At 47.3% G+C, this 57,671-nt stretch carries 49 protein-coding genes, 1 tRNA gene, 1 rRNA gene and 1 pseudogene (1 of these 52 running past the window's edge); 32 read left to right on the top strand and 20 right to left on the bottom strand.

Features of this window, described 5'->3' with window-relative positions; translation table 11 throughout:
- The 4 genes from ACF8OV_RS11075 to epmA form a co-directional block, all read right to left on the bottom strand.
- Positions 1-747 carry the 5' portion of a hypothetical protein gene (locus tag ACF8OV_RS11075; RefSeq protein WP_025537098.1) on the bottom strand. The gene continues 210 nt to the left of window position 1, outside the view, so the window shows 747 of its 957 coding nt (coding positions 1-747); it begins with the start codon at positions 745-747; its stop codon lies off the left edge, out of view.
- A gap of 147 nt (positions 748-894) precedes the next feature.
- Positions 895-1,530 (bottom strand): TetR/AcrR family transcriptional regulator, encoded by a 636-nt coding sequence (locus tag ACF8OV_RS11070; RefSeq protein ID WP_005456944.1) that lies wholly within the window; start codon positions 1,528-1,530, stop codon positions 895-897.
- Positions 1,531-1,551: 21 nt separating this feature from the next.
- Positions 1,552-1,926: a VanZ family protein gene (locus ACF8OV_RS11065; RefSeq protein ID WP_005456934.1), complete on the bottom strand. Its 375-nt coding sequence runs from the start codon at positions 1,924-1,926 to the stop codon at positions 1,552-1,554.
- A gap of 9 nt (positions 1,927-1,935) precedes the next feature.
- A complete protein-coding gene (gene epmA, locus ACF8OV_RS11060) occupies positions 1,936-2,907 on the bottom strand; it encodes an elongation factor P--(R)-beta-lysine ligase (RefSeq protein ID WP_203505007.1) in 972 nt (323 codons plus the stop codon).
- Between the two features lie 438 nt (positions 2,908-3,345).
- Between epmA and frdA the strand changes: the two genes are divergently transcribed.
- From frdA to frdD, 4 genes are read left to right on the top strand one after another with little or no spacing between them, the layout of a single operon-like run.
- Positions 3,346-5,145, top strand: coding sequence for a fumarate reductase (quinol) flavoprotein subunit (frdA, locus tag ACF8OV_RS11055; protein ID WP_005496469.1), 1,800 nt, complete (start codon positions 3,346-3,348; stop codon positions 5,143-5,145).
- Complete coding sequence (locus tag ACF8OV_RS11050) at positions 5,145-5,885, top strand: succinate dehydrogenase/fumarate reductase iron-sulfur subunit (RefSeq protein WP_005456956.1); 741 nt, start codon at positions 5,145-5,147, stop codon at positions 5,883-5,885. The genes frdA and ACF8OV_RS11050 overlap by 1 nt, the downstream gene beginning before the upstream one ends.
- 2 nt (positions 5,886-5,887) lie before the next feature.
- Positions 5,888-6,271: a fumarate reductase subunit FrdC gene (gene frdC / locus ACF8OV_RS11045; protein WP_005381491.1), complete on the top strand. Its 384-nt coding sequence runs from the start codon at positions 5,888-5,890 to the stop codon at positions 6,269-6,271.
- Between the two features lie 11 nt (positions 6,272-6,282).
- Positions 6,283-6,660, top strand: coding sequence for a fumarate reductase subunit FrdD (gene frdD, locus ACF8OV_RS11040; RefSeq protein ID WP_005456924.1), 378 nt, complete (start codon positions 6,283-6,285; stop codon positions 6,658-6,660).
- 98 nt (positions 6,661-6,758) lie between these two features.
- Here frdD and ACF8OV_RS11035 read toward each other — a convergent pair whose 3' ends face one another.
- Entirely contained in the window at positions 6,759-8,162 is a 1,404-nt protein-coding gene (locus ACF8OV_RS11035) for an SPFH domain-containing protein (protein WP_005456928.1), read from the bottom strand.
- Positions 8,163-8,430: 268 nt separating this feature from the next.
- Positions 8,431-8,997, bottom strand: coding sequence for an elongation factor P (gene efp / locus ACF8OV_RS11030; RefSeq protein ID WP_005456976.1), 567 nt, complete (start codon positions 8,995-8,997; stop codon positions 8,431-8,433).
- A 33-nt stretch (positions 8,998-9,030) separates the two neighbouring features.
- On the opposite strand from efp, the gene epmB reads away from it, so the two are divergent.
- From epmB to ACF8OV_RS11015, 3 genes are all read left to right on the top strand, one after another.
- The gene (epmB, locus tag ACF8OV_RS11025; RefSeq protein WP_317676112.1) at positions 9,031-10,053 is read left to right on the top strand and encodes an EF-P beta-lysylation protein EpmB; all 1,023 of its coding nucleotides are present in this window, start codon (positions 9,031-9,033) and stop codon (positions 10,051-10,053) included.
- Positions 10,054-10,760: 707 nt separating this feature from the next.
- Positions 10,761-11,975 (top strand): alanine racemase, encoded by a 1,215-nt coding sequence (gene alr, locus ACF8OV_RS11020; protein ID WP_005496464.1) that lies wholly within the window; start codon positions 10,761-10,763, stop codon positions 11,973-11,975.
- Between the two features lie 250 nt (positions 11,976-12,225).
- The gene (locus ACF8OV_RS11015; protein WP_005482203.1) at positions 12,226-12,723 is read left to right on the top strand and encodes an MgtC/SapB family protein; all 498 of its coding nucleotides are present in this window, start codon (positions 12,226-12,228) and stop codon (positions 12,721-12,723) included.
- 82 nt (positions 12,724-12,805) lie between these two features.
- On the opposite strand, the gene ACF8OV_RS11010 is transcribed toward ACF8OV_RS11015, so the two are convergent.
- The 3 genes from ACF8OV_RS11010 to ACF8OV_RS11000 form a co-directional block, all read right to left on the bottom strand.
- Positions 12,806-13,369, bottom strand: coding sequence for a VC2662 family protein (locus tag ACF8OV_RS11010; protein ID WP_005457036.1), 564 nt, complete (start codon positions 13,367-13,369; stop codon positions 12,806-12,808).
- Between the two features lie 299 nt (positions 13,370-13,668).
- Complete coding sequence (groL, locus tag ACF8OV_RS11005; RefSeq protein WP_005482180.1) at positions 13,669-15,312, bottom strand: chaperonin GroEL; 1,644 nt, start codon at positions 15,310-15,312, stop codon at positions 13,669-13,671.
- Between the two features lie 77 nt (positions 15,313-15,389).
- Positions 15,390-15,680, bottom strand: coding sequence for a co-chaperone GroES (locus ACF8OV_RS11000; RefSeq protein ID WP_005381516.1), 291 nt, complete (start codon positions 15,678-15,680; stop codon positions 15,390-15,392).
- 229 nt (positions 15,681-15,909) lie between these two features.
- Here ACF8OV_RS11000 and ACF8OV_RS10995 point away from each other — a divergent pair, with 229 nt between their 5' ends.
- Positions 15,910-17,292 carry an MATE family efflux transporter gene (locus ACF8OV_RS10995; protein WP_023583864.1) on the top strand — a complete coding sequence of 461 codons (1,383 nt, stop codon included), beginning with the start codon at positions 15,910-15,912 and terminating at the stop codon, positions 17,290-17,292.
- Positions 17,293-17,386: 94 nt separating this feature from the next.
- On the opposite strand, the gene pfkA is transcribed toward ACF8OV_RS10995, so the two are convergent.
- From pfkA to ACF8OV_RS10980, 3 genes are all read right to left on the bottom strand, one after another.
- Positions 17,387-18,349: a 6-phosphofructokinase gene (pfkA, locus tag ACF8OV_RS10990; protein ID WP_005460467.1), complete on the bottom strand. Its 963-nt coding sequence runs from the start codon at positions 18,347-18,349 to the stop codon at positions 17,387-17,389.
- A gap of 284 nt (positions 18,350-18,633) precedes the next feature.
- Positions 18,634-19,542 (bottom strand): CDF family cation-efflux transporter FieF, encoded by a 909-nt coding sequence (fieF, locus tag ACF8OV_RS10985; RefSeq protein ID WP_203505005.1) that lies wholly within the window; start codon positions 19,540-19,542, stop codon positions 18,634-18,636.
- A 115-nt stretch (positions 19,543-19,657) separates the two neighbouring features.
- A complete protein-coding gene (locus ACF8OV_RS10980; protein ID WP_005487153.1) occupies positions 19,658-20,170 on the bottom strand; it encodes a CpxP family protein in 513 nt (170 codons plus the stop codon).
- 190 nt (positions 20,171-20,360) lie between these two features.
- On the opposite strand from ACF8OV_RS10980, the gene ACF8OV_RS10975 reads away from it, so the two are divergent.
- The 4 genes from ACF8OV_RS10975 (at position 20,361) to trmL (ending at position 23,725) form a co-directional block, all read left to right on the top strand.
- On the top strand, positions 20,361-21,050 hold the full coding sequence (locus ACF8OV_RS10975; RefSeq protein WP_005478591.1) for a response regulator: 690 nt from the start codon (positions 20,361-20,363) through the stop codon (positions 21,048-21,050).
- Entirely contained in the window at positions 21,050-22,453 is a 1,404-nt protein-coding gene (gene cpxA / locus ACF8OV_RS10970) for an envelope stress sensor histidine kinase CpxA (protein ID WP_025535081.1), read from the top strand. Before ACF8OV_RS10975 ends, cpxA begins: the two co-directional genes overlap by 1 nt.
- A 72-nt stretch (positions 22,454-22,525) precedes the next feature.
- A complete protein-coding gene (locus tag ACF8OV_RS10965) occupies positions 22,526-23,134 on the top strand; it encodes a superoxide dismutase (protein WP_140142429.1) in 609 nt (202 codons plus the stop codon).
- 111 nt (positions 23,135-23,245) lie between these two features.
- Positions 23,246-23,725, top strand: coding sequence for a tRNA (uridine(34)/cytosine(34)/5-carboxymethylaminomethyluridine(34)-2'-O)-methyltransferase TrmL (trmL, locus tag ACF8OV_RS10960; RefSeq protein WP_005460447.1), 480 nt, complete (start codon positions 23,246-23,248; stop codon positions 23,723-23,725).
- Between the two features lie 70 nt (positions 23,726-23,795).
- Here the strand turns inward: trmL and ACF8OV_RS10955 are convergent, their stop codons facing one another.
- Positions 23,796-24,314 carry an FxsA family protein gene (locus ACF8OV_RS10955; protein ID WP_025501248.1) on the bottom strand — a complete coding sequence of 173 codons (519 nt, stop codon included), beginning with the start codon at positions 24,312-24,314 and terminating at the stop codon, positions 23,796-23,798.
- A 459-nt stretch (positions 24,315-24,773) separates the two neighbouring features.
- On the opposite strand from ACF8OV_RS10955, the gene aspA reads away from it, so the two are divergent.
- The 4 genes from aspA to ACF8OV_RS10935 all read left to right on the top strand — a co-directional run bounded on the left by aspA (position 24,774) and on the right by ACF8OV_RS10935 (position 30,535).
- A complete protein-coding gene (gene aspA, locus ACF8OV_RS10950) occupies positions 24,774-26,225 on the top strand; it encodes an aspartate ammonia-lyase (RefSeq protein WP_005460458.1) in 1,452 nt (483 codons plus the stop codon).
- Between the two features lie 175 nt (positions 26,226-26,400).
- Positions 26,401-27,708: an anaerobic C4-dicarboxylate transporter gene (locus ACF8OV_RS10945; RefSeq protein ID WP_005457503.1), complete on the top strand. Its 1,308-nt coding sequence runs from the start codon at positions 26,401-26,403 to the stop codon at positions 27,706-27,708.
- A 160-nt stretch (positions 27,709-27,868) separates the two neighbouring features.
- The gene (locus tag ACF8OV_RS10940) at positions 27,869-29,710 is read left to right on the top strand and encodes a protein-disulfide reductase DsbD (protein ID WP_317676111.1); all 1,842 of its coding nucleotides are present in this window, start codon (positions 27,869-27,871) and stop codon (positions 29,708-29,710) included.
- Between the two features lie 195 nt (positions 29,711-29,905).
- Positions 29,906-30,535 (top strand): response regulator transcription factor, encoded by a 630-nt coding sequence (locus ACF8OV_RS10935; RefSeq protein WP_005465748.1) that lies wholly within the window; start codon positions 29,906-29,908, stop codon positions 30,533-30,535.
- Positions 30,536-30,538: 3 nt separating this feature from the next.
- Here ACF8OV_RS10935 and ACF8OV_RS10930 read toward each other — a convergent pair whose 3' ends face one another.
- Entirely contained in the window at positions 30,539-32,284 is a 1,746-nt protein-coding gene (locus ACF8OV_RS10930) for a potassium/proton antiporter (RefSeq protein WP_015297432.1), read from the bottom strand.
- Between the two features lie 446 nt (positions 32,285-32,730).
- On the opposite strand from ACF8OV_RS10930, the gene ACF8OV_RS10925 reads away from it, so the two are divergent.
- From ACF8OV_RS10925 to ACF8OV_RS10905, 5 genes are all read left to right on the top strand, one after another.
- The gene (locus ACF8OV_RS10925) at positions 32,731-32,994 is read left to right on the top strand and encodes a DUF4212 domain-containing protein (RefSeq protein WP_005458022.1); all 264 of its coding nucleotides are present in this window, start codon (positions 32,731-32,733) and stop codon (positions 32,992-32,994) included.
- Between the two features lie 12 nt (positions 32,995-33,006).
- The gene (locus tag ACF8OV_RS10920) at positions 33,007-34,734 is read left to right on the top strand and encodes a sodium:solute symporter family protein (RefSeq protein ID WP_029830536.1); all 1,728 of its coding nucleotides are present in this window, start codon (positions 33,007-33,009) and stop codon (positions 34,732-34,734) included.
- 108 nt (positions 34,735-34,842) lie between these two features.
- A complete protein-coding gene (locus ACF8OV_RS10915) occupies positions 34,843-35,325 on the top strand; it encodes a hypothetical protein (protein WP_005458018.1) in 483 nt (160 codons plus the stop codon).
- 177 nt (positions 35,326-35,502) lie between these two features.
- Positions 35,503-35,880, top strand: coding sequence for a hypothetical protein (locus ACF8OV_RS10910; RefSeq protein ID WP_005458016.1), 378 nt, complete (start codon positions 35,503-35,505; stop codon positions 35,878-35,880).
- A 17-nt stretch (positions 35,881-35,897) separates the two neighbouring features.
- Positions 35,898-37,283, top strand: coding sequence for a lyase family protein (locus ACF8OV_RS10905; RefSeq protein ID WP_140352177.1), 1,386 nt, complete (start codon positions 35,898-35,900; stop codon positions 37,281-37,283).
- Between the two features lie 87 nt (positions 37,284-37,370).
- On the opposite strand, the gene ACF8OV_RS10900 is transcribed toward ACF8OV_RS10905, so the two are convergent.
- Together ACF8OV_RS10900 and ACF8OV_RS10895 are read right to left on the bottom strand one after the other, a co-directional pair.
- A complete protein-coding gene (locus tag ACF8OV_RS10900) occupies positions 37,371-40,802 on the bottom strand; it encodes a PAS domain-containing hybrid sensor histidine kinase/response regulator (protein ID WP_031816499.1) in 3,432 nt (1,143 codons plus the stop codon).
- A gap of 121 nt (positions 40,803-40,923) precedes the next feature.
- On the bottom strand, positions 40,924-42,114 hold the full coding sequence (locus ACF8OV_RS10895) for a 3-phenylpropionate MFS transporter (RefSeq protein ID WP_005458010.1): 1,191 nt from the start codon (positions 42,112-42,114) through the stop codon (positions 40,924-40,926).
- Positions 42,115-42,343: 229 nt separating this feature from the next.
- Between ACF8OV_RS10895 and ACF8OV_RS10890 the strand changes: the two genes are divergently transcribed.
- The 9 genes from ACF8OV_RS10890 (at position 42,344) to fis (ending at position 52,103) form a co-directional block, all read left to right on the top strand.
- Positions 42,344-44,170 carry a DUF294 nucleotidyltransferase-like domain-containing protein gene (locus tag ACF8OV_RS10890; RefSeq protein WP_203505001.1) on the top strand — a complete coding sequence of 609 codons (1,827 nt, stop codon included), beginning with the start codon at positions 42,344-42,346 and terminating at the stop codon, positions 44,168-44,170.
- A 32-nt stretch (positions 44,171-44,202) separates the two neighbouring features.
- On the top strand, positions 44,203-44,832 hold the full coding sequence (locus tag ACF8OV_RS10885) for a 3'-5' exonuclease (protein ID WP_005478580.1): 630 nt from the start codon (positions 44,203-44,205) through the stop codon (positions 44,830-44,832).
- Positions 44,833-45,069: 237 nt separating this feature from the next.
- Positions 45,070-47,022, top strand: a complete 1,953-nt coding sequence (gene acs / locus ACF8OV_RS10880) for an acetate--CoA ligase (RefSeq protein ID WP_005458005.1) — start codon at positions 45,070-45,072, stop codon at positions 47,020-47,022.
- A gap of 304 nt (positions 47,023-47,326) precedes the next feature.
- Positions 47,327-47,776 (top strand): type II 3-dehydroquinate dehydratase, encoded by a 450-nt coding sequence (aroQ, locus tag ACF8OV_RS10875; RefSeq protein WP_005478606.1) that lies wholly within the window; start codon positions 47,327-47,329, stop codon positions 47,774-47,776.
- Between the two features lie 61 nt (positions 47,777-47,837).
- Positions 47,838-48,299, top strand: a complete 462-nt coding sequence (gene accB, locus ACF8OV_RS10870; RefSeq protein ID WP_025593988.1) for an acetyl-CoA carboxylase biotin carboxyl carrier protein — start codon at positions 47,838-47,840, stop codon at positions 48,297-48,299.
- Between the two features lie 14 nt (positions 48,300-48,313).
- Positions 48,314-49,657: an acetyl-CoA carboxylase biotin carboxylase subunit gene (accC, locus tag ACF8OV_RS10865; protein ID WP_005496442.1), complete on the top strand. Its 1,344-nt coding sequence runs from the start codon at positions 48,314-48,316 to the stop codon at positions 49,655-49,657.
- A gap of 130 nt (positions 49,658-49,787) precedes the next feature.
- Positions 49,788-50,675: a 50S ribosomal protein L11 methyltransferase gene (prmA, locus tag ACF8OV_RS10860; RefSeq protein ID WP_203504999.1), complete on the top strand. Its 888-nt coding sequence runs from the start codon at positions 49,788-49,790 to the stop codon at positions 50,673-50,675.
- A 139-nt stretch (positions 50,676-50,814) separates the two neighbouring features.
- Complete coding sequence (gene dusB / locus ACF8OV_RS10855) at positions 50,815-51,783, top strand: tRNA dihydrouridine synthase DusB (protein WP_031809783.1); 969 nt, start codon at positions 50,815-50,817, stop codon at positions 51,781-51,783.
- A 23-nt stretch (positions 51,784-51,806) separates the two neighbouring features.
- The gene (gene fis / locus ACF8OV_RS10850; protein WP_000462885.1) at positions 51,807-52,103 is read left to right on the top strand and encodes a DNA-binding transcriptional regulator Fis; all 297 of its coding nucleotides are present in this window, start codon (positions 51,807-51,809) and stop codon (positions 52,101-52,103) included.
- 127 nt (positions 52,104-52,230) lie between these two features.
- On the opposite strand, the gene ACF8OV_RS10845 is transcribed toward fis, so the two are convergent.
- Both ACF8OV_RS10845 and ACF8OV_RS10840 read right to left on the bottom strand, forming a co-directional pair.
- Positions 52,231-53,388 (bottom strand): MFS transporter, encoded by a 1,158-nt coding sequence (locus tag ACF8OV_RS10845; RefSeq protein ID WP_203504997.1) that lies wholly within the window; start codon positions 53,386-53,388, stop codon positions 52,231-52,233.
- Positions 53,385-54,950 (bottom strand): ABC-F family ATP-binding cassette domain-containing protein, encoded by a 1,566-nt coding sequence (locus ACF8OV_RS10840; protein WP_203504995.1) that lies wholly within the window; start codon positions 54,948-54,950, stop codon positions 53,385-53,387. The genes ACF8OV_RS10845 and ACF8OV_RS10840 overlap by 4 nt, the downstream gene beginning before the upstream one ends.
- 489 nt (positions 54,951-55,439) lie before the next feature.
- Here ACF8OV_RS10840 and ACF8OV_RS10835 point away from each other — a divergent pair, with 489 nt between their 5' ends.
- Together ACF8OV_RS10835 and ACF8OV_RS10830 are read left to right on the top strand one after the other, a co-directional pair.
- A complete protein-coding gene (locus ACF8OV_RS10835) occupies positions 55,440-56,429 on the top strand; it encodes a sensor domain-containing diguanylate cyclase (protein ID WP_203504993.1) in 990 nt (329 codons plus the stop codon).
- A 135-nt stretch (positions 56,430-56,564) separates the two neighbouring features.
- Positions 56,565-57,379, top strand: a pseudogene (locus tag ACF8OV_RS10830) (IS630 family transposase).
- 93 nt (positions 57,380-57,472) lie between these two features.
- Here the strand turns inward: ACF8OV_RS10830 and ACF8OV_RS10825 are convergent.
- Both ACF8OV_RS10825 and rrf read right to left on the bottom strand, forming a co-directional pair.
- Positions 57,473-57,549: transfer RNA gene (locus ACF8OV_RS10825), tRNA-Asp, on the bottom strand.
- Between the two features lie 30 nt (positions 57,550-57,579).
- Positions 57,580-57,671, bottom strand: a 5S ribosomal RNA gene (gene rrf, locus ACF8OV_RS10820); the annotation flags it as partial.

The raw sequence follows: 57,671 nt of genomic DNA, 5'->3' as shown, positions 1-57,671 counted from the left end.
ATTTTGGTTTGCCAGCCAGTTGCCATACACACCGCTGATTCGACGTGATGCGGCCGTGTTTGGTAGCTCAAACAACTTCAATGTGTCGCTTTCATGTGTGGCTGGTACCGCTTGCGCGGCATCCATGTCTTGTTGGTAAGCTGATTGCAATTGATAGTAAGGCGAGGCTTTATCTTCAATGACTTCGAATGGCGAAATATATTGAACCAACGCTCGGTATAAATCCGCAGGATGGAAATGAAGATCGTCGACTTTCGAGCCATAACCGTTGTAGTTGATTAATGTACCGAGCTCTTTTAACTGCGCTTTTTGCTCGTTATTAAGTCCGGCTTGATCCGCCAGCGCATCCGCTTTAGCAATCAAGTTATCACCGTAAGCAGCGGTGATCGCCCAAGTATGAAAGCGTCCTTCCAGCAACTTATCGACAATCAAAGCGGTACACATATTAGCGTCAAGATCGATATGGGCGTCCAAATTACCGTGTTGAGGAATGTCACCAGCTTTGTGGTGATCGGCGTAAAACACGTGCGCGCCTTGAGCCAATGCTTGCTCTAAACCAGCCATGTTCTTTTCCATCGAAATGTCTAACACAGTCAGCTCATCACCCGCTTGCACGTCCACTTTTTCCACCAGCTTAATATCGCGCTTTACACCAGTAATTAATTGGGAATCGATAGGGTCAGCCAAACGCAGTTGTAGAAGTGCGATGATGCCGTCTGCATCACCATTGAAGATGTCGTAATTCATTGAGCGATAGTTCCTTTATCGAGAGTCAATCCCTTGAACTAATCGAGGGAGATAGTCGTCTTATTGTGCGTAGCAAGTATGACAAGTCAACTCAAGGCGCGACTCGAAAATGAGAGTGACTCTCGAAATATTGAAGCAAGTGACCGATCAGCCCTGCAGTGTGCTGACCGCTTCTTCCAATAGCTGTAGTTGCTCCAAACCTTGTTCAGTCGCGACAGGTTTCACAACATTCAGCATCTGCAGCATCCCCTGCTTCACCATTTGCTCGGTAATGCTGGTTTTCGATGCCATTGCAGATTGGTAAGCTAACCAACTACAAGCGATCAAATGCAGCGTGCACACCAGTGATTTCAACTGCTGTTCATTCACATCCAGCAACTTCAAAGAAACAAACTCCTGCATAATCGCAATGAGGTTGGCTTGCAGCTTCTCTTGCACATCGATGTACTGCTCGTGCAGCTGTTCATCTCGTGACAAGATTTCTGGTAGGTTTGCGTAGAAAAAGCGGTATTTCCACATCAAGGTAAAAATAGAGTCTAGGTAGCTCTTCAGCATAGTCAGACTCTCTTGTGAGCCTTGAATAGGGGTAAATCTTTCTAAAAGTTCAGCTGAATAAAGCGCAAAGATCTCACGAACGATTTCTTGCTTATTGCGGAAGTGGTAATACAGATTACCAGGGCTAATTTCGATGTGATCGGCAATGTGATTGGTGGTGATGTTGCGCTCACCATGTTGGTTGAACAACTCCAGTGCCGCGTAGACGATTTTGTCGCGCGTTTTCATTGTTATCGTATTCCCTCTTCATTAACGAATCGAGTATAGCGACTTCACCAACCTAGGTCGATAGAGGCTCCAAATACGGTAACATAACAGACCAGTTAAGATGCCTGTCGAGTTGGCGACAAGGTCTAACCAAGAGGTTTGTCTGCCGACATAGCCTTGTAGCCACTCAATGACGGCGCTAAATAGCAAAATACCCATCGCCACCGCCCAACGTTGACGCCAACGCCACACGCAAAAACAACCTAAAAACGCAAAGCCGCTGTACGCCATGGCGTGCTGCATTTTGTCGAGGTACGCGATATTGCCCCAGTCTTGTAGTTCACCTGAACTCAGAGATAAAAAAGCGATCAATATGGCGTAGCTCAAGATGACGAAACGTGCAGCCGTCAAGTTCATTGGATATCCTTATGCGATTGGAAATGGAAAGGCCGTGACTTGATCAATGTGGTCACAGCCTAGCGCCAGCATGATCAAACGATCGATACCCAGCGCGACCCCTGCACAGTCTGGCAACCCTGCTTCCAGTGCAGAAATCAGATGATAATCGATCGGCTGCGGTTTTAAACCCATTTCGATACGCTTTGCGTTATCTTGTTCAAAGCGCGCTAATTGCTCTTTCGGGTTGTCCAGTTCATGGAATCCGTTCGCCAGCTCTATCCCCTTAAAGTACACTTCAAAACGATCCGCGACGCGATGATCTTGAGGATTGATTTTTGCGAGCGCCGCCTGTGACGCAGGGAAGTCGTACACAAAAGCCGGCACATCCTGACCAATTTTGTTTTCTACTCCCACGCTAAATAACAGTTGCAGCAACGTATCGCGATCTTCTTCTGGCTCAGCAATGTCACTCAAACCCAGCTTGCTTGCCGCCGCTTTCAGCTTAGTCATCGAGCCTTCCAGTGGACACACACCCAACACATCAATGAAGGCTTGCTGATACGTCATGCGCTGCGCTGCGCCACACTTCAATACCAGCTGCAACAGGTCATCCATTTCATCCATCAATTTATGATGATCAAAGCCAACGCGATACCACTCCAACATCGTAAACTCGGGGTTGTGGTATCGACCATTTTCTTCGTTACGAAACGCTTTATTGATTTGATAAATACAACCACTGCCCGCTGCCAAAAGGCGCTTCATATGGAATTCTGGACTGGTCATAAAGAACAGCTTACTGCCATCAGCGTAACCAGGGCCAACAAACTCGGTTTGGAAAGTATGCAAATGAATGTCAGTCACGGTCGCGTGGCTCATCGCTGGCGTGTCCACTTCCATCACCTGTCGCTCGGCAAAGAATTGACGAATGGCGGCGATTAACGTCGCACGTTGACGAAGTTGCTCAATGGAAGCGGTAGGTTGCCAGTTGGTTTGCATAATAAGTCTCTCAAAACTCTAATTTAGCGCGTAAAAACCCCATTCTACATGCTTTTCACGGTTCGACGAGAGGGGAATTTCCCTTCTCTATTTTCCCGCCACATTGTTTAAATTTGAAGCAAGCATTACTCGTGCTGCAGTACAAAAAACATTCGAAATAAAACCTGTTATCAATGACAGCAATGTCGGGCAACACTCATTTAACATTCATGGATATGACGTTTGAGTTTCAAATGTTTCGTGCCGTGATAGCAGTCACATAACCTATAAATTCTATGCCCTTAAGTGCATTACCGAAGCAAAAACCCAATTACATCAATTTTTCTGCCATGTGGCTCATCTACACTAACCCTACTACTTTTGGGGAGTTCTTTTAAAAGAGCGCCTCGCAATCACAATAACAAGCGGATTTCCGCAATCACACACTGGAGGATAACTGTGCAAATTATCACCACAGATATCGCAGTCATCGGCGCAGGCGGCGCTGGTCTTCGTACTGCTATTGCAGCGGCTGAAGCAAACCCTGACTTAGAAGTCGCTCTGATTTCTAAAGTTTATCCAATGCGCTCCCACACGGTCGCTGCAGAGGGTGGCTCAGCAGCAGTTATCAAGGATGAAGATAGCTTAGACAACCACTTCAACGATACTGTTGGCGGTGGTGACTGGCTATGTGAACAGGATGTTGTTGAATACTTTGTAGAGAACGCGACTCGCGAAATGATCCAAATGGAGCAATGGGGTTGCCCATGGAGTCGTAAAGAGAACGGTGAAGTCAACGTACGCCGCTTTGGTGGTATGAAGGTTGAACGTACTTGGTTCGCTGCAGACAAAACTGGCTTCCACATGCTTCATACGCTATTCCAGACATCAATGAAGTACAGCAACATCAAACGTTTTGATGAGTACTTTGTGTTGGATCTGCTTGTTGATGAAGGCGAAGTTCAAGGTCTGATTGCTATTCACATGTCTGAAGGCGAGCTTGTTACTATCAAAGCAAAATCTGTTGTTTTAGCAACAGGTGGCGCGGGTCGTGTTTACCACTGTAACACCAATGGCGGTATCGTAACGGGCGATGGTATGGCAATGGCTTACCGTCACGGCGTTCCTCTACGTGATATGGAATTCGTTCAATACCACCCAACAGGTCTTCCTGGCACAGGTATCCTGATGACGGAAGGTTGTCGTGGTGAAGGCGGTATCATCGTTAACAAGAACGGCTACCGTTACCTACAAGATTACGGCATGGGCCCTGAAACTCCAGTTGGCCAACCGAAGAACAAATACATGGAACTGGGTCCTCGTGACAAAGTTTCTCAAGCTTTCTGGCACGAACAACAGAAAGGCAACACCATCAAACACCCGCTGGGTGACGTGGTGCACCTAGACCTTCGCCACCTTGGTGAAGAGTACCTACAAGAGCGTCTACCGTTCATCTGTGAGCTAGCAAAAGCTTACGTAAACGTAGACCCTGCAAAAGAGCCAATTCCAATTCGTCCAACCGTTCACTACACCATGGGTGGTATTGAAACGGACGGCGGCTGTGAAACTCGCATTAAAGGCCTATTCGCGGTTGGTGAATGTGCGTCTGTTGGTCTTCACGGTGCAAACCGTCTAGGTTCTAACTCACTGGCTGAATTCGTGGTATTTGGCCGCGTAGCTGGTGAAAACGCAGTGAAACGTGCGGCAGAATTCAAAGGCTGGAACGACGCGGCAATTGACGCGCAAGTAAAAGCCGTTGAAGAACGCATCGCGAAACTGATGAACCAAGAAGGCGACGAAAACTGGGCAGAGATCCGCACAGAAATGGGTCACACCATGGAAGCGGGCTGTGGTATCTACCGCCAAGAAGATTTGATGCAAGCGACTATCGACAAAATCACTGAGTTGAAAGAACGCTACAAACGCATCAGCATCAAAGACAAAGGTAAAGTGTTCAACACAGACCTTCTATATGCAATCGAAGTGGGTTACGGCCTAGAAGTCGCAGAAGCGATGGTTCACTCTGCGATTCTACGTAAAGAATCTCGCGGCGCGCACCAACGTCTAGACGATGGTTGTACAGAGCGTGATGACGTGAACTTCCTAAAACACTCACTTGCTTTCTACAAACCAGATTCAGCACCAAGTATCGATTACAGCAATGTGACCATCACTAAGTCACAACCAAAAGCTCGTCTATACGGTGAAGCAGCAGAAAAAGCAGCGGCTGAAGAGAAGAACGCAGAGGAGCAAGCATAATGTCAGCAAATCGCATTCAAAAAGTAGACATCCTGCGTTACGACCCAGAAAAAGATGCAGAACCATACAAGCAAACATTCGAAGTACCATTCGATGAAACCATGTCTGTGCTTGACGCACTTGGCTACATCAAAGATCACCTAGACAAAGATCTGTCTTACCGTTGGTCTTGCCGTATGGCGATCTGTGGTTCTTGCGGCATCATGGTGAACAACGTACCGAAACTTGCTTGTAAGAGCTTCCTACGTGACTACCCAGACGGCGTGACTATCGAGCCTCTAGCAAACTTCCCAATCGAGAAAGACTTGATTGTTGATATGACACCGTTTATCGAACGTCTTGAAGCAATCAAACCATACATCATTGGTAACGACCGTAAACCAGAAGACGGTACGAACTTGCAAACGCCAGAACAGATGGCGAAATACAAGCAGTTCGCTGGCTGTATCAACTGTGGTCTTTGCTACGCAGCATGTCCTCAGTTTGGTCTAAACCCAGAGTTCATCGGTCCTGCGGCACTAACGCTAGCGCACCGCTACAACCTAGACAGCCGTGACAACGGTAAAGATGAGCGCATGAAGCTTATCAACGGTGAAAACGGCGCTTGGGGTTGTACGTTTGTTGGTTACTGTTCTGAAGTTTGTCCAAAGAACGTTGACCCAGCAGCGGCAGTAAACCAAGGCAAAGTGGAGTCTTCTATGGACTTCGTGATTGCTATGTTGAAACCTCAGGAGGCATAAGGATGAGCAACCGTAAACCTTACGTTCGTGAAGTAAAACGCACTTGGTGGAAGAACCATCCTTTCTACCGCTTCTACATGCTACGTGAAGCGACTGTGCTTCCTTTGATCCTATTCACTCTGTTCCTAACTTTCGGTTTAGGTTGCTTGGTGAAAGGTCCTGAAGCTTGGCAAGGTTGGTTAGCGTTCATGGCGAACCCAATCGTAGTCGCAATCAACATCGTTGCACTGCTAGGTAGCCTATTTCACGCTCAAACTTTCTTCAGCATGATGCCACAAGTAATGCCAATTCGTTTGAAAGGCAAACCAGTGGACAAGAAAATCATCGTATTGACTCAGTGGGCCGCTGTTGCGTTCATCTCACTGATCGTTCTCATCGTGGTGTAAGGAGCTGAGCAATGAAACCGAATTATAGTGTAAACACATCACCAAAACGTTCTGATGAGCCAATCTGGTGGGGCCTGTTTGGTGCGGGCGGTACTTGGTTCGCGATGCTGACGCCAATCACTGTTCTTGTGCTAGGTATCTTGGTACCACTAGGCGTGATTGACGCAGAAGCGATGAGCTACGAGCGTGTCTCTGCATTTGCAACCAGCATCATCGGTGCGCTATTCATCATTGGCACACTAGCATTGCCAATGTGGCATGCAATGCACCGTGTACACCACGGCATGCACGACCTTAAATTCCACACTGGTGTGATTGGTAAAGTAGCATGTTACGCATTTGCAGGCTTAATCACTGCACTAGCAGTTATCTTTATCTTCATGATTTAAGATACTGAACTAAAAAAAGCTGGCTCAATGCCAGCTTTTTTATTGCTTTGGGTTACCGATGTTCTTTTTGCTTTTTAAGCTTTTGACCACCCATGATCTTATTGCTGTGTGACCTTCTTTGTTTGGTCCATAAGACCCAGAGCACCAAAGCCAGTAATCACATCTAAGTTCGTTTTCAAGCCCGTTTCGTCACTTCCACCGATGTAGTTTTGTGGCATCTGAACTTGGAAGTTTTGCAAGTTGTTGTACAACGAGTTCGCTACGTCTCGATTCAATTCCGCCAAGTAAACTTCACGGTTTGCTCCTAACGCCGCATACTTACCTTTTAGAACTTCAGATTCTGCGCGACCTTTCGCTAATATCGCTTTCGCTTCAAACTCTGCGGAAAGTGCGTTTGCTTTTTGAATCGCTAAGTTAGCCTCGGCAATTGCCAACTCTTTCTCTTTCTCAACTTCTGCAAGTCGTTTGGTTTTTTCCACTTCGACGATTTCACGTTCCGCGATTTGGCGCGCAACCTCGACCTCTTTTTGCTGTGAAATAATCGCCAACTCTTTCTGACGCTGTGCATCTTGCACTTCACGAGTACGTTGAATTTCTTTCCGTAGCTGCTCCGTTTCTGCCTGTGCTTTCGACGTTTCTTGTTCCTGAATCGCACGAATGCGATCCGCCACTAAACGCTTTTTATCCGCCAGCAATTGGTCGAGCTGTTTCTCTGGTTGTGGATCACCAATGGTCACCTGCGTTACCTGAATACCGTATTGTTGCAACGGGTTATCTTGACGAATCGGTTGCCCGGTTTTGTCTACGACTGGCACGGTTTTCCAAACCAGCTGATTGGTACGTTGCAATTGGTTCGCGTTAGCCTGATTCGCCCCAACAGGCGCAAGGTCCAGTTCTTCCACTTCAACCTGACGTCGCTCTGTAAGATAAATACCCTCTCGCAACTGATCGCCAAGTTTCGATTTGAACTGGTTCAAACCACCTTGGAAAAACTCCTCTCCGGTGTATTGCGTGGCGGTAATCACTGTCACGTTACGCGCATTTTTCACAAGCAGCGCGTCGATCAAGTTGTTGTTATTGCGAAACTCACGATGCATCTTTTTTAGAGCTTCTGGATCGTTACTCAATTTAAAGCGGAACGTCACTGGTATTTGGCCAATATAGGTATCAGCGAAACGAACTTGAACCGAATCAAGACGTTGGTAAAAGTCTTCACCCTTGCTGTTACCAAAAGACACAGTGATCACTTGATCGTACTTAGTGATTTTGGATAGAAACGGCATCCGGAAATGAATACCAGGTTCAGTAAACACATCCAACTCACCAGTGATGTTGTTTTGATGCACATAACTATAGCCCGCATCTGTCATCAAAACCGAACTGTTGATCGTTAAGCCTACAGCCAATAAAGGCACACCAATCAATGCCGCTTTTATCCCGCGGTGAAGCAACTGACGTCGTTCTTCTACTTTTAAGCCTTGTCCTAAGCTTCTGCTTTCCATGTTTTTCTCCTTATTATTTCGGTTGTCATTGAGTTAAATCGATGAAAATCAAGCTGCTATGCAACTCGCTGACAACAGGTGTTAATGTATCAAATTGTTACATTAAGAAATAATCGAAAGATTCATGAAATTAATGCGATTTTTACGAATAATACAAAATCGATAAGAATATGCGGTGAGCTTCGTATTTCGCTGAAAAGCAGTAGAAAAGGGAAATTGCGGGCAATAAAAAAGGCCGCCGAAGCGACCTTTCTCAGAGAAGTATTAATTACTTCACACGACCTACGTATTCACCAGTACGAGTGTCAACTTTGATCACTTCGCCAATTGCGATGAATAGTGGAACACGAACAACAGCGCCAGTTGCTAGTGTAGCTGGTTTACCACCAGTACCTTGAGTATCACCTTTCAGACCTGGATCAGTATCTGTAACTTCTAGCTCAACGAAGTTTGGTGGAGTAACGGTAATTGGGTTACCGTTCCAAAGAGTGATCATACAAGTGTTGTTTTCTACCAACCACTTAGCGTTTTCACCTACCGCTTTCGCGTCAGCTGCGATCTGTTCGAACGTTTCATTGTTCATAAAGTGGTAGAATTCGCCGTCTGAATATAGATAATCTAGGTCGATATCCATTACGTCTGCCACTTCACAAGTGTCACCAGACTTGAATGTTTTCTCTAGCACTTTACCAGAAAGAAGTTTACGAATTTTCACGCGGTTGAACGCTTGGCCTTTACCTGGTTTAACGTATTCGTTTTCCAGAATTACACAAGGCTCATTATCAAGCATTAACTTAAGACCGCCTTTAAATTCATTGGTGCTAACTGTAGCCATTTTTTCCTCTTACATTCTTAGAGCTAAATTCCAATGCCGCACATAATAACCCGAAAAGTCGATTCTGTTGAGCAAAACTGGCTCAAACAGTTGGCGAATGGGATCTCTGATCCTGCAAAATTGCTCGAAATACTGGAAATAGATCCCTCACCGTGGCAAGACGGGTTTGCCGCACGCAAGCTGTTTGCACAGCGTGTACCGCAAAGTTTTGTCGATAGGATGGAAAAAGGCAATCCTAAAGACCCTCTTTTGCGTCAGGTTTTACCCTTGAGTGACGAGTTTGAAGTGCATGCAGGCTATTCCAATGATCCTCTTGACGAACAAGACAATGCTATCCCGGGATTGCTGCATAAATACAAAAACCGAGTGCTGATGATCGTCAAAGGCGGCTGTGCGGTGAATTGCCGTTATTGCTTCCGTCGTCACTTCCCATATCAAGAGAACAAGAGCGGCAAACAAGCTTGGAGCCAGTGCATCGAATACATGGCGGAAAAACCAGAGCTCAATGAGGTGATTTTCTCTGGCGGTGATCCACTAATGGCAAAAGACGATGAGATTCATTGGCTGCTGGGACACATAGCTCAGATTCCGCACATCAAACGTCTGCGCATTCACAGCCGTTTGCCTGTAGTGATCCCAGCTCGAATCACAGATGAGCTGTGTCAGTTGCTAAAAGCGTCACGCTTGCAAATTATCCTTGTTACGCACATCAACCATGCTAATGAGATTAACGATGAACTGCGCCAGGCAATGAAAAAACTAAAAGAAGCCAATGTCACCCTGCTAAATCAGGGAGTTTTACTAAGAGGCGTTAATGATTCCGTTGATGCCCTGAGCCAGCTCAGCGAGGCCCTGTTCGATGCTGGGATCCTGCCGTATTACTTGCACGTGCTAGACAAAGTCCAGGGAGCGGCCCACTTTATGGTCGATGACGAACGAGCCCGACAACTAATGGCAGGCTTATTAGAAAACGTCTCTGGCTACCTGATCCCGACCCTCACCCGTGAAATCGGCGGCCGAAAAAGCAAAACGCCGCTCGACCTACACCTCGCATAACCATCTATAACCCCTACAAATCATGAGATTTTGTGTCGGTCGAGACGCAAAATCTTACGATTTCTCTCTGATTTTTGTTTATTTTCAGAAAACTCAATAAAAAAGACACCAAACCGTTCTAAAACATTTAAGTCTCATGTAGTCTCTGCCGCCTAGATTATTTGTGACACAAAATATGGAATGAAAATCACACTATTGTGATGAAAAATGGTCGAGTTTACGACATCCATATTCAACCAAACTGAAGATGAAAGACGTAAAGAACGGTAGCCAGTAAACGTGAAGTCTACGCAATGGTAAATGCCTTCATCGCCTTTAAGGCAGCCCTGCGGAAAGTTAACCAGTCCACCAGAAAGTATTGCAGCAACCATTACCTAGCTGAAACCGATGATTCGGGACGTAACCAAGCATTCTGTCGACCAGGCCAACGCCTCACTTAACGGTTTACGCAGCGAAATCTCAACCGTTACCAAAGCATGGAAGAGAGGACTGAATCGGTCAAAGAGAGACCTTTTCCTGCGAACACTTATCATTCAATCTTGCCGCACTGAGCAACAGTGCCGAAGAAAACCGATTATCTACTAAGGACGCACAACAAGGGGTTGAAGAGCGGAAACGCAAAGCTACTGCGCTACGCGACGTTGTGCATCTATTTACACTTTAACTTCAACCAACAAGAAGAAAAAACTCATAACAGGAGATATCCTTTGAAACTGAAACTTAGCCTAACTGCACTGGCTCTGATGGGCCAAACAGCCGCACATGCCGCTCCTCTGCTAGTTGATTTTGATGACAGCGAGCGCGAAGAGCGCGTTCAGGCGAGCAACGCTTGGCTAGAAATTGATACTCAGGCATTTTCAAATAATATTCAGTTGCTTCAGAAGGATCTAAAGGGCAACACTCAGATCTGTGCCATCATGAAGGCTGACGCGTACGGTAACGGTATCGCAGGCCTGATGCCTAGCATCATCGCGAACAACGTTGCATGTGTAGGTATCACCAGTAATGAAGAAGCTCGCGTAGTGCGTGAGCACGGCTTCGAAGGCAAGATCATGCGTGTCCGTGCGGCTAGCCGCAACGAAATTGAAAACGGCGTACAGTACGAAATCGAAGAGCTGATTGGCACTAAGATGCAGGCAGATCAAATCATCGAGATTGCATACAACTACAATACCGTTATTCCTGTTCACCTTGCTCTGAATACTTCAGGCATGGGTCGTAATGGTCTGGATCTGACAACGTATGAAGGTCAGGTTGAAGGTGTGGAAATCGCAAGCGATCCTAACCTAAAAATCGTAGGTATGATGACCCACTTCCCGAATGAAGGTCTTGATGAAATCCGCCGCAAGGTTGACCGTTTCAAAGTAGAAACAAAGTGGCTAATGGACAGCGCAGGTCTGAAACGTAAAGACATCACACTGCACGTGGCTAACTCTTACATCACGCTAAATCTTCCTGAAGCACATCTGGATATGGTTCGTCCTGGCGGCATGCTGTACGGTGACTACCCTGCAACCCTACCTTACGAGCGCATCGTGTCTTTCAAAACACGCGTAGCATCACTGCACTTCTTCCCTGCAGGCAGCACAATCGGCTACGGCAGCACTAAAGTTTTAGAGCGTGACTCTATCCTGGCTAACCTGCCTATCGGCTACTCAGACGGTTTCGCCCGTTCACTAAGCAACAAAGCTGACGTTCTGATCAACGGTCAGCGTGCTCGCGTAATGGGTAAAGCGTCAATGAACACTACTATGGTTGATGTCACTGACATCATTGGTGTTCAGGCAAACGACGAAGTAGTTGTATTTGGCCGCCAGGGCTTTGAAGAAATCACAGCAGAAGAAACCGAAGAGAAAAGCGGTCGTATTCTGCCTGAGCACTACACTATCTGGGGTGCAACTAACCCTCGCGTTTACCGTTAAACGGCAAGTGCAATAATCACCAAGGCCAGTCTCATACTGGCCTTTTTTATGCCTATTATTTAATAAAGTCATTCCATCAAAACGATAAAATAAGATCATCGCCAATTTGATCGTTTTTGCTCTCCATTTGGCTCATCGTCGCGCTCCAAACCAGAAGCAGATGTTCAATGTAAATTTGTCGACACGAACGATCCTTTTTGTTCGCTTTGCAGGATAAGTCTATGCATACTCCGCTGCTTTGGAGGTCAAGATGCATACAACATTCGAACAAATTTTCGATCTTGGCCCATTCAGTTGGCCTGCCCTATTTTGCTGTGCCATCAATGGGTTAATGATTGGCATAGAACGCCAAACCCGTGGTAAACCAGTAGGTATTCGCACAGCAATTCTCATTATTTCAGGCACCTACCTGTTTATGTCGATGGCAGTGTCGTTATCACCAAACACGCTCGACCAAGCTCGTGTGCTTGGTCAGATAATTACTGGCGTCGGCTTCTTGGGTGCAGGCGTGATGATGACGCTGGATGGCAAAATCCATGGCGTCACTTCGGCAGCCGTCATTTGGGTACTGGCAGGGCTCGGTTTGATGATCGGCCTCGGTTACTTAATGCAATCGGTCGTGATTACCTTGCTTGCATTGAGCGTTCTGCTTGGCGTGGATAAAGCAGAAAACCGTATCAAGGCGTTACGTCGCGGTGTTCATCAAAAAATTCAGCAGCGCAAAACCTCCTCTCGCTTGATCAAATAAGAGAATGGTTGGCCTGTTTCAATTTTCCAATAAAAAAGCCCGCGAACATCGCGGGCTTTTTGGTATCTGGCTTTCGCTAAGATTATTTAGCGAAGTTGATGATAGGGAAACATTTGAAGAAGCCGTTATCCGCACAGTTCAACAGACCAATTTGCACGCCATCGATTTGGTCAGTCATGTTGAAGAAGCCAAGTTGGAAGTTAGACTTTTTAGAAATACTCGCCAGACCAACGTCTGCCATGGTGTAACCTTCTGAGTAGTTCACCGCACTCCAGTTTAGGCCTTTCACGTTGTTCGTGATGTTTACCGCACCAAAGTTCACACCGGTTGTTTGGCCTTGGTTCCAGTTAACCAAACCAAGCGACGCACCTTTCATTTCTTGGTTTACTTTCGCTGCCCCAAAGAACAGACCGAAGTTCACACCCGTAGTACGGTCAGTTTCAGACATACCTAGAACAGAGAAGTCGACGCCTTTTACTTCGTTTACTTGGCCATGCAGTACCGCCAAACGAACACCACCAACAGCAGAGTTTGATGGAGCGTTAGTATGGTCGATCGTTGAAAACATCACAGGGGTGCTGTTCGCAAGAGCAACAGGTGATGCGATAGTGGCTGCAACAGCCAATGACGTCATAAGCTTTTTCATTTTTATCTCCATGATGGTAAGCAGTAATTTACAACATAGTGTAATGTTCAGATTTTGCGCTATTCGGACACAAAAAGTGTTAGCAATAGGTCATATTTAACAATCTGACTATCCTAGAAAAAAATTCATCTCAGTTATTTTTCTGTTTTTCCACTGACGCTGCCGGAACGCATCCCTCACAATTCACATCTTCTTTTACCTGCACTGAAAAATGCAAAGTGGGCAAACGCCAGACGCAAAAAAACCGAGGTTCACACCTCGGCTTTTTGTTCTACTCGGCTTGGAATAGCGCGGGATGATTACATCATGCCCATGCCACCCATACCGCCCATACCACCCATGTCAGGCATGCCTGCGCTTTCTTTTTGTGGTAGGTCAGTTACCATCGCTTCTGTTGTGATCATGAGACCAGCGACAGACGCTGCAAATTGTAGAGCGCTACGAGTTACTTTAGTTGGGTCTAGGATACCCATCTCTAGCATGTCGCCGTATTCACCCGTTGCTGCGTTGTAGCCGTAAGAACCTTCACCCGCTTTCACGTTGTTCGCAACAACAGAGTCTTCGTCACCTGCGTTCTTCGTGATTTGACGGATTGGTGCTTCCATTGCACGTAGAGCAACGCGGATACCAACGTTTTGTTCTTCGTTGTCGCCTTCTAGGTCAACAATCTTAGATGCAGCGCGGATTAGTGCAACACCACCACCAGCAACTACGCCTTCTTCAACCGCTGCGCGAGTCGCGTGTAGCGCGTCTTCTACGCGGTCTTTTTTCTCTTTCATTTCAACTTCAGTCGCTGCACCCACTTTGATTACTGCAACACCGCCAGCCAGTTTAGCAACGCGCTCTTGTAGTTTCTCTTTGTCGTAGTCTGAAGTTGCGTCTTCGATTTGTTGACGAATTTGAGCAACGCGGCCTTGGATCATCGCTTCTTCACCCGCACCATCGATGATGGTTGAGTTTTCTTTCGTGATGCTTACGCGCTTAGCCTGACCTAGATCTTCAAGCGTTACTTTTTCTAGTTCTAGACCGATTTCTTCAGAAATCACAGTACCGCCAGTTAGGATAGCGATGTCTTGTAGCATTGCTTTACGACGGTCACCAAAACCAGGCGCTTTAACCGCAGCAACTTTCACGATGCCACGCATGTTGTTCACAACCAATGTCGCTAGAGCTTCGCCTTCTACGTCTTCTGCGATGATTAGCAGTGGACGAGATGCTTTTGCTACTGCTTCTAGAGTTGGTAGAAGCTCACGGATGTTTGAGATCTTCTTATCAACTAGAAGGATGAATGGGTTTTCTAGCTCAACGCTGCCCGCTTCTTGGTTGTTGATGAAGTAAGGAGATAGGTAACCGCGGTCGAACTGCATACCTTCTACTACGTCTAGTTCGTCTTGTAGAGCCTGACCTTCTTCAACAGTGATAACACCGTCGCGGCCAACGCGTTCCATTGCTTCAGCAATGATGTTACCTACGCTTGCGTCAGAGTTCGCAGAGATAGTACCAACCTGTGCGATTGCTTTGGTGTCGTTACACTCAACAGAAAGCTCTTTTAGTTGCTCTACTGCCGCTGCAACAGCTTTGTCGATACCGCGCTTAAGATCCATTGGGTTCATACCCGCTGCAACTGCTTTTAGACCTTCATTTACGATTGCTTGCGCTAGTACGGTTGCTGTTGTTGTACCGTCACCCGCAGCGTCGTTTGCTTTAGACGCTACTTCTTTAACCATTTGCGCGCCCATGTTCTGGAACTTGTCTTCCAGCTCAATTTCACGCGCTACAGATACACCGTCTTTAGTGATGGTTGGAGCACCGAAAGATTTATCTAGAACTACGTTACGACCTTTAGGACCCAGTGTTACTTTCACTGCGTCAGCCAGAACGTTTACACCCTCTAGCATCTTAACTCGTGCGTCATTACCAAATTTAACGTCTTTAGCAGCCATCTTTGATTTCCTTTCTAAAATTCTTTGTGTTTGATTTTCAATTTGAATCTGAGCAAAAAATTACTCAATGATTGCTATTATTCAACGATCGCCATGATGTCGTTTTCAGACATGACAAGCACTTCTTTACCGTCGATTTTTTCAGTTTTAGTGCCGTAACCTTCAGCGAAGATAACGGTGTCACCAACTTTTACGTCTAGCGGTAGTACTGTGCCGTTTTCTAGGATGCGGCCTTTGCCTACAGCTAGAACAACACCGCGAGTTGATTTTTCCGCAGCAGAACCAGTAAGAACGATGCCACCAGCAGACTTAGATTCAACTTCTTTACGTTCAACGATAACTCGGTCATGTAATGGACGAATGTTCATCGGTCGTCTCTCCTGAAAATTTCCATGTTTATTTGATAATTGCCCGCGTTGGGGCACGTGATCCCTATATAAGGGGTCAAACGAGTAATCCCAAGGGGGAGACGTATTTTTTTTGTGACTTAGTTAAAATAACGAACAGCTAAGCAACGGTTTGCGTGCGAAATGCTCACTCGCCCAGCTTCTCGCTTTCTTGTATCCTTGCAGTTTGCCCACCAGATAGATGTTCAACATGCTGGAAAAGAACAAGCCAGAAAGCCACGCGACAGATAAGCATGGTTTGCTGAGCGCGCCCATTCCCGAAACACTGCGCAAGATGACCGTCCCCATGACCATGGGCATGATCGCAATTTTGATGTTTAACTTGGTGGATACGTTTTTTATCTCGTTGTTGGGGACGCATGCCCTGGCGGCAATCAGCTACACGTTTCCTGTCACCTTTGCGGTTAACTGCATCACGATGGGGATCGGGATGGGGCTATCGACCAACATTGGCCGCTTGCTTGGTCAAGGTCATGCTCCACAAGCGGCGCGATTTACGACTCACGGTTTGCTGTTGGCGGTGTTGCTCGTCGCTATCGCTTCTTCTATTGGCTTTGCTACCATTGCGCCACTGTTTCGTTTTCTTGGCGCGACCGACGATCTGATTCCGCTCATCGAACAATACATGCAGGTGTGGTACCTCACCATTCCGCTGTTGGTGATCCCAATGGCGGGCAACAGTGCGATCCGTGCCACTGGCGACACTAAGACACCCGCTAAGATCATGATGTTGGCCGGTCTGATCAACGGCATGCTCGATCCACTACTGATTTTCGGTTATGGCCCCTTCCCAGAACTTGGCATTCAAGGCGCTGCTATAGCGAGTGCCTTTAGTTGGCTAGGCGCTTTGTGCGGCTCTTTCTATGTGCTGGTTAAACGCGAAAAACTGCTCGCACAACCTCAATGGGCCTCATTGAAACAAGATTGGCAACAGACGTTAAAAATTGGCACCCCTGCAGCGCTATCCAATGCGATGAATCCGTTATCGGGGGCGATTTTGATGATGCTGCTATCTAGCCACGGCACGGCAGCGGTGGCAGCTTATGGCGCTGCGCAGCGTATTGAGTCGATTCTGATCTTAGTGTTGATGTCGCTGACCTCCGCACTCACGCCATTTATGGCGCAGAACTTAGGGGCAAAAAATCCTCAGCGCGCTTTCTCTGGTTTGTTTCTCAGCATGCGTTTTGCAGTGGTGTTCCAAGGGTTTATCTTCTTGATGATGGTGCCATTGAGCATTCCTTTAGCGGCGTTATTTTCACAAGAAGAAACAGTGAAGAATCTACTTTGGCACTATCTACTCGTGGTTCCATTTAGCTATGGTTTCCAAGGTATTGTGATGATGTTGGTGAGTGGGCTGAATGCGATGCACAAGCCGCTACGCGCATTCCAATGGAGCTTCATGCGTCTGTTCGTGTTTACGTTGCCTGCTGCATGGGTTGGCAGCCAAGTGTACAGCATTGAAGGCTTGTTCATCGGTATTGCGCTGGGCAACACACTAGGTGGGCTGCTGGGTTACATGTTCGCGTTGCGCGAACGTAAATTGACGCTGATTGAACAAAACAGCGCTTCGTAAGATTCTACCCGATACATCAGCTTCCTTTCGCTGACACTCAAATACAAAAAAACCGCGGAAAGCCGCGGTTTTTCTTTATCTATTTCAAGCTTGCTTAGAACAGTTCTTCAGCAACTTTGTATAGATCGTTACGCACTGGACGCTTCATGTTTTCGATCGCGTCGATGATGTCGTGGTGAACAAGTTGCTCTTTCACGATACCGACACAACGACCGCCATGACCTTCAAGCAGTAGGTGAACAGCATAGTTACCCATGCGAGATGCTAGAACGCGGTCAAATGCAGTTGGACGACCACCACGTTGGATGTGACCAAGTACTGTTGCACGAGTTTCACGACCTGTAGCCGCTTCAATGTCACGAGCCAGTTCATTTGCATCCATCATTAGCTCAGTAAGCGCGATGATTGCGTGTTTCTTACCTTTTGCGATGCCGTCTTGGATGTTGCTGATCAGCTTGTCTTTATCTAGACCAGTTTCTGGAGTGATGATGTACTCACAACCACCCGCGATTGCAGACATCAGAGTTAGGTCACCACAGTGACGGCCCATGATTTCTACAATTGAAATACGTTGGTGAGATGAAGAAGTATCACGTAGACGGTCGATTGCATCGATAACTGTGTTTAGTGCACTTAGGTAGCCCACTGTGTAGTCAGTACCAGCGATATCGTTATCGATTGTGCCTGGAAGACCGATACATGGGTAACCCATTTCAGTCAGTTTCTTCGCACCCATGTACGAACCGTCACCACCGATCACGACTAGCGCATCAATACCATGTTTCTTTAGGTTCTCGATCGCTTTTTCACGCACTTCCACTTGTTTAAATTCAGGGAAACGTGCAGAACCTAGGAACGTACCACCTTTGTTGATCACATCTGAAACGCTAGAACGATCTAGCTTCTCGATGCGGCCTTCGTATAGGCCTAGGTAGCCGTCGTACACACCGAAAACTTCCAATCCCTCGGATAGTGCTGTACGTACTACACCGCGTATAGCAGCGTTCATACCAGGTGCGTCACCGCCACTTGTTAAAACACCGATCTTCTTAATCATGCTCACCCTCGATCTTTGGCAATCAATTATTTAATTTTCTTTTAGGCCCCTTGTTACCAAGCAACCTGCATAATCCAGAACTGTGCGTTATGTTACATTTCCTCTACAGGAATACCAATTAAAACGCACTTTTTTATGTAACTTTTCTACTTATGTAAGAGTATTACAGTTTCTCTTTGAAACTTTGTTGATTCACATCAGGATCACGAATCTTAATAAGCATTGATGGAAAGATAGTCAATAAGCGCTTGTTTGTCGTTAAGATCAAAACGTTTTTTCGACTCTTACCAATCTTGTGCTTTTTGCTCTTTTTCTGGCCCAAATACCACCGACAATGGATCTTGATGGATCAATACATCCGCCTCTGGGAACAATGCCAACAAATTATCTTCCACTTTATCGGCAATATAATGCGCCTCAATTAAACGCAAGTTGTCATCCAATTCCAAATGCAATTGAATAAAACGTGTTGGACCAGACATACGGGTACGCAACTGATGTACGCCCAACACGCCTTTCACGCTCAAACAGGCTTGGTTAATTTGCTCAAGCTCTTCATCGGGCAGCTTTCTGTCGAGCAACGTTTGAATCGCTTCGCTGACCATTTTGAATGCGCTGTAAAGAATGAAGATACCAATACCAATCGCGAAGACTGCATCCGCTTGCGTTACACCAAAATAGCTGAGCCCAAGCGCGACCATGATCGCCCCGTTCATGTATAAATCCGTTTGGTAGTGCAACGAATCTGCCGCGATTGCTTGGCTGCCCGTGATGTGCACCACGCGTTTCTGGAACATGACCAAACCAAACGTCACCATCATCGCAAACAAGGAGACATACACACCCAGCTCCGGCGCGTTCAGTTCGTGTGGCCTGAAGAAACGATCGATACCGTTTAGGATCAAAAATACCGCAGAGCCGGAGATAAACATCGCCTGTGCCAACGCAGCGAGAGACTCGGCCTTACCATGCCCAAAAGTGTGTTCTCTGTCGGCTGGTTGCAGCGAATAGCGAACCACCACCAAATTCACCACTGAAGCGGCGATGTCCAGCATCGAATCAATAAGCGATGCCAATAGGCTGACCGATCCCGTCACCCACCATGTGATGACTTTTACAATGAGAAGAAGCGTCGCCACTATGGTTGCTGTCCAAGCTGCCGTCGTGACTAAGCGTGCATATTGCTGTTTCATAATCAAAGAGTTAACTCAAACCGTATTTTGAGTATACGTTGAATGCGCGTGAAATCGCCAGATCAAAAAGAGGCAACCTGTGGCTGCCTCTTCATATATATCATCGGATCATGACTTAATTATTGCGGTGTTTTCCCATGCGTTGTTGCATTTGGTCACCACATTCTTGCATGCGCTCGTTTTGCAGTTTTACAAATTCAGCTTTTTGCTCTGGAGTCAGCACGCTCAACATTTGGTGTTTTCTCTCCAGCATTTTCACGCGGTGCTCAGTTTGGCGCTCAACCATCTCTTTCGCTAGAGCTGTGGCTTGCGCTTCATCGAACGTATCCGCTAGCAATAGAGACTGCATTTTCGCGTGATGCGCTTGGCGCTCTGCCATGCGTGCTTCGCGGTTTTGTGAATATTTGCCTTTCATTTCCGCGCGGTTTGCATCACGGAAAGATTGCAGTTGGTCTTTTTGTGCATCAGTTAAGTTCAAATCGCGCATGATGCCACGGTCCATACCCATACCACATTCATCACGTGGGCCTTTGTGGTGATCTTTACCACCAAATGCGAATGCACTCGCAGTGCCTAAAGTTAGAGGTAGAACAACAGCAGCTAACACAAGTTTTTTTGCAGATTTCATAATTCGATTCCTTACACAAGTGAGTGATTCTTCTGGGCTGTTCTCACAGCGCTTGAGTATAGAATACGACTCGCTAGGTAAAGCGGCGTATAGGGAGCGTAAAGAATCGTAAAGAGTGATTTTTGCCCTCTTCGTCGCACATCAATCCAATGTAATATTAAGTAAACGGTAACTGACCAAAGGTGCCCCGATGGCAAACATTCTTTTAATTGATGACGACATAGAACTGACAAGCCTATTAAAAGAGGTGCTCAGCTTCGAAGGATTCGAAGTCAGTGAAGCAAACGACGGTGAAGCCGGCCTTGCCGCAATCAACAGCGATATCGACCTCATCCTACTGGATGTAATGATGCCAAAATTGAATGGTATGGAAACGCTGAAGCGTCTGCGAGAGAACTGGGAAACCCCCGTGTTGATGTTGACCGCCAAAGGCGAAGAGATTGATCGAGTGATCGGTTTAGAGCTCGGCGCAGATGACTACTTACCAAAACCTTTCAGCGACCGAGAGCTGCTCGCTCGTATTCGCGCGATTTTACGTCGCACCAGTAACACGCAGAAAAACGGCAAAAATAGCGATTGTATTGAGTACCAAGAGTTGCGCCTGTATCCGGGCAAGCAAGAGGCTTACTGCGATCAACAATTGCTGGATCTAACCGCAACCGAGTTCGCGCTGTTGACCCACTTTGTCCAAAACCCAGGGCACGTACTCACCAAAGAGACGTTGAGCCTCGACGTACTAGGTAAACGACTGGCGGCCTTTGACCGCGCAATCGATATGCACGTGTCGAACTTACGCAAAAAGCTGCCCGACCAAAGCAATGGCAAACCGCGCATCAAAACCCTACGTGGTCGCGGCTATATGCTGCTTGAGGAGGATTAATGCGCCTATCACGCATCAAACTGCCAAAGATTAATAGCTTGTATGGACGCATCTTTGCCATCTTTTGGTTCACTATGCTGTTGGTGTTGATAGCCGTGCTATCACTGCCACATTTGGATCCAAGGAAAGCACGCGACATTCCCGACGAGCATTATCAGCGGATCATTGAAACGCGTGATGCCATTCAAAACAAATACCGCAAAGAAACCGATCTAGGACGCATTTTATTCCGTGTAGAGGGCAACCGCGCAGGTAAACATGACCCACGACCACGAGTGTTCTTTTCGGATTACAACGGCAACGTCTTAACCACCGATAAGCGCAGCAACTTTCAACTGCGTGCGATGCAAAACTTTGTCACCAGTATTGAAGATTACAACAAGCCAAAACAGAGACTTTATGGTCGCTATATGATTGCCGGCCCTGTGCCAATCGTTCTGGCCGACTCTGAACTGCTGATGTACGTTGGCTTTAAATGGAACGAGCCACCACCGCTGCTGCTGCGTCTCTTCGACCATCCGTTCCAGTTACTGTTGGCAGTCATGTTGGTGAGCACGCCATTACTGCTGTGGCTTGCTTGGGCGCTGAGCCAACCCGCACGACGCCTTGAAGCCGCCGCGCAGCGAGTAGCAAAAGGTGAGTTCGTCATCGATCCGAATCTTGAAAAAGGCACCGCAGAATTTCGTCAAGCGGGCAGCAGCTTCAACCAAATGGTCGAAGCGGTGAATCAGATGATTTCAGGTCAGCAGCGTTTACTGTCGGACATTTCTCACGAATTACGCTCGCCACTCACTCGATTGCGCATGGCCAGTGCATTAGCAACGCGCAAACAGGGTGACAGCCCTGAGTTGGTTCGCATTGATACCGAAGCGCAGCGCCTTGAGCAGATGATCAGCGAATTGCTTGAGCTCTCGCGCATGCAGGTGAACAGCCACATGACACGCGAGACACAGCCAATAGAAAGTTTGTGGGAAGAGATCATTAAAGATGCGCAGTTTGAAGCCGAGCAAATGGGTAAAACACTCCGCTATTCAGAGATCCCTGAGCGACATATCTCAGGCAACCCAAAACTGTTGATGAGCGCGGTAGAAAACATCATCCGCAACGCGATTTATTACGGAAAAGATGAAGTGCAGATCGACATTCAAGACAAGACTGACACACTGACGATTACCGTCGATGACAACGGTGATGGTGTGCCGGATGAAGAGTTAGAAGCGATTTTCCGTCCATTTTATCGTGTGTCTACCGCTCGTGATCGTCACTCTGGCGGCACAGGATTAGGGTTAACCATCACCGAAAGTGCGATTCGTCAGCACAGCGGTACGATTGTCGCGAGCCGCAGCCCACTGGGAGGTTTGCGCGTCTCCATCACGTTGCCTTTAGTTAAAGTAGGCAAATAACCCTACAAGATTTTAGTTGATAATGATTTTCATTAACATTAGAGTAAATCCTCCGATTAAGGAGGATTTACTATGTCGCATACATTTCCCGCTCTGCCTTACCCATACGATGCGTTAGAGCCATACATCGACGCAAAAACCATGGAAGTGCATTACAGCAAACACCATAAGACTTACTTCGATAAATTCATCACCGCCGTGCAAGGCAGTGATCTTGAAACACAATCGCTAGACGAAATCTTCGCAGCCGTTTCGCAACATAGCCCAGCCATTCGCAACAATGGCGGCGGCTACTACAACCACATCCTTTACTGGAATTGCATGTCGCCAGAAGGCGGCGGTGAACCACAAGGCGCACTTGCGCAAGCCATCAACGACAAGTTTGGTCACTTCGAAAAGTTCAAAGACGAATTCGCTCAAGCAGCCGTTAATACGTTTGGATCTGGCTTTGCATGGTTAGTTGTGAAAAATGGCGACATCCACATCTCCTCCACCAGCAATCAGGATAACCCGTTAATGGACGTGGCCGATGTACGCGGCGAACCTATCCTTGCATTAGATGTGTGGGAGCACGCGTACTACATCAGTTATCAGAACCGTCGACCAGAATACATCGACGCTTGGTGGAATGTGGTGAACTGGCGCGCCGTCGAAGAGAACTACGCTCGCGCGCTCGTATAACCGCTAACGATAAAGGGGGAAGGTTGATAAGCGCCAAGTCCTCTTTTGTACCCAAGTCGCTGCACTTGGGTATATACTGCCCCTCTCTTTGACCAACTCTATTTCAATACCATGTTTGATATCGCTTTATACGAACCAGAAATCGCGCCGAATACCGGCAACATCATTCGACTTTGTGCCAACTGCGGTGCAAACCTGCATTTGATTGAACCGCTGGGTTTCGATCTGGAAGAGAAAAAAGTCCGCCGCGCAGGATTGGATTATCACGATTTGGCTCGCGTAACGCGTCATAAGAACTATCAAGCATTCTTGGAATATCTCGATAAAGAAAAGCAAGGCAATTACCGTCTGTTTGCTTGCACCACAAAAACCACAGGTCACCACGTTGATGCGCAATACCAAGCAGGTGATGTGTTGATGTTTGGCCCTGAAACTCGCGGCCTACCCGCAGAGATCATTGAAGGCTTGCCAATGGAACAGCGTATTCGCATCCCAATGATGCCAGACGCGCGCAGCCTAAACCTTTCGAATGCCGTTGCGATCATTGCTTTTGAAGCCTGGCGTCAAATGGGCTTTGAAGGGGCGTTGTAAGCTCAACGAATTCCAGACACAAAAAAGGGCGCGGAATGCGCCCTTTTGTTTTCTTGATTCACTGATTCAATCAGTTGAGCTTATTACGATCATCGTCATCTTTACGCTCGAATTCACCTTCGAAGGTGTTGCCGTTGTCCGAGCGAGAATCAAACGGGTCACGATGAAACGGATCTTGCTCAAATGGCCCTTGGTTTGAGAAACCACCTTGGAAGCCACCACCATGCATGGTTTTGACGACCATCTTGCTCATCAAGTATTTCGCAATCGCGGCACGCGGCGCAGGCAGCAATACCACCATACCCAACGCGTCAGTCATAAAGCCGGGAGTCAGCAATAGTACACCGGCAACCGCTAGCATCACACCTTCAAAAATTTGCTGTGCTGGAATTTCGCCTTGTTCAAGACGGCCCTGAACAGACATCAAGGTTTGAATACCTTGGCTGCGCACTAATGACGCGCCGACAAATGCCGTGATCAGCACTAATGCGATGGTTGGCCAGAGACCTAAAAAGCCCCCCACCTGAATAAATAAGCCAATTTCAATGATTGGGACGAAAATAAACGCCAATAATAAGATAGGAAACACACGCCCTCCTTTGTTTAATTCAGTGTAATGGTAAAAGCCAAGTAACCTCAAACGAATCGTTGTAAAAAAGCGTGTTCATACTCATGGCTTTTTTATTCAGGCGAACACACAGGCAAACTTTGCGAAAACACGCTATACATTTATGCGTTGCATTTGTGCGCATACCGATTTTTTCGTGCTTGAAAAGTGCCAATTTCGAACTCTAAAAAACCATGTTTGTCGAGGAAAATTGAATACCCACAAAGGGTTATTAATAACCCGTTCATACTTTGCAAATTATTGACTCATGAAAAGCGAAAAAGGTGATCTAGTTACTATTTTTATGCGCTAGGTGCAGTATGATGTGCCACATAAGTCAGGACGGATTTTCCAGCCAAAAATTCTGATGAATGGATTCTAGATTGCAGAAATGGCTAATAAATAACTTTATTATCAGAATTATCATCTAAGGATCCTGCTATGGCTACCCTATCTGATGCTCCAAAAACAGCAAACCAAGCCACTCGTATTGAAGAAGATCTATTAGGTCAACGTCATGTCCCTGCTGATGCGTACTACGGCATTCATACCCTACGTGCGATCGAAAACTTCAACATCTCTAACGTAACTATTTCTGACGTACCTGAGTTCGTACGCGGCATGGTGATGACGAAGAAAGCAGCGGCGTTGGCGAACAAAGAACTTGGCGCCATTCCTAAAGAAGTTGCTAACTACATCCTAGAAGCGTGTGATTTGATCCTAGAAACAGGCAAGTGTATGGATCAGTTCCCTTCAGACGTATTCCAAGGTGGCGCGGGTACTTCCGTTAACATGAATACTAACGAAGTTATCGCGAACGTTGCACTTGAACTGATGGGCAAAGAAAAAGGCCAATACGAGTTCATCAACCCGAACGACCACGTTAACAAGAGCCAATCTACTAACTGTGCATACCCAACTGGTTTCCGTATCGCGGTTTACAACAGCGTACACAAACTAATGGAAGCGATTGAATACCTAAAAGGCGCATTCGATCTTAAAGCAACTGAATTCAAAGACGTATTGAAGATGGGTCGTACTCAGCTTCAAGACGCGGTACCAATGACTGTTGGTCAAGAGTTCCACGCTTGGGCTGTAACGCTAAACGAAGAGATTCGTGCTCTAGATTACACATCTAAACTCCTACTAGAAATCAACCTAGGTGCAACCGCAATCGGTACTGGTCTTAACACACCAACTGGTTACCAAGCTCTAGCAGTGAAACACCTAGCGGAAGTAACTGGCCTTGACGTTGTACCTGCAGAAGACCTAATCGAAGCGACTTCTGACTGTGGTGCATACGTAATGACTCACGGCGCGCTAAAACGTCTAGCAGTGAAACTATCGAAGATCTGTAACGACCTTCGCCTACTTTCTTCTGGTCCTCGCGCGGGTCTAAACGAGTTGAACCTACCTGAAATGCAAGCAGGTTCTTCAATCATGCCAGCGAAAGTAAACCCAGTTATCCCAGAAGTAGTAAACCAAGTTTGCTTCAAAGTTCTAGGTAACGACAACACGGTTTCTTTCGCAGCAGAAGGCGGTCAGCTACAGCTAAACGTAATGGAACCAGTTATCGCACAAAGCATGTTTGAGTCTATCTCTCTACTACACAATGCGTGTGTGAACCTACGTGATAAATGTATCGACGGCATCACTGTAAACAAAGAAATCTGTGAGAACTACGTTTACAACTCAATCGGTATCGTAACTTACCTAAACCCATACATTGGCCACCACGAAGGTGACATTGTCGGTAAGATTTGCGCAGAAACTGGTAAGAGTGTTCGTGAAGTCGTGCTTGAGCGCGGTCTGCTAACTGCAGAAGAACTTGATGAAATCTTAACAGTTGAAAACTTCATGCATCCTACTTACAAAGCAAAACGCTACGAGTAAGCATTGAAGCTAAGGGGGGCCATCCAGGCCCCTTTTTTAGGCTTTTTCACGGTAACCACATTTTTAATAAGCTTTTATTGCCGTAGGCCGCTGGGTTCTGATTCTCTGAACATTTACTCCTGTTCCTGAGTGTTCAAAAAATCAGAATCAAATAAAAAACTAAAGAGGTATCAATATGGTCATGGTCGAACTCTTCGTGGTTCTGCTCTTCATCTATTTGGGGGCAAGAATCGGCGGTATCGGCATTGGTTTTGCCGGTGGTGCTGGGGTCATTGCGTTGTCTTTGATCTTGGGTGTCCCGACAAGCCAAGCGTACATTCCTGTTGACGTAATTTTGATCATCATGTCTGTAATCACGGCTATCGCAGCAATGCAAGTGGCTGGTGGTTTGGATTGGATGGTACAAGTTGCGGAAGACTTTTTGCGTAAACACCCTGAGCGCATCACCTTTTACGCGCCAATCGTGACATTCCTAATGACACTAATGGCGGGTACAGGTCACACAGCATTCTCTACTCTACCGGTTATTGCAGAAGTGGCGAAAGGCCAAGGCGTTCGTCCTTCTCGTCCACTGTCTATCGCGGTTGTGGCATCGCAAATCGCTATCACAGCTTCTCCAATTTCAGCGGCAGTTGTGGCGTTTGCAGCTATGTTGCATCCGTTTGGTGTGGATTACCTAACGCTACTTGCGATCTGTATTCCAACCACGTTCATCGCTTGTATGATCGGTGCATTCGTTGCGAACTTCATGGGCTGTGAGCTAAAAGACGATCCTGAATACCAAGAGCGTCTAGAGAAAGGCCTAATCAAGCTAAACACAGAAGCAAAACGCGAAATCCTACCAACTGCAAAAAAAGCGACGTTCATCTTCCTTGGCGCTATCGCTTTCGTCGTGTGCTACGCAGCGGCTATCTCTGGTTCAGTGGGTCTAATCGAGAACCCAGCACTGGGTCGTAACGAAGCAATCATGACGGTAATGCTGGCAGCCGCCGCGGCGATCGTAATGAGCTGTAAAATTGATGCTGGCAAAATCCCAGCAGCAGCGACATTCCGTTCTGGTATGACCGCGTGTGTGTGTGTTCTTGGTGTGGCATGGCTAGGTTCTACGTTCGTTAACGCGCACGTTGATGGCATCAAAGAAGTGGCTGGTGCACTACTAGCTGACTACCCATGGATGCTAGCACTTGTTCTATTCTTCGCGTCTATGCTGCTTTACTCTCAAGGTGCAACTACCGTTGCGCTTATGCCTGCAGCACTTGCAATCGGTGTAGCGCCACTAACAGCGGTTGCGTCTTTCGCAGCAGTAAGTGCGCTATTCGTACTACCAACTTACCCAACGCTACTAGCTGCGGTTGAGATGGATGACACGGGTTCAACTCGTATCGGTAAGTACGTATTTAACCACCCGTTCTTCGTTCCAGGCGTGGTCACCATCGCATCAGCGGTAGCACTTGGCTTCGCATTCGGTGGTCTACTGATCTAGTAGAAACAGAGTCTTACTCGGGGAGCTTCGGCTCCCTTTTTTCTTTTCTGCGCCTTGAGTATTGCTTAACAAATCTTCACTTGGATGAAACTTATTAACTCGCCTGCGGGTCTGATTGAGTTACACTAACGGCAATTATCTAAGATGAATTGAACCTTTTATGCGCGCATTACTTTCCGTTTTACTCTTAGGGCTCATTACCTTTTCCACTCCGTCTTTGGCTTTATTTGGCAAAGACCAGTTTAACAATAGCCAGAACAACAGCTTTGGTAGCAGCAACGACAGCTTTGTTCCGGTCGACCAAGCGTTCCCGTTTAACTTCTACCAACAAGACGACAAATTGATGCTCGATTGGCAGGTACGAGACGGCTACTACCTGTATCAAGAGCGCTTGTCTGTGTCTGGTGAAAACATCTCTCTTGGCGAACTGCAAATGGAAAACGGCACGCCACATAAAGATGAATTTTTCGGTGATGTGCATATCTACACCACGCCTTTATTTGTGAATGTACCGCTTGATGAGTGGCAAGAAGGCGCACGCGTGATCGTGCAATATCAAGGCTGTGCGAAGGCTGGATTCTGCTATCCGCCAGAAACTCGCATCATTCCAATTGACGCTTTTACGGCCTCCATTGCTGATTCCGCAATAGCGAAAAAGCCAACGCAATCAACAGCGAACAATAACCAAACAAGCACGACATCACCAACGGCGAGCACGTCAGAGTCATCAAACAACGCTCCCGCACCAGTCACTGAGCAAGACAGCCTCGCGGCGAACCTTGCTGACAATTGGTGGACTCCGCTGCTGTTTTTAGCTCTTGGTGTAGGCTTAGCGTTTACGCCATGCGTTCTGCCAATGTACCCAATTTTGACCAGCATCGTACTTGGTAGTGGGAAGCTAAGCCAACGCCGTGCTCTGGGTTTATCCCTGGTTTACGTGCAAGGCATGGCGCTAACTTACACTCTTCTCGGCTTAGTGGTGGCATCAGCAGGCATGCAGTTCCAAGCGGCGATGCAACACCCATATGTGTTGATTGGTTTGAGTATCTTATTCGTCACGTTGGCACTCTCCATGTTTGGTGTGTACACCCTGCAATTGCCAAGCAGTGTACAAACGTGGCTAAACAACCTAAGCAACAAACAACAAGGCGGCAGCAGCGCAGGCGTATTCGCGATGGGTGCGATCTCAGGTCTGGTGTGCTCACCGTGTACCACAGCACCTCTGTCGGGCGCACTACTCTACGTTGCACAAAGTGGTGACTTGCTGACTGGTGGTATTGCGCTTTACGCACTGGCGATGGGTATGGGTATTCCGCTGATTCTCGTGGCGGTATTTGGCAACAAACTGCTGCCAAAAGCCGGCGGTTGGATGGACCGCGTGAAGACACTATTTGGTTTCATTCTGCTGGCAGCACCAATCTTCTTGCTTGAGCGTATCTTGCCAGAAATGTGGTCGACGGCGTTGTGGTCTGCGCTCGGTATCGCGGCATTTGGTTGGTTGTATCACATCAAAAGCAGCTTGGAGTTTGGTGGCTGGAAGCAAAGCGCAATTGGCATTATTGCCGTCCTCGGTTTGTTCGCCTCCGCGCAACCAGCACTGAATTATTGGTTTGGCAATCACGAAACCCAAGCACAGCAAACAACGGTTAGCTTTACTCGCATTGCTAATGTGGCCGAGCTTGAAGATCAACTGGCGCTGGCGAAAGCAGCAGGTAAACCAGTCATGCTCGACTTCTACGCCGACTGGTGTGTAGCGTGTAAAGAGTTTGAGAAGTACACCTTCCACGATCCAAAAGTCGAAGCCAAGCTGCAAGACTTCGTGTTGCTGCAAGCGGATGTCACCAAAAACCAAGTGCAAGATATTGAGCTACTCAAACACATGAACGTGCTGGGTTTGCCGACCATCGAGTTCTGGAATGCGAAAGGCGAACACGTTTCAAACGCTCGTTTAACTGGCTTTATGCAAGCCGAGCCTTTCTTAGAGCACATCAATCGATTCTAATATCACATCATTCAAACGCCAGCGATTTTCGCGGGCGTTTTTTTGTTGCACAGATTTGAATGAGAAAAATGCGGCTATATGCAATTTTCCTAATAAAAGTCGATTTGGTTCAGACTTTTAGCGAATAAATATTGTCCACCTTCTCAAAGCTGGACAATAATTCATTTAACGAAATAGTCAAAAGTGTTTAACGTCATGGATTCGACCTACACCATCATCATCGCCGATGATCACCCTCTCTTCCGTAATGCATTGTTCCAATCGGTACACATGGCTGTCAGTGGTGCCAATCTGCTTGAAGCAGACTCTCTTGATGCCCTGCTTGCATTACTCGCCAAAGAGGAAGAGCCGGATTTGGTGCTGTTGGATCTCAAAATGCCTGGGGCTAATGGAATGTCGGGGCTTATCCACTTAAGAGCGGAATACCCAGATTTGCCTATCGTCGTGGTATCCGCCAGCGAAGAGCCAACGGTAGTGAGTCAAGTGAAAAGCCATGGTGCGTTTGGCTTTATTCCGAAATCGAGTGATATGCGTGAGCTGGTCAATGCACTCAACCAAGTGCTCAATGGCGACCCATACTTCCCTGAAGGGCTGATCACCAATAACGCAGCGTGTAATGATTTAGCAGAGAAGATTGCCGCGCTAACGCCACAGCAATACAAAGTGTTGGGGATGTTGTCTGATGGCTTGCTGAACAAACAAATCGCTTACGAGTTGAATGTATCAGAAGCCACCATCAAAGCACACATGACGGCGATTTTCCGCAAGCTCGGCGTGAAGAACCGCACGCAAGCCGTCATCATGTTAACGGAAATGAACGATTAGGACTTAGTCCTCCTCTTCCCCTTCCTCTTCTTCATTGGGTAAACGTAAGCCAACCTTAGTTACTTGGTGATCCACCACGTCCGCGATTACCCATTGCAATCCTTGCCATTCAAACTGGTCGCCCAAAACAGGCGTGCTACCCAGCTGTTCTTCAACAATATTGCTCAAGGTTTTATCTTGCAGTTCATCGCCCAAATTCAAACCGTACATCATCGCCACGTCGGCCAGTTTCACTTCGATATCTAAGAAGAAATCACCAAAGAAACGAGTCAGAGAGGCTTTCTCCGGCGCTTCACTGAACAACAAGCTCAGTGCAGCTAAGTCTTTCTCTTGAGCCAATACACATAGGGTATCGTCTTCTTCCAACCTGGTACTGCCCGATGGGTGAAGCAGTTCTTGATTACGGAAAACAGCCGCAATGCGCGTGCCTTCAGGCATCGACAAACTGCGCAGCGGTTCGCCAATGCACCATTTATCCGCTTTCAATCGGTAGATAAACAGTTCCCACTCACTGGTTGGGTAAATCTCCACACCAGTGCGAGAGATTGGCTCGGGCTTTGGTGGCAACTCAACCTTGGCAAGCGACATCGCTTTGGTCAGCGTACCGCCCTGAACGATCAGCGATACCATAACCACGAAGAAGGCCAAGTTGAAGTACAGCTGCGCGTCTGGTAAACCAGCCATCATAGGGAATACCGCAAGAATGATTGGCACCGCGCCACGCAAACCAACCCAAGAGACAAACCACTTTTCACGTGGCGTGAAACTCTTAAATGGCAGCAGTCCAATCCACACGGAAATAGGACGGGCAAACAAAATCATACCAAACGCAAGCGCCAAGCCAGGCACCGCAATACTCAGCAAGTTCGACGGCGTAACCAACAAACCAAGCACGAGGAACATGCCAATTTGCGCTAGCCACGTCATACCATCTAATACATGCAGAATCGAATGACGGCTGCGCGTTGGACGGTTACCCAGCAATAAACCCACGAGGTAAATCGACAAAATACCGCTGCCGCCTAACGAGTTCGACAACGCGAAAATGATCAAGCCGCCGCTGACGGTCAAAATCGAGTACAAGCCATCCGGCAGTTGATTGCGATTGATGACTTTCCACAAGACCCAGCCACCAGCAAAACCAAGAAGCGCACCGATACCAAACTGCTTAACAAAACTGAGCGCTAAAAAGCCGGCGCTTAACTCCGTTCCCGTACTAGAAAGAATCGCAATTAACGTGACGGTCAAGAACACCGCCATTGGGTCGTTGGTGCCCGATTCAATTTCTAACGTCGAGCCAACACGTTCGTTCAGACTGCGGCCTTTCAATAAAGAGAAGACCGCGGCCGCATCCGTTGAACCGACAATCGCGCCGACCAAGATACCTTGCAATAAATCCAAATCGAACAGCCAGGTCGCCATCAAGCCAGTTAACAATGTCGTGATGGCTACGCCTATGGTTGCCAACGACACCGAAGGCCACAAGGCGACCCGAAAACTGGCGACTCGCGTTCGCATCCCGCCATCCAAAAGAATGATGGCGAGCGCTAAGTTACTGACTAAATAAGCGATGGAATAATTATCAAATAAGATTCCGCCAAGGCCATCTTCCCCAGCCAACATACCTACCGCAAGAAATACGAGAAGGATTGGAATCCCCAATTTTGAGGACACGGGGCTTAAAAGAACGCTCAGTGCAATCAGTAATGCACCAATCAGAAAAAAGCTGTTAATGGTGTCTGCGTCCATTCTCACCCTCCCTAAATGAAAAGCTACAAACAATCTCAACGAGTAAGCATATAAGTTCCTAAATCACCTCAACTTTAAGATGTAAGCGTGATGAGTTAAGCACAGGCTTTATTGTGCCTCAAAACCGTGCTCCGGTACGAAAACTTTATGTAAACAAATCACTTGAGAAGGTTGAATCTAGGTATAGATTCGGTGAAATCAATGAAGAAAAGATTAACCAATGCAACATATTGAAAACTTTATGCATCAAATCATTAGACCTTAGGCTAATTTAACACCTTTTTAACATCATCAAATCTTATCGATTTCGCCGTAAACGCCCATTATTCGGTCGTTTTTCCTTTTTTACGCCCCGACTAAAGTTGAAAAGAGTTATTGCCAACACCTTGCTAATGTACATTGTGAAACATTTTTTTAACAACAATACCAATCGTAAGGAGACGGCAATGGCATTTGAAAGCGAAGAAAGAGCCAAAGCCTATTGGGACAAAAACGTGAAGCTCATGATCGGTCTAATGGTCATCTGGTTCGTCGTGTCTTTCGGCTGCGGCATTTTATTTGTCGACGTACTTAATCAATTTCAATTAGGTGGATACAAACTTGGTTTCTGGTTTGCTCAGCAGGGCTCCATCTATGCCTTCCTAGGTATTATTTTCTACTACGCGTGGAGAATGCGCCAAATCGACCGTGAATTCGGCGTGGATGAGTAAGGAGTCACTCAGATGGATTTGAAAACTATCACTTATCTGGTTGTTGGTGCGACGTTTGTCCTCTACATCGGTATTGCGATTTGGGCACGCGCTGGATCAACCAAAGAGTTCTACGTCGCGGGCGGTGGTGTAAACCCTATCGCTAACGGCATGGCAACCGCAGCAGACTGGATGTCTGCGGCATCGTTTATCTCGATGGCGGGTCTGATTGCCTTTATGGGTTACGGCGGCAGCGTATTCCTAATGGGCTGGACTGGTGGTTACGTGCTGCTTGCACTGTTGCTTGCCCCTTACCTACGTAAGTTCGGTAAATTTACCGTGCCTGAGTTTGTCGGCGAGCGTTTCTACTCCAAGACAGCGCGTATCGTAGCCGTAGTGTGTCTGATTATCGCGTCGGTCACTTATGTTATCGGTCAGATGAAAGGCGTTGGCGTTGCGTTTGGTCGCTTCCTTGAGGTGGATTACTCAACCGGTCTACTGATTGGTATGTGTATCGTATTCATGTACGCCGTTCTTGGTGGCATGAAAGGCATCACTTACACGCAGATTGCTCAGTATTGCGTACTCATTTTGGCTTACACTATTCCTGCAATCTTTATCTCTCTGCAGCTTACCGGCAATCCAATTCCACAAATAGGGCTCGGCAGTACCATGGCCGGCACCGATGTCTATCTGTTGGATCGGCTAGACCAAGTGGTGACGGAGCTCGGCTTTAGTGAATACACCACTCAAGTCCGCGGTGACACGCTAAACATGTTCGTTTACACCATGTCACTGATGATCGGTACTGCAGGTCTGCCACACGTAATCATCCGTTTCTTCACTGTACCGAAGGTGCGTGATGCACGTACCTCTGCAGGTTGGGCACTTGTGTTCATCGCTATCCTATACACAACTGCTCCAGCAGTATCAGCAATGGCACGTCTAAACCTAATGGATACCGTTAACCCAGCGCCGGGCCAACACTTGGCTTATGACGAACGTCCTACTTGGTTCAAAAACTGGGAGAAAACGGGTCTGCTTGGCTTTGATGATAAGAACGGTGATGGCAACATCAACTACACATCAGATGCTGCAACTAACGAACTGAAAGTTGATAACGACATCATGGTACTGGCTAACCCTGAGATCGCGAAACTACCTAACTGGGTTATCGCACTGGTCGCAGCGGGTGGTCTAGCGGCGGCACTATCAACCGCTGCGGGTCTATTGCTGGCGATTTCGTCCGCGATTTCCCACGACTTAATCAAAGGGGTAATTAACCCGAATATCTCAGAGAAGAAAGAGCTGCTCGCGAGTCGAATCTCGATGGCGGTGGCCATTGCAGTCGCAGGTTACTTGGGTCTGCATCCACCGGGCTTCGCGGCAGGTACGGTAGCACTGGCCTTCGGTCTGGCGGCGTCCTCCATCTTCCCGGCTCTGATGATGGGTATCTTCAGTAAGAACATCAACAAAGAAGGTGCTATCGCGGGTATGATTGCCGGTATCAGTATCACTTTGTTCTACGTGTTCCAACACAAAGGTATCCTATTCATCGCAGATTGGACTTACCTAGAAAGCTGGGGCAGCAACTGGTTCCTAGGCATTGAGCCAAACGCATTTGGTGCGATTGGTGCCTTATTCAACTTCATCGTCGCGTTCGCTGTATCGAAAGTAACAGCAGAAACACCACAAGAAGTGAAAGACCTAGTCGAACACGTTCGCGTACCGGTAGGTGCTGGTAACGCAGTGGATCACTAAAATATAACCAAAACCACAAAAGCCCCGTTTGGAACCTGCCGTCCGGGGCTTTTTTATTCTCACTTTTCAGTTACCATATTCGCAGTATGTCGTTGCAAGGAAGCCAAGATGTTCAAAAACAAGCACTTTATTCTCGCCCTGTTAATCGCGCCCATCCTTTCTATCATTGCCTACTTTGGTACCGATATGGCACTGAGCGAAAAGCCTCATGCCGCTAAAGAAGGGGAAACTTACAAGCTCGCGAGTAAGTCCAACTGCCGTTACACCAGTGGCCTATGTGACATGGAAAATGGCGATTTTAAAGTTAAGTTCCGTTCTGAAAAACTGACAAAAGATAGCCTAGAACTGTCTCTCAACGCTGCCTATCCGCTGGAAGGCGTCAAGCTGTCCGTAGTCGATGACCAACAACAGAACGCTCAGCCGATTGATATGACACGCGCCGATCAAGCTGGCCAAAACTGGTACATCACTCTGCCAAAGCCAACCTCCGCAGAGAGCTGGTTACGAGTCGTTATCCAAGCCGAAGGCACGCTTTACTACGGCGAAACACAAACAGCATTTGTGAAATACGAAACCTTGTTTACTGAGTAACATTACGCTGCGAATCCTTCTAAACAACGGATAAACTTTGCTGCGGGATGAAAACCCAACCATTTCTGCCGATGCGACTGCGTCGGCTTTTTTATATCTAGCCTTGCTGAAAATAGAGGGTTGCTAATTTATTCTTAATTGATAATAATTATCATTATCCAATTAATTGAGGCAGATATGAAACGCAGAAAGGACATATTCAACGCCTTCTTCAAAGCGCAAGATCGCTTCCAACTTGCCGCGCCAAGTGGCTTTGAGCCCGACGTCATTCATGACTATATTCATTGGGGTATGGTGTTGTCATCCAGCTATGAGCATGAAGCAGAAGACGAAAACTTACTCTTGTGCGAACTGTTTTTGCGCCAAGTGTATTTCCACCTTCTCGAAGCGATTCAAGACCCAACTCGCACTCGTACATTTCGCCGAGTCTGCCTTGATTCGGTTCACACACCCTTATTCTGCCTCAAACGTTACTACTATCAGTTTGAACATGGCGACGTAAAGTTTCTCCAATTACAACAACAATTACGCCTCATTCAGACTTCTCTTGATTAAACGAAAGGAACCCTACTATGACCACCGAATTTCGTATTGAAACCGACAGCATGGGCGAAGTAAAAGTCCCGGCGAATGCCTTGTATCAAGCACAAACTCAGCGCGCTATCGATAACTTCGCATTCAGCCAGCACACCATGCCAAGCGGTTTCATCCAAGCTTTGGCCTACATCAAGCAGACGGCAGCGCTGACCAACGCACAACTAGGGTTACTGGAAGGTGATATCGCTAATGCGATTGCAGACGCCGCGCAAGCCATTATTGACGGCCAACATCTCGATCAGTTCCCTATCGACCTGTTCCAAACCGGTTCTGGGACAAGCTCCAACATGAACGCCAATGAAGTGATTGCCACGCTCGCGTCTGAATTGCTTGGCGGCAACGTCAACCCGAATGACCACGTTAACATGGGGCAAAGCAGTAACGATGTGGTGCCGACGGCGATTCAAGTCAGCTCAGCACTTGCTATTGAACACAAGTTGTTGCCTGCACTGGCTCATCTTAGCCAAAGCCTAGAAACCAAGAAGCAAGCTTTGCAAGGCGTGGTAAAAACAGGCCGAACCCATTTGATGGACGCCATGCCAATCACTTTCGCGCAAGAGCTGGGCGGCTGGCAATTCCAGATTGAACACGCTAAACAAGCCATTGAACAAACACTGCCGATGGTGAAAGCCCTTGCTCAAGGCGGCACTGCCGTTGGCACAGGGATCAACGCCGATCCGCGTTTTGCCTCTCTGTTTGCAGACAACCTCACTCAGTCCACTCGAGTCACCTTTACTTCAAGCGACAATTTCTTCTTCAACCTCAGCAGCCAGGATGCGATCGTCGCACTGTCCGGGCAGCTCAAAACAGCAGCAATTGCGATCATGAAGATCGCAAACGATCTTCGTTGGATGAACTCTGGCCCATTGGCAGGCTTGGGTGAAATCGAACTGCAAGGCTTACAGCCGGGTTCATCAATCATGCCGGGCAAAGTAAACCCGGTTATTCCTGAAGCCGCAGCCATGGCGTCAGCGCAAGTGATTGGCAACGACGCAACCATCACCATCGCGGGTCAGTCTGGCAACTTCCAGTTGAATGTTATGCTACCCGTGATTGCACATAATATTTTGGAGAGCATTGAGCTCGTTGCGAACAGTGCGACCGCCCTTGCCGATAAGGCGATTGCGACCTTTGACGTTCGACAAGATAACCTCGATATTGCTTTGGCCAAGAATCCGATTTTAGTCACCGCACTAAACCCGGTGATCGGGTATTTGAAAGCGGCAGAAGTCGCGAAAAAAGCCTACAAACAAGGACGAGCCATCATTGATGTGGCCGAAGAGGAAACGGATTTAGACCGCGAAACGCTTGAAAGGCTACTTAATCCAGCCAAATTGACTCAAGGTGGCGTGGCTGAGTAAAGCACTGCTTTGAATATCTGCAGAATACAAAGAGACCTCTCATCGGAGGTCTCTTACTATCTGGCTCATGCATTCAACTTACCGAAGCTACGCGACTCGATTGAGCACCGAGCGCAATTTAAGTGGCTTAACTGGTTTGGCAATAAAGCTGAAACCGTTCGCTTTGATGCCTTCCATCATATCGTCAGTACGGTCAGCACTGATGATCACCCCTTCAAAACGATTCCCTAGACGCAAACGACACTGTTGCAACACTTCTAACCCCGTACGTCCGTTATCCAATCGATAATCAGAGAAAATGACGTCTGGCACCCAATCGCCTTCGAGCGCTTGTAAACTTTCGACGAGATCCGTCGCAACCCGTATGTCACACCCCCAACGAGAGAGCAGATTTTCCATTCCGACCAAAATGTCAGGTTCGTTATCGACACACAAAATTCGCAAGTGGCACAACTCGGATTGAGGACTGGTATCGACTTTCGCAGGGTGTGGCTGAACGTGATGAGCCTTATCCAAGGTTATTGAGAACACGCTGCCTTTACCAAACCACGAACGCATTGAAATTTCGTGCCCCAACACCTGCGCAATCCCTTTGGAAATCGCCAAGCCTAATCCCAAACCTTGATCGGAGCGCACTTGCGTTCCGCGATTAAACTCCTCGAAAATTTCCTGCTGTTTTTCTTCCTCGATGCCCATGCCGTTATCCCACACATCAATGCGAACACGTCCTTGAACTCGGCGCACTCCCAGCGCGACTTTACCATTTGGGCTGTAACGGAAGGCATTGGTGAGGAAATTCTGTACCACACGACGCAGTAATTTAGGGTCCGATTTCACCATTAGAGAAGATGGGATCATAGTGAACTCGATCCCCTGTTGTTTAGCCAATGCGCTGAATTCCGCATTGAGGTTCGCCAGAACATCGTTGACCGCGAAGCCATGCACATTGACTTCCAACTTACCCGATTCCAAACGCGAAATATCCAGCAAATCTCCGATCAAATCTTCCGCCGCGCCTAACGCACTTTCGATGTGTGCCGACAACTTGCGGGTTTCGCTGTCTTTGGCTACTTCAGAAAGTGAAGACGCAAACAAACGGGCGGCATTGAGCGGCTGCATCAAGTCGTGACTCACGGCCGCTAAAAAACGTGATTTCGATTTCGATTCCAAATCCGAACGCTGCGTCGCTGCCACCAACTGCTTGTTGAGTTGCTCCAACTCTCTAGTGCGCGCGCGTACTCGTTCTTCTAACGTTTCATTGGCGTCTTTCAGCGCTTGCTCGGCATCGCGGAATACGGTGATGTCCGTAAAGCTCATTACAAAACCACCGCCGGGCATCGGGTTACCCTGCACTTCAATCACTCGTCCATCAGGGCGCACACGGGAAGATGTATGTCGCGTGCCTTGCTCAAGATGATACACGCGGCGGCGTACGTGGTCTTCTGGATCGCCGGGGCCACACAAACCTTGCTCAGCATTGTGGCGAATCACATCAGCAATCGGTCGGCCGACTTGAATTAATCCGGGCGGGAATACAAATAACTCTAGGTAACGCTGGTTCCACGCCACCAGCCGCAATTGTTTGTCGACCACCGCAATCCCTTGGCCGATATGTTCAATCGCCCCTTGGAGTAATCCGCGGCTAAAGTCGTACAACTCGGATGCTTCATCAACGATGGTTGCGACTTCTTCAAGCTGCATATTTCTGCCTTGCAGCGCAGAAGTAAGTACTAACTTAGCGGAAGAGGCACCAAACACCCCAGCCAATACGCGTTCAGTGTGACGAATCAACGAAGACGGCGCTTGTTGGTTCGGTAACAACTCCTCTCGCTGCTGACTCCAATAGGCTTGGAAAGCCACTTTAACCCGAGTGCGGCCAACAAAGCGCGAGGCAAGCATTTCCAACTCAGCCACGGTAACTCGACTTTGGTACAAGCTGATGTTTTCGCTTTCAGGCAGCGGTGTTCCGACAAAAGACGCCGACTGTAAGCGCTCACTTAGGCTTGGACGCGTCGCCAGAGACACCGCGACAAAACACACCGCGTTCGCCACCACACTCATGATCATGCCCCAATCCGAAATCGCAATGTCGAAGCTCGACAGCATCTCTGGCGGCGTGATTAACCAAATCAAAAAGTTGTTGCTGGCATTACCAGCCAACATGTCGGTTTGGCTCATTAAGGTAATCAACCAAATCGTAAAACCGACCGCGAGGCCAACATAAACGCCTTTCTTGTTACCCTGACGCCAATACATACCGCCAATCAATGCAGGAGCAAACTGGGTAATGGCTGCAAACGAGAGAAAACCTATCGCAGAGAGTGAGTGGATACTATCTAAAGCCTGATAAAATCCCCATGCACCAATCAACAAAATCAGAATTAGAGCGCGGCGAATACGCAACAAAAGCTCCGAGAAATGGTGATGGTTGCGCTGCGCCAAGCGCATTCGGCGTAATATCAGCGGCATCACTAAGTCGTTCGATACCATGATCGCCAAAGCAATGGTTGATACAATCACCATACCGCTCGCCGCCGAGGTACCGCCCAAAAACGCCAGTAGCGCAATCTCGCTTGCCCCCACCGCCATCGGCACACTGATCACGTAAGTATCGGCAGATGTTCCGCTCAATAACCCTTGCCCGACCCACGCGATTGGCAACACAAATACGCCCATCAAAATCAGATACAGCGGGAACAACCAACGCGCAACGTGCAAGTCTTGCGCACGTTCATTTTCCACCACCATGGTGTGGAACTGACGCGGCAAACAGACAATTGCCAACATGGTCAGCACAGTATGAATCAATAAGGTTGGAATGTTTGGCGACTGGTAGGTTTCAGAAGCCACTTCAATCAGGCTCAAGTTTTCAGTACTCATCGCCAGCCAGACAATGAAAATCCCCACCACCAAAAACGCCAGCAATTTGATGATGGATTCGAACGCGATCGCCATCATCATCCCACGGTGATGCTCAGTGTTATCAATATGGCGAGTACCAAACAACATGGTAAAAATGGCCAGTGCCACCACGACAAACCAAGACACGCTGTCATTCTGATAACCAAAATCGGTCGCCAATTCCGGGGCGATGATCTCCAACCCCATGGTGATGCCACGCAGCTGCAAGGCGATGTAAGGCAAGATCCCTGCCACCGCAATCAATGTGACGACCACCGCCAAACCTTGCGATTTTCCGTAACGGGCACCAATAAAATCAGCGATGGAAGTGATGTGTTCGCGCTTCGCGATCAGAATGAGTCGAGCCAGAACCCGCCATCCGATGGTAAACACCAAAATCGGCGCGATATAGATGGGCAAGAAAGACCAAGGATTGCTGCTCGCCTGTCCGACCGTGCCGTAGAAGGTCCACGAGGTACAGTACACCGCAATCGAGAGACTATAAATCCACGGTCGCCAACGGGCGAGCCAGCGCTTCTGTATGTCTCCGTACCACGCGATTATAAATAGGGCTCCCAAGTACGCCAAAGAAACGGGAACCACCAGCCATCCTTGCATCCGATATCCTTTCTAGCTTTTCTTACAGAAAATAAAAAACCTCTCCTTGAGGGAGAGGTTTCATTTAACACTGCTTTCACAATGGAGACAAAGATTAGTTTTTAACCTTTGTCACAGAAGTCTAATTCTGTGTTTCAAGTGCCTTTTCAGACACATCCACCACGTTGTGGCTAGGCTCTTGAGGGTCCAATTTAATGAACAGCGCCAATAGACCCATTGCCGCCATACCCCAGAACACCAACGCGCCCCAGTGCTCGTATCCCCAACCACTGAGCACCGTCATCAGCGCGATAAATGCGCCAAGCGGGATCGCGTTGTATAGCGCTTGCAGCGCCACCATTTTGTGCTCTTCAGAGTTTTGGATGTATTGAATGGCCGCAATGTGCGCTGTCGCGAATGTCACACCGTGCAGAAGTTGCACGATAACCAACGCAACGATAGACGTTGTTGCAGCGGTCATGCCCCAACGCATCATCACACCACAAGCTGCAACAATAAACAGCGTGCGCAGCGCCCAACCAGCAAACAGACGCTTACTCAATGCAAACACAGCCACTTCTGCCGCAACGCCCAGACTCCACAAGTAGCCGATCACGTCTTCTGAGTGACCCGCCGCTTTCCAGTGAATGGCACTAAAGCCGTAGTACGCCGCATGGCTACCTTGGATAAGCGATACCAAAACCAAGAACTTCACCACTGATTTATCGGTAAGCAGTGCAGATAATTTCGGACGTTCAGCATGCTGGTCACCGCGAGTGACAGGCATTGGATTGATGCTGCGCATCGCGAAAAGCAATGAAAAGAACACCCCCACCATCGCGGTGTACAGAATCATATCCGAGCCAAATTCTGCGACAAGGAAACCCACCACCGTTGAACCCGCAATGAAGGCTATAGACCCCCACAAACGCGTGCGCCCGTAATCCAACATTTTCAAGCGAGCGTAGTAGTTTGCCATCGCGTCTGATAGCGGAACTACCGGACCACAACACAAGTTAAACAACACCGTTGCCAATGCCATGAGCCAAAAACTGCCGCCCGTAAAAAAGTGGAAACCAACAAAAATGAGGGCTGCAAAGCTCAACCAACGCAACGTTGGCATTAGATGTTCAACTCGGTGTACACGAGGGGTAATGACGAGGTTAGCCACGCAGCGTGTCGCCAAACCTAAACCAACCAGTAAACCAATGTCCGTGGAAGAAACGCCCTGTTCTTTAAACCACAACGACCAAAATGGCAGGTAAACGCCATACGCAAAAAAGAATCCGAGAAAGTACTGGGAAATCCAGCCATACGGAGAAGGTTTCAACATTACTAATATCCTAAAACGGGAACACCATCGCTCGAACCGTGGATTATGGATCGCTATGCGTATTAGAAAAAGGGAAGAATAGGCAACTTACCGTTTCCTCGATGTCATTCTGACTTTTGATGCGCCAAATTCGCCCATCAATGTCCAGCGGTTTAGACCAAAGTCGTCTGGCTTACGGCAAGAAATTTGTCAGACTTATACTGTGTTCCTCCCAATTTTAGGTGTCTCCATGCCTGACAAATTTAATATGCAATCTCCCCCGTTCGATCGTCTGACCGATGCTCAGCAAACTCGGCTGCGCTCGTCCTTAGATGTGGCGTACTATCGAACTCGAGATGTCATTTTATCTAGCGGGCAGACCAACCCTCACTTGCACATATTGATCAAAGGCGCAGTCGAAGAGCGTTCTAAAGACCAATCCGAAGTGTTCGCTCACTACGCCAATGACGACATGTTTGATGTGCGTTCACTGTTTGAAGAATGCGTTCGACATCAATACATCGCGCTGGAAGACACCCTTTCGTACTTGCTACCAAAAGACGTTTTTCTCGAGCTTTATAACGAGAATGGCCAGTTCGCGGCTTACTTCGACAACAACTTATCCAAACGACAAGAACTCATCGAAGCCGCGCAGCAACAGCAAAACTTGGCCGAATTCATTCTGACCAAAGTCGATAACAGCATTTATCATCCGCCGATGATCCTCGCGCCAGAAACGCCAATCAACGAGGTAACTCGAACTCTAAAAGATAACGGCATCGATGCTGCATTGGTTCAGCTCCATGACGACGACCCGCGATTGGAAAAATGGCCGTCAGCTCACTCGTACGCCATCGTGACTCGTACCAACATGCTGCACTCGGTTATGTTGGATAATTGCGCCGTGGACACACCTGTAGGTGAGATCGCAACTTTCCCTGTCTACCATGTTGATAACGGGGATTTTCTGTTTAACGCCATGATCACCATGACACGTAATCGCATGAAGCGTTTGATGGTCTGCGAAGGCAATCGCGCGGTGGGCATGCTCGACATGACACAGATTCTCAGCGCGTTTTCGACGCATTCCCACGTGTTAACACTCAGCATTGCACGAGCAAGCAGCGTAGAAGAACTGGCGTTGGCCTCAAACCGCCAACGTCAACTGGTAGAAAGCTTGCTGAGAAACGGCATCCGCACTCGCTTCATCATGGAGCTCATCTCTGCGGTAAACGAACAAATTATCGAAAAAGCCTTTGAACTGGTGGTGCCACCCGCTTTGCACGACCACTGTTGTTTGATCGTGCTGGGCTCAGAAGGGCGTGGCGAGCAAATTCTTAAGACCGACCAAGACAACGCGCTCATTATTGAAGACGGGCTAGAATGGCCGCATTGCGAACAAGTGATGCAATCATTCACCCACACTCTGCAGCAGCTTGGTTACCCACTCTGCCCCGGCAAAGTGATGGTCAACAACCCAAAATGGGTCAAAACGCAGCAAGAGTGGATCCACACCTTAGATCATTGGATTGCGAAGGCGGAGCCTGAACCAATCATGGACTTGGCGATTTTCAGTGACGCACATGCAGTAGCAGGAAATCGAGAGCTTCTCACCCCAATAGCAAATCACCTCAGAGACAGCATGAAAGATCGCATGCTGGTTTTGTCGGATTTCACGCGCCCTGCTTTGCAATTTTCCGTGCCCCTTACTCTGTTTGGCAACGTAAAAAGTGCCAAGGATGGTTTGGATATCAAACGTGGTGGCATCTTCCCTATCGTGCATGGTATTCGCACCTTGTCGTTGGAATATGCGATTGAAGAAAAAAACACCTTTGAACGCATCGAAGCACTAAGAAAAAAACGCATCTTAGAACCTGAGACCGCAGACAACTTAAACGAAGCGTTGAAACTGTTCTTTAAGATTCGCCTTAATCAGCAATTGAGTAAACAAGAAACACTTAACAACATTGATATCAAACAGTTAGACCGAACCGAGCGTGACTTGCTGCGTCATAGCTTGCATGTGGTGAAGAAGTTTAAGCAGTTCTTGGGCTTCCACTATCAAATCCGCGATTAAGCGCTTACACAAGTCAAAATGAGGCGTAGAGGATGAACTGGTTACAACGCAAATATTGGCATTACAAACTGAAAGGCTCGCCTTATCAGTCGCTGTTTTGTGCGCCACACAAAACCGAGTTTGTGTCTCTAGATTGTGAGACCACCAGCCTTGATCCGAACCGTGCTGAGTTGGTAACCATCGCGGCAACCAAGATCATCGACAACCGCATCCTCACCAGTCAACCTTTTGAAGTACGCTTACGTGCGCCCCAATCGTTAGATTCTGGGTCAGTGAAAATTCATAAAATTCGCCACCAAGATCTGGCTGATGGTATCAGCGAGAAAGAAGCGTTGCTGAAACTGCTCGCGTTCATCGGCAACCGTCCTTTAGTCGGATATCACATTCGCTATGACAAAAAAATTCTCGACCTTGCCTGCCAAAGGCAACTCGGCTTCCCACTGCCAAACCCATTGATTGAAGTCAGCCAGATTTATCACGACAAATTAGAACGGCATTTACCCAATGCCTACTTCGACTTAAGTCTGGATGCGATTTGCAAGCACCTTGAACTGCCCATTCAAGATAAACACGACGCGCTGCAAGATGCGATTTCTGCCGCCTTGGTTTTTGTGCGCCTCACCAAGGGCGATCTGCCAAATCTCACCGCGCCATACACATAAATCCTGTTGACCTAGCTCCCATAATTACTTTTATTTCAAGCATTTTCCGGCACACCCCTCTGTCTCATCCTAAAGTCTAATTGTGGAAATACGCGCTGTGACTGACAGTTATAGGCACAACGTCGTTCTAGGACGACTGAGTATTTAAGAACCAAAAGACAGCCCTACAAAAATACATATTCAGAATCTTAAGTAGATTGGTGTAAGGCCGAGAATTAAGGCACAAGGAGAGAAGCCATGAGCGAAGCCCACGTTTATCCGGTAAAAGAAAATATTAAAACTCATACACACGCGGATAATGATACCTACCTAGCCATGTATCAGCAGTCGGTCACCGATCCAGAGGGCTTCTGGAACGAGCACGGCAAAATCGTTGATTGGATCAAACCTTTCACCAAAGTAAAAAGCACCTCATTCGACACCGGCCACGTTGACATTCGCTGGTTTGAAGATGGCACACTGAACGTGTCTGCAAACTGTATTGACCGTCATCTCGCAGAGCACGGCGACGACGTAGCAATCATCTGGGAAGGCGATGATCCAGCAGACGACAAAACGCTGACTTTCAACGAACTGCACAAAGAAGTGTGTAAGTTCTCTAACGCATTAAAAGACCAAGGCGTGCGCAAAGGCGACGTGGTGTGTTTGTACATGCCAATGGTGCCAGAAGCGGCTATCGCTATGCTGGCGTGTACACGCATCGGCGCGGTGCATACCGTGGTATTTGGTGGTTTCTCACCAGAAGCACTGTCTGGTCGTATCATCGACTCTGACGCGAAAGTTGTGATCACTGCAGACGAAGGTGTGCGCGGTGGACGTGCCGTTCCACTGAAAAAGAACGTGGACGAAGCACTCACTAACCCAGAAGTAAAAACCATCAGCAAAGTTGTGGTACTAAAACGCACAGGCGGCAATGTAGATTGGCATGAGCATCGTGATGTTTGGTGGCACGAAGCAACCGCAAAAGTATCTGATGTTTGTCCACCAGAAGAGATGAAAGCGGAAGACCCACTGTTCATCCTCTACACATCTGGCTCGACAGGCAAACCAAAAGGCGTACTTCACACCACAGGTGGCTACCTTGTTTATGCGGCCATGACGTTTAAATACGTCTTCGATTACCAACCAGGTGAAACCTTCTGGTGTACCGCAGACGTAGGCTGGATTACTGGCCACACGTACCTTATCTACGGACCACTTGCGAACGGCGCGAAAACCATCCTGTTCGAAGGTGTACCAAACTACCCGAACACAAGCCGTATGAGCGAAGTGGTCGATAAGCATCAAGTGAACATTCTGTACACCGCACCAACGGCTATTCGTGCGCTGATGGCAAAAGGCAACGAAGCGGTTGCTGGCACGTCTCGCTCAAGCCTTCGCATCATGGGCTCAGTGGGCGAACCAATCAACCCAGAGGCATGGGAGTGGTACTACAAAACGATCGGTAACGAAAATTCACCTATCGTCGACACTTGGTGGCAAACGGAAACCGGCGGCATCTTGATCGCTCCACTTCCGGGCGCGACAGATCTCAAACCAGGTTCAGCAACTCGCCCATTCTTCGGCGTACAACCTGCGCTGGTTGATAACATGGGTAATATCCTTGAAGACACCGTGGCTGAAGGTAACTTGGTAATTCTTGATTCTTGGCCAGGTCAGATGCGTACGGTTTACGGCGACCATGAACGCTTCGAACAAACCTACTTCTCAACCTTTAAGGGCATGTACTTCACCAGTGACGGCGCGCGTCGCGACGAAGACGGCTACTACTGGATCACTGGCCGCGTCGATGACGTACTGAACGTGTCTGGACACCGTATGGGCACCGCTGAAATTGAATCTGCGCTAGTCGCGCATCATAAAATTGCCGAAGCCGCGATTGTTGGTATTCCACACGACATCAAAGGCCAAGCGATCTACGCCTACATCACGCTCAACGATGGCGAGTTCCCATCCGCAGAGCTGCACAAAGAAGTGAAAGATTGGGTGCGTAAAGAGATTGGTCCAATTGCAACGCCTGACGTACTGCACTGGACAGACTCTCTACCAAAGACTCGTTCAGGTAAGATCATGCGTCGTATTCTGCGTAAGATTGCGACAGGTGATACCAGCAACCTAGGCGATACTTCAACGCTTGCCGATCCAAGTGTAGTAGACAAACTCATCGCCGAAAAAGCAGAACTGGTATAAGCTCGCCAGCCTGTTTTAAACAGTGAACGAAAACCGCCATCTTTGCATGGCGGTTTTTTGCTTTTGGGCGCAAATTAACCACAACATAGATATGGTGATTATGTTGTTTTTGTTAACTTGGTTACAGAAACGAGGCGGGCAATTGGGAGATTAGACCAGTAAATTGCTGCTAATTGCTATGAATTAGCTATAATCTTGGTCGATTTTTTAAAATTTGCTCGGTTTTAACAAAAAAATCGTGCTGAATTATCGTATATTTGGGAATATAAACGTTCCACTCACGATAAGGGAAGATAGCAACATAATGTCTGCAAAGTCACGGATTCTTGTTCTAAACGGACCAAATCTTAACCTATTAGGTCTGCGTGAACCGACACACTATGGTAACAACACCCTAGCACAAATTGTGGACGCTTTGACTGAACAAGCGCACAACGCAGGGGTGGAATTGGAACACCTACAATCAAATCGTGAGTACGAACTGATTGAAGCCATTCATGCCGCTTACGGTAAGATTGATTTCATCATCATCAATCCAGCTGCTTTCACTCACACCAGTGTAGCACTGCGAGATGCATTACTTGGCGTGGCCATCCCATTTATCGAGGTGCACCTATCGAACGTGCATGCACGTGAGCCGTTTCGTCATCACTCTTACCTGTCTGATAAGGCAGAAGGCGTGATCTGCGGTTTAGGCGCACAAGGTTATGAATTCGCTCTGTCTGCCGCGATTAACAAGCTACAGGCAAAGTAACCCTAACACTCTGCAACCCCACAGGGGTTGTCTTAATCACAAGATAAAAGAGAAAGAAAAGATGGATATTCGTAAAATCAAGAAGCTAATCGAGTTAGTTGAAGAGTCTGGCATTGCTGAGCTAGAGATTTCTGAAGGTGAAGAGTCAGTACGCATCAGTCGTCACGGCACAGCAGCTCCAGCACCAGTTCACTACGCAGCAGCTCCAGTAGCAGCACCTGCGCCAGTAGCAGCACCTGTAGCAGACGCGCCAGCAGCTGAAGCTCCAGCAGCAGCAGCGGTACCTGCAGGTCACCAAGTTCTTTCTCCAATGGTTGGTACTTTCTACCGCTCTCCAAGTCCTGATGCGAAATCATTCGTAGAAGTTGGCCAAAAAGTTAACGCTGGCGACACGCTATGTATCGTTGAAGCAATGAAGATGATGAACCAAATCGAAGCGGACAAATCTGGCGTTGTTACTGCAATCCTAGTTGAAGACGGCCAACCAGTTGAATTCGACCAACCTCTAGTTGTAATCGAATAAGCGAGGCTTGCCTTATGCTAGACAAAGTAGTCATCGCGAACCGAGGTGAAATTGCACTTCGTATTCTTCGCGCTTGTAAAGAATTAGGTATTAAGACCGTTGCTGTTCACTCAACAGCTGACCGCGATCTTAAGCACGTACTACTTGCAGATGAAACCGTGTGTATCGGCCCTGCTCGTGGTATCGACAGCTACCTAAACATCCCACGCATCATTTCTGCAGCAGAAGTAACTGGCGCGGTAGCGATCCACCCAGGTTACGGCTTCTTGTCAGAAAACGCTGACTTCGCAGAGCAAGTTGAGCGCAGTGGTTTCATCTTCGTTGGTCCAAAAGCGGACACTATCCGCATGATGGGCGACAAAGTATCAGCGATCACCGCAATGAAAAAAGCGGGCGTTCCATGTGTACCTGGCTCAGACGGTCCGCTAGATAACGACGAAGACAAGAACAAAGCTCACGCTAAGCGTATCGGCTACCCTGTTATCATCAAAGCATCTGGCGGCGGCGGCGGTCGTGGTATGCGCGTAGTTCGTGCAGAAAAAGACCTCGTTCAAGCTATTGCTATGACTCGTGCAGAAGCAAAAGCAGCATTCAACAACGACATGGTTTACATGGAGAAATTCCTAGAAAACCCACGTCACGTTGAAGTACAAGTTATTGCTGATGGTCAAGGCGGTGCAATCCACCTAGGTGAACGTGACTGTTCTATGCAGCGTCGTCACCAAAAAGTAGTGGAAGAAGCTCCAGCTCCTGGCATCACTGAAGAGATGCGTAAGTACATCGGCGAACGTTGTACTCGTGCATGTGTTGAAATCGGTTACCGCGGCGCAGGTACATTCGAATTCCTATACGAGAACGGTGAATTCTACTTCATCGAAATGAACACTCGTATTCAGGTAGAACACCCAGTAACAGAAATGGTTACCGGTATCGACCTAATCAAAGAACAGCTTCGCGTAGCAGCAGGTCAACCACTGTCATTCACTCAAGATGACATCAAGATCCGCGGCCATGCGATTGAGTGTCGTATCAACGCAGAAGACCCAGAGCGCTTCCTACCGTCTCCAGGTAAGATTCAACGCTTCCACGCGCCAGGCGGCATGGGTGTTCGTTGGGAATCGCACATCTACTCTGGTTACACAGTGCCACCTCACTACGATTCAATGATCGGTAAGCTGATCACTTACGGTGAAAACCGTGACGTAGCGATTGCACGTATGAAAAATGCACTGGGTGAGATGATCATCGAAGGCATTAAAACTAACGTGCCACTGCAAGTGTCAATCATGAATGATGAAAACTTCCAACACGGCGGTGCGAACATTCACTACCTAGAGAAGAAACTAGGCCTACAATAAGCCTCAGCGAACCTCTAAATAAATGCCCACATCTGTGGGCATTTTTGTTTTGTATAAAGTCTATACTCAAACAAATCGCAGAGTTCTGGTAAACTCTGCGCCACTTCATTCACTTTAAGAGCAAAAACAAATGCCTTGGATTCAAATCAAACTCAACGCGACCAATGAAAACGCCGAGCAAATCGGCGACATGCTAATGGAAGAGACTGGTGCGCTGTCTGTAACTTTCTTAGACGCGCAGGATACACCTGTATTCGAACCTCTACCTGGCGAGACTCGCTTATGGGGCGATACTGACATTCTGGCACTGTACGATGCAGAAGCCGATACCAACTTCATCATCGACCAAATCAAAGCAAGCAATATGCTAGCAGAAAATTTTGCTTACAAAGTTGAACAGCTTGAAGACAAAGACTGGGAACGCGAGTGGATGGAAAACTTCCACCCAATGAAATTTGGTGAGCGCCTATGGATTTGCCCAAGCTGGCGTGAAGTGCCAGAACCAGACGCTGTCAACGTAATGCTGGATCCAGGTCTTGCATTCGGTACTGGTACTCACCCAACAACCGCACTTTGTCTTGAGTGGCTAGAAAGCATGGACTTAAGCGGTAAAACCGTTATCGACTTCGGTTGTGGCTCAGGCATTCTTGCGATCGCAGCGATCAAACTGGGTGCAGAAAAAGTTGTCGGGATCGACATTGATCCTCAAGCGCTACTTGCTTCAAAAGACAACGCAGAGCGTAACGGCGTTGCCGAAAAACTAGAAGTATACCTTCCTCAAAACCAACCAGAAGGTCTGATTGCAGACGTGGTTGTTGCTAACATTCTTGCTGGCCCACTACGTGAACTTGCACCAATCATTAAAGGCCTAGTTAAGCCAAATGGCGCCCTAGCAATGTCTGGTGTTTTGGACACGCAAGCGGAAGATGTTGCAAGCTATTACCGTGATGAGCTTCACATTGACCCTATTGTTGAGCAAAGCGAATGGTGTCGCATCTCTGGTCGTAAGCAAGGCTAGACAAGGTTTTCAGGGCTAATTGTTTGAAATTCATACAATTTACAAAAACAATTTGTAAATGCTCAAATATTAGTCTTTTCACGCAGTGAAAAAATGCGTAAAATGCGCGCCCTTGCTGGCACAGAACTGTGATGACGTTTTGAAAATCGGAAACTACCAACTTAAGAACAATCTAATCGTAGCCCCTATGGCTGGTGTAACGGATAGACCGTTCCGCGAGTTGTGTCTTCGTTATGGTGCGGGCATGGCCGTCAGTGAAATGATGTCCGCCAACCCAAAACTATGGAAAACGTCGAAGTCGAAACAGCGCATGGTACATGAAGGCGAATCGGGCATTCGCTCTGTACAAATTGCCGGTTCCGATCCACAGCTTATGGCAGATGCAGCTCAATTCAGTGTTGAAAACGGTGCGCAAATCATCGACATCAACATGGGCTGCCCGGCAAAAAAAGTGAATAAGAAGCTGGCGGGCTCTGCACTGCTTCAATACCCAACCATTATCGAAGAGATTTTGAAAGCGGTAGTGAATGCGGTAGACGTTCCTGTAACGTTAAAGACCCGAACAGGCTGGGATACAGAAAACAAAAACTGTGTCCAAATCGCTAAATTAGCCGAAGACTGCGGCATACAAGCTCTTGCCCTGCATGGCAGAACAAAAGCGTGTATGTACAAAGGTGAGGCCGAATACGACAGCATTAAAGCGGTAAAAGAGGCGATTTCAATTCCGGTTATCGCGAACGGTGATATCGATAGCCCGGAGAAAGCCAAATTTGTACTGGAGTACACCGGTGCGGACGCTTTAATGATTGGACGCCCTGCCCAGGGTCGTCCTTGGATTTTCCAGGAAATCCATCACTATTTGGAAAACGGCACCACAATGGATGAGCTTCCCACTCAGGAAGTGAAAGCCATTATGCTTGGTCATGTGAATGCTCTTCATGAATTTTATGGTGAGTATTTAGGTCCACGTATCGCGCGTAAGCACGTAGGTTGGTATCTGAAAGAACATGAACAAGCGAGTGAGTTTCGCCGTACCTTCAACGCTATCGACGCAGCTCCGCTGCAAATTGAAGCGCTAGAAGGTTATTTTGATAACGTTGCATCATAATTAAGAGAAGAGCTAGACCGAATATGTTCGAACAAAATCTGACTTCAGAAGCATTAACAGTAACTACAGTAACGTCACAAGACCAGATTACTCAAAAGCCTTTACGTGACTCTGTTAAAGCGTCTCTTAAAAACTACCTTGCTCAACTAAATGGCCAGGAAGTAACAGAACTATACGAATTAGTTCTAGCTGAAGTTGAACAGCCACTATTAGATACTATCATGCAGTACACTCGCGGTAACCAAACTCGCGCAGCAACTATGATGGGTATCAACCGCGGTACTCTTCGCAAGAAACTTAAGAAATACGGCATGAACTAAGACCGGATTTCAAAAGTATTTGGAACAAGCCGTTACCTTCGGGTAGCGGCTTTTCTTTATCTACTGATCTAAAAATATTAGTGAAGAAACACGCGTGACACTTTCGCATCACGCGATTCACACTCTTTTATGAGTAGCGCTGGAGTTGCTCCGTTTCCTGAATGGGCTTCAATGCTGCGATAGCGAAGCCAAAGAGTAATACGGCCAATACAGCGACCCATTCACTCCCTACATCATAGGCAAATCCAGCAAGCGCAGACCAAATTGCGACGCCAAAGTGCATCATGCTCATCGCAGATGACATTAGAACTCCTCGATATTCATCCGATAAGCTCGCTATATAAGCCTGTAGAGCCGGAGAGCCTATACCGCCTGCCAACGACCAAATTGCCAATATGGGAAGATAGGCCACGAATTGGCTCACACCACACGCAAATACCCAGATGCTACATGGCATGCACACCACAAGCGCAATACGCATTACAACTCGGCCACTTCCAAGGCGATGAGAAGCTCGAGTCGTGAGTAGATTTCCAAGAACACTCACGATTCCTAAAGCTGCGTACATCATGCCAATCCAACTTATCGACAGTCCCGCGACATCTCTCATATTGAGCCCAATGAGATTGAATACACCAATACCACCACCTAAGCCAAAACACATAGCCGCGATCGCACCCAACGCTCCAGGAAGGCGAAATGCCTCTATAACGGGAGGTAATGTCATTAACCGCTCGTTCTGATCGTGAGGCTCTCTCATGCATCCCCAAACTAAGGCCCCAACAGCAAGTGCCGCCATCCCTAAAATGATAAAAGCTGCTCGCCATGATAAGAGCTGTGTGATCAGTGCGCCGATAGCAGGGCTGGTTATCATGCCTAATGTCAATCCAGCTTGCACCATCACAATATGCCGCATCGAGCGCCCACCTTTTGCATCACCAGCCAACGCAAATGCGATTGGCAGCATTCCTGCGCTAGCAATGCCCGTAACAACACGAGTGACTAGAGCCAATTCAAAGTGGCTAACCAAGCCAGTCAGAATCGAGGAGATGCCAAAAACGAAACAAGCAGGCAGCATAAGGCGAAGACGCCCTACTCGATCCGACCAACGCCCTAAATAAGGCGCACAAAACGCAATCGCTAGACTATACGCCGTAATAAAGAGTGTCACCTGGCTCGGAGGAACACCAAGATCACCTCCGATAGGTTCTAAAATAGAGCCAAGCAGCAATTCGTCAGCACCTACCAGAAATGCAATAAAGAACAACGCTATCGACTGAATCATGCTTCAACCTCCGCTTGCAACGAAAGCTCCGCTAAGGTCGCGATATCGACGATTCTGTCTGGCCAATCTTGGATAAATGCCTTCTCGTGTGAAACCAAGATGACACTGCCCGCAAAACGTTGTAGCGCCTGCTTCAACGCATCTTTACTGCTGGTATCAAGATGCGTAGTTGGCTCATCGAGAATGAGTACATTGCAGCCTCGTGTTGCTAAACAACAAAGCTTAACGCGAGTTTGCTCCCCACCACTCAACGCCTCTAAGCGACGTTGTGCTTTATCACCCTTTATCCCGAAGCGTGCTAACAGCTTACGAGCCGATTTACTATTGATTGAAGAATCGACCGCACACACCTCTTGCTCCGGTGTATGATCCGGATGACGCCAAGATAAGTCTTGAGCGAAATAACCGATCTTAAGACCTTGTGCAAACGCCATTTCACCAGAGAGTGGCAGCACCTCCCCCATTAGCGTTTTGAGCAATGTCGACTTCCCTACGCCATTAAAGCCCTCAATCACCAACTTGTCTCCTCGCGCGATAGTGATATCAATCGGTGACAGTAAAGGCGTTTGATAGCCAATGCTCAACGCTTCGGCACTAACAACACTTTGATGTCCAATAGGCGCATAAGAAAAATCAAATTCAGTCACGGCATCTGTTTTATGCAACTGAATCCTTTCAATTTTATCCAATTGTTTCTTACGGCCCTTCGCAATGCTCGCATTCACACCTGCGCCATTTTTCGCAATAAATTGTTCCAGTTTCTTAATCTCAGCTTGCTGTGCGTGGTACTCTTTTTCCAACAGCGAATTGTTGTGTCGCTTTTGCGCCATTGCTTTGTGGTATGAGCCGGTGTATTTCTGGATTTTTTGATAGTCGATATCACAGATGCAGGTAGTAACCGCATTCAGGAAACTCACATCATGAGACACCAATAGTACGGTTCCTACATAAGCATTGAGATAACTCTTCAACCACTCAATATGAGTTGCATCAAGATAGTTAGTCGGCTCATCTAGCAGTAAGACGTCTGGTTCACGCAACAATAAGCGCGCTAATAAGACCTTATGGCGTTGCCCACCACTTAACGCACTCATTAGAGTATCCGGCCCCAACTGCTGTATACCAAGCCCTGCGGATACACTTTCAATTTGGGCATGTAAGGCGTAAAAGCCTTGGGCTTCCAATTCCGTTTGTAACTTAGCAACTCGGCGAAGCAAAGAAGGCGATGCAGATTCAGCCACCTCTTGATACAAAGAAAATAATTCACGTTCAGCTTCAAACAACTCATTAAATGCCGATTGTAAACATTCTCTAATCGTCTGAGTTTTATCTACCACAAGATGTTGATCAAGATAGCCAATCTCTAAGTTTGGCTGCCAATGAATATCTCCCTCATCGGCAGAAATTTCACCAACAAGCAACTTTAACAATGTACTTTTTCCTACTCCGTTTGCACCGGTGATTCCTACATGCTCTCCAGCATGAATAGTGAAGTGGGAATGGCTATATAGGTGATGATCAACAACCTGATAGGACATATTTTTAACGTGTAACACACTCATGTTTTTTACCAAATAAAAAGGGCCGGTACTTACATACCGGCCCCTATTTCAACTATGGGTAACTTCATATCTGATTTCAAACTTCAGATACAAAAAAGCCGGTGATGAAATATCACCGGCAGTCTCTTGTCTTTACTCAGATGTAATACAACCTACGCATTTTCCAGCTTAGCTGTGCACGTATTTCCACATCTGATGAAGATAATTTATGACTCCGAGCAACACTTCATCGCGTTTTATGCACGGAGTTCAGCCTTCTTACGAAGTTTTTAAACAAGAGATATAACATGAATTTTTGTCTCAAAAATATACAGGCAAGAGCCTACACCCGCACGAAACAAAGTGCTATAAAAATTTCACTCAAACAGCTCAAAAGCTAACACACACAGATTAGCTGAATCGATAAACCATTATGTGATCCATATTGATTGTGTCATCAATACAAACCTATATAATCGGCTACTTGCCGAGAAGAAGGAAAGTAACCACATGATTTATCAAGAAAGGGAAACATGGTTAGAAGCCATTTTAAACACCCTACCGGATCATGTGTTTATCCTAGACGAAAGCGGGCGCTATATTGAAAGCTTTGGTGGTACCCACCACTCCAAAACGTTCAACGCAGAACGCTACACTGGCTTACAGCTTAGCGATGTCCTTTCCCCAACCAAAGCAGATGAACTCATGGGGTTTATTTTTGACGTTATGCAAGATAACGAAACGAAAGTCGTGAAATACAACCTTTCTCTGCATGACCACCTACTCCTGCCTATAGAAGAGCTAGAAGCGTTGGAAAATCCAGAAGAAATGTGGTTTGAGGCGATTATCAAACCAGTTAACGCTCCTGAAAATGCAAACAAACTGGTGATCTGGTCTGTACGTGATATCACCAAGACTCATTTGCTAGAACAACGCCTTAAACAATTATCAGAAACTGATGCACTTACTGGTCTTCTCAACCGTCGGGCGTTTATCTCCAATTTAGATAATGCGATCATTCAACATACAAAACGTTCTAAAACACTTTCATGCTTGATGATCGATATTGATCACTTCAAAGATATTAATGATAGAGTTGGCCATTTTTCTGGTGATCATGTTATCACTCGCATTGCTCACGTTTGCCAAGGAGTCATTCGTGGCAGCGACTTTATAGGTCGATTGGGAGGAGAAGAGTTCGCAGTAATCTTAACAGATACGAATGCGATTCAAGCGTATGAAGTAGCTGAGCGCATACGCCAAGCTATACAAGCAACGATCTGTCATGTCGATGACGTTGAAATTACGACCACTGTTAGTATTGGTGTAGCAGAGTTGAATTCACAACAATCCAACGCAAAAGAGCTTCTAATCGAGGCCGATAAAGCGATGTACTATTCAAAGCACTCAGGACGCAATCAAGTCACCCTAGCTTACGAAAACCTGCCAGATCTTAAGCTTTATCAAGCCGGTCACTTAAAAATACAAAGGGTTTCCTAAAAATAAATAACTCATTTCTTACCACGATAGCCTCTTTACTACTAAAAAGCCTCAGGCCTACGCACTCTCCATAATAACATCGCTAAAAACTCACCTATCTAAAACCCTTATAACTATTAGTAAAAAGTGCTCTATATGTGTTCGCTATTTATCGACCTAAACCACCATCATGACATCCTTAATATCGACTTTAAAAAGCTCGCAAGTCAGCAAAAATCCATTCAGATGAAAATGAGACTGCTGGCCCTTGCTCATTTCAAATGATGGGTACTCACGCACACAAATCGTCAAGTTTCTCAAGGTAAGCCGAACCAGTGTCAATAAGTTGGTCCAAAGTTTTCTTGAAGAACGGCAAGAAAAGCCAAGCACAGGAGGGTTGAAAAATCAAAATCGAAACGATCCTTAAGATCCCAGAACATATAGCTTTAGAGTGTGTTGATGCCTGGTTTCAGGACGAAGCCAGATTTGGGCAACAAAACACGACAACACACTTATGGACTGAAAAAGCAGCTCGCCCAAGAGCCGAGAAGCAATAACAATTTGTGTATGCTTATCTGTTCGGTTCAGTCTGTCCCAGAAAAGGAATTAGTGAGGCTATCATTGTCCCTGGGTTAATAAAGGCATCTGATAGAGCACTTAAAACAAATATTGGTAGTCACGGAGGAGGGATGTCGCGCCGTCGTTGTAATGGATGGTGCAGGATGACATACAGAAGAAATTGCCAATGACTTTAAAATGTCAGTGTCATCAAACTTTCACCCTATTCTCCAGAGCTAAACCCTATCGAACAAGTATGGCGTTGGTTGAGGCAACGCGATTTAGCCAATCAATATTTTACTGATTACGACGACATCATCTCCAAAGTCTGCGATGCATAGTATCGGTTTTTGGATTGCTCCAAAAGAGTCACCAAAATATGCTCGAGAAGATGGGTAGACCTGACCAGTTAATTTTCCAGATTGGTATGACTTCTCTTGGAAGGGAAAATGACAGCCCCTAAAACGACAAAAGCCCTGCTATTTCTAGCAGGGCTTTCAAATAAATGGCGGAGCGGACGGGACTCGAACCCGCGACCCCCGGCGTGACAGGCCGGTATTCTAACCAACTGAACTACCGCTCCGCACTGGTTAGACCTAAGTCTAAATTTAAAGCCTGGCGATGTCCTACTCTCACATGGGGAAACCCCACACTACCATCGGCGCTATTTCGTTTCACTTCTGAGTTCGGAATGGGATCAGGTGG

The organism is Vibrio sp. GLN_1 (assembly GCF_043106015.1).
In the GTDB taxonomy this organism is placed as follows: domain Bacteria; phylum Pseudomonadota; class Gammaproteobacteria; order Enterobacterales; family Vibrionaceae; genus Vibrio; species Vibrio parahaemolyticus.
This window is presented reverse-complemented; position numbering and strand designations above follow the sequence as displayed.

Coding starts and splice junctions, on each gene's coding strand:
- ACF8OV_RS10905 (WP_140352177.1), top strand. CDS start 35,898: ATGACCACCGAATTTCGTATTGAAACCGACAGCATGGGCGAAGTAAAA.
- fieF (WP_203505005.1), bottom strand. CDS start 19,542: ATGAAACAGCAATATGCACGCTTAGTCACGACGGCAGCTTGGACAGCA.
- ACF8OV_RS10885 (WP_005478580.1), top strand. CDS start 44,203: ATGAACTGGTTACAACGCAAATATTGGCATTACAAACTGAAAGGCTCG.
- ACF8OV_RS11015 (WP_005482203.1), top strand. CDS start 12,226: ATGCATACAACATTCGAACAAATTTTCGATCTTGGCCCATTCAGTTGG.
- ACF8OV_RS11000 (WP_005381516.1), bottom strand. CDS start 15,680: ATGAACATTCGTCCATTACATGACCGAGTTATCGTTGAACGTAAAGAA.
- prmA (WP_203504999.1), top strand. CDS start 49,788: ATGCCTTGGATTCAAATCAAACTCAACGCGACCAATGAAAACGCCGAG.
- ACF8OV_RS10940 (WP_317676111.1), top strand. CDS start 27,869: ATGCGCGCATTACTTTCCGTTTTACTCTTAGGGCTCATTACCTTTTCC.
- fis (WP_000462885.1), top strand. CDS start 51,807: ATGTTCGAACAAAATCTGACTTCAGAAGCATTAACAGTAACTACAGTA.
- ACF8OV_RS10845 (WP_203504997.1), bottom strand. CDS start 53,388: ATGATTCAGTCGATAGCGTTGTTCTTTATTGCATTTCTGGTAGGTGCT.
- cpxA (WP_025535081.1), top strand. CDS start 21,050: ATGCGCCTATCACGCATCAAACTGCCAAAGATTAATAGCTTGTATGGA.
- epmA (WP_203505007.1), bottom strand. CDS start 2,907: ATGCAAACCAACTGGCAACCTACCGCTTCCATTGAGCAACTTCGTCAA.
- pfkA (WP_005460467.1), bottom strand. CDS start 18,349: ATGATTAAGAAGATCGGTGTTTTAACAAGTGGCGGTGACGCACCTGGT.
- ACF8OV_RS10965 (WP_140142429.1), top strand. CDS start 22,526: ATGTCGCATACATTTCCCGCTCTGCCTTACCCATACGATGCGTTAGAG.
- frdC (WP_005381491.1), top strand. CDS start 5,888: ATGAGCAACCGTAAACCTTACGTTCGTGAAGTAAAACGCACTTGGTGG.
- ACF8OV_RS10930 (WP_015297432.1), bottom strand. CDS start 32,284: ATGGACGCAGACACCATTAACAGCTTTTTTCTGATTGGTGCATTACTG.
- ACF8OV_RS10840 (WP_203504995.1), bottom strand. CDS start 54,950: ATGAGTGTGTTACACGTTAAAAATATGTCCTATCAGGTTGTTGATCAT.
- ACF8OV_RS11070 (WP_005456944.1), bottom strand. CDS start 1,530: ATGAAAACGCGCGACAAAATCGTCTACGCGGCACTGGAGTTGTTCAAC.
- efp (WP_005456976.1), bottom strand. CDS start 8,997: ATGGCTACAGTTAGCACCAATGAATTTAAAGGCGGTCTTAAGTTAATG.
- ACF8OV_RS11035 (WP_005456928.1), bottom strand. CDS start 8,162: ATGGAAAGCAGAAGCTTAGGACAAGGCTTAAAAGTAGAAGAACGACGT.
- ACF8OV_RS10945 (WP_005457503.1), top strand. CDS start 26,401: ATGGTCATGGTCGAACTCTTCGTGGTTCTGCTCTTCATCTATTTGGGG.
- ACF8OV_RS10835 (WP_203504993.1), top strand. CDS start 55,440: ATGATTTATCAAGAAAGGGAAACATGGTTAGAAGCCATTTTAAACACC.
- ACF8OV_RS10900 (WP_031816499.1), bottom strand. CDS start 40,802: ATGCAAGGATGGCTGGTGGTTCCCGTTTCTTTGGCGTACTTGGGAGCC.
- ACF8OV_RS10935 (WP_005465748.1), top strand. CDS start 29,906: ATGGATTCGACCTACACCATCATCATCGCCGATGATCACCCTCTCTTC.
- ACF8OV_RS10975 (WP_005478591.1), top strand. CDS start 20,361: ATGGCAAACATTCTTTTAATTGATGACGACATAGAACTGACAAGCCTA.
- epmB (WP_317676112.1), top strand. CDS start 9,031: ATGCCGCACATAATAACCCGAAAAGTCGATTCTGTTGAGCAAAACTGG.
- accC (WP_005496442.1), top strand. CDS start 48,314: ATGCTAGACAAAGTAGTCATCGCGAACCGAGGTGAAATTGCACTTCGT.
- ACF8OV_RS11050 (WP_005456956.1), top strand. CDS start 5,145: ATGTCAGCAAATCGCATTCAAAAAGTAGACATCCTGCGTTACGACCCA.
- ACF8OV_RS10910 (WP_005458016.1), top strand. CDS start 35,503: ATGAAACGCAGAAAGGACATATTCAACGCCTTCTTCAAAGCGCAAGAT.
- ACF8OV_RS11065 (WP_005456934.1), bottom strand. CDS start 1,926: ATGAACTTGACGGCTGCACGTTTCGTCATCTTGAGCTACGCCATATTG.
- ACF8OV_RS10895 (WP_005458010.1), bottom strand. CDS start 42,114: ATGTTGAAACCTTCTCCGTATGGCTGGATTTCCCAGTACTTTCTCGGA.
- frdD (WP_005456924.1), top strand. CDS start 6,283: ATGAAACCGAATTATAGTGTAAACACATCACCAAAACGTTCTGATGAG.
- acs (WP_005458005.1), top strand. CDS start 45,070: ATGAGCGAAGCCCACGTTTATCCGGTAAAAGAAAATATTAAAACTCAT.
- ACF8OV_RS10925 (WP_005458022.1), top strand. CDS start 32,731: ATGGCATTTGAAAGCGAAGAAAGAGCCAAAGCCTATTGGGACAAAAAC.
- accB (WP_025593988.1), top strand. CDS start 47,838: ATGGATATTCGTAAAATCAAGAAGCTAATCGAGTTAGTTGAAGAGTCT.
- aroQ (WP_005478606.1), top strand. CDS start 47,327: ATGTCTGCAAAGTCACGGATTCTTGTTCTAAACGGACCAAATCTTAAC.
- aspA (WP_005460458.1), top strand. CDS start 24,774: ATGGCTACCCTATCTGATGCTCCAAAAACAGCAAACCAAGCCACTCGT.
- ACF8OV_RS11010 (WP_005457036.1), bottom strand. CDS start 13,369: ATGAAAAAGCTTATGACGTCATTGGCTGTTGCAGCCACTATCGCATCA.
- ACF8OV_RS10920 (WP_029830536.1), top strand. CDS start 33,007: ATGGATTTGAAAACTATCACTTATCTGGTTGTTGGTGCGACGTTTGTC.
- groL (WP_005482180.1), bottom strand. CDS start 15,312: ATGGCTGCTAAAGACGTTAAATTTGGTAATGACGCACGAGTTAAGATG.
- ACF8OV_RS10890 (WP_203505001.1), top strand. CDS start 42,344: ATGCCTGACAAATTTAATATGCAATCTCCCCCGTTCGATCGTCTGACC.
- ACF8OV_RS10980 (WP_005487153.1), bottom strand. CDS start 20,170: ATGAAATCTGCAAAAAAACTTGTGTTAGCTGCTGTTGTTCTACCTCTA.
- ACF8OV_RS10915 (WP_005458018.1), top strand. CDS start 34,843: ATGTTCAAAAACAAGCACTTTATTCTCGCCCTGTTAATCGCGCCCATC.
- trmL (WP_005460447.1), top strand. CDS start 23,246: ATGTTTGATATCGCTTTATACGAACCAGAAATCGCGCCGAATACCGGC.
- ACF8OV_RS10995 (WP_023583864.1), top strand. CDS start 15,910: ATGCTGGAAAAGAACAAGCCAGAAAGCCACGCGACAGATAAGCATGGT.